Source organism: Kitasatospora sp. NPDC049285 (genome assembly GCF_040678815.1).
Classification (GTDB): domain Bacteria; phylum Actinomycetota; class Actinomycetes; order Streptomycetales; family Streptomycetaceae; genus Kitasatospora.
In genome coordinates this window covers 113,489-169,979 of sequence record NZ_JBFAQR010000001.1, presented here as the reverse complement: position 1 = coordinate 169,979, position 56,491 = coordinate 113,489, and the positions used below count along the sequence as shown (strand labels likewise).

At 75.1% G+C, this 56,491-nt stretch carries 50 protein-coding genes and 2 riboswitches (2 of these 52 cut by a window edge); of the genes, 28 read left to right on the top strand and 22 right to left on the bottom strand.

All coding sequences use genetic code 11. The annotated features are described in order from the left end of the window. From AB0K51_RS00755 to AB0K51_RS00705, 11 genes are all read left to right on the top strand, one after another. Positions 1-13, top strand: partial view of a phosphopantetheine-binding protein gene (locus AB0K51_RS00755; protein ID WP_363448948.1) — the end only. The gene continues 254 nt to the left of window position 1, outside the view; 13 of the gene's 267 nt are visible here — the last part of the coding sequence; its start codon lies off the left edge, out of view; it ends in the stop codon at positions 11-13. Then, positions 13-324, top strand: coding sequence for an acyl carrier protein (locus tag AB0K51_RS00750; protein WP_363448947.1), 312 nt, complete (start codon positions 13-15; stop codon positions 322-324). Before AB0K51_RS00755 ends, AB0K51_RS00750 begins: the two co-directional genes overlap by 1 nt. Beyond that, positions 321-1,436, top strand: a complete 1,116-nt coding sequence (locus AB0K51_RS00745; RefSeq protein WP_363448946.1) for a beta-ketoacyl synthase N-terminal-like domain-containing protein — start codon at positions 321-323, stop codon at positions 1,434-1,436. The genes AB0K51_RS00750 and AB0K51_RS00745 overlap by 4 nt, the downstream gene beginning before the upstream one ends. 103 nt (positions 1,437-1,539) lie before the next feature. After that, positions 1,540-2,010 carry a hypothetical protein gene (locus AB0K51_RS00740; RefSeq protein ID WP_363448944.1) on the top strand — a complete coding sequence of 157 codons (471 nt, stop codon included), beginning with the start codon at positions 1,540-1,542 and terminating at the stop codon, positions 2,008-2,010. Between the two features lie 80 nt (positions 2,011-2,090). After that, entirely contained in the window at positions 2,091-3,710 is a 1,620-nt protein-coding gene (locus tag AB0K51_RS00735; protein ID WP_363448942.1) for a class I adenylate-forming enzyme family protein, read from the top strand. After that, positions 3,707-4,975: a beta-ketoacyl-[acyl-carrier-protein] synthase family protein gene (locus tag AB0K51_RS00730; protein ID WP_363448940.1), complete on the top strand. Its 1,269-nt coding sequence runs from the start codon at positions 3,707-3,709 to the stop codon at positions 4,973-4,975. The genes AB0K51_RS00735 and AB0K51_RS00730 overlap by 4 nt, the downstream gene beginning before the upstream one ends. Further along, positions 4,972-5,973: a VOC family protein gene (locus tag AB0K51_RS00725; RefSeq protein ID WP_363448938.1), complete on the top strand. Its 1,002-nt coding sequence runs from the start codon at positions 4,972-4,974 to the stop codon at positions 5,971-5,973. The genes AB0K51_RS00730 and AB0K51_RS00725 overlap by 4 nt, the downstream gene beginning before the upstream one ends. 14 nt (positions 5,974-5,987) lie before the next feature. Then, positions 5,988-6,905 carry a phytanoyl-CoA dioxygenase family protein gene (locus tag AB0K51_RS00720; RefSeq protein WP_363448936.1) on the top strand — a complete coding sequence of 306 codons (918 nt, stop codon included), beginning with the start codon at positions 5,988-5,990 and terminating at the stop codon, positions 6,903-6,905. Continuing rightward, a complete protein-coding gene (locus AB0K51_RS00715; protein WP_363448934.1) occupies positions 6,902-7,885 on the top strand; it encodes a thiamine pyrophosphate-dependent dehydrogenase E1 component subunit alpha in 984 nt (327 codons plus the stop codon). Before AB0K51_RS00720 ends, AB0K51_RS00715 begins: the two co-directional genes overlap by 4 nt. Continuing rightward, complete coding sequence (locus tag AB0K51_RS00710) at positions 7,882-8,844, top strand: transketolase C-terminal domain-containing protein (RefSeq protein ID WP_363448932.1); 963 nt, start codon at positions 7,882-7,884, stop codon at positions 8,842-8,844. Before AB0K51_RS00715 ends, AB0K51_RS00710 begins: the two co-directional genes overlap by 4 nt. A 70-nt stretch (positions 8,845-8,914) precedes the next feature. Then, a complete protein-coding gene (locus AB0K51_RS00705) occupies positions 8,915-9,700 on the top strand; it encodes a DUF3050 domain-containing protein (protein WP_363448930.1) in 786 nt (261 codons plus the stop codon). Between the two features lie 55 nt (positions 9,701-9,755). Here the strand turns inward: AB0K51_RS00705 and AB0K51_RS00700 are convergent, their stop codons facing one another. Continuing rightward, entirely contained in the window at positions 9,756-10,940 is a 1,185-nt protein-coding gene (locus AB0K51_RS00700; RefSeq protein ID WP_363448928.1) for a globin domain-containing protein, read from the bottom strand. An 84-nt stretch (positions 10,941-11,024) separates the two neighbouring features. Continuing rightward, complete coding sequence (locus tag AB0K51_RS00695; protein WP_363448926.1) at positions 11,025-11,471, bottom strand: Rrf2 family transcriptional regulator; 447 nt, start codon at positions 11,469-11,471, stop codon at positions 11,025-11,027. A 189-nt stretch (positions 11,472-11,660) separates the two neighbouring features. On the opposite strand from AB0K51_RS00695, the gene AB0K51_RS00690 reads away from it, so the two are divergent. Together AB0K51_RS00690 and AB0K51_RS00685 are read left to right on the top strand one after the other, a co-directional pair. Continuing rightward, positions 11,661-13,205, top strand: a complete 1,545-nt coding sequence (locus AB0K51_RS00690) for a carboxyl transferase domain-containing protein (protein ID WP_363448924.1) — start codon at positions 11,661-11,663, stop codon at positions 13,203-13,205. A gap of 79 nt (positions 13,206-13,284) precedes the next feature. Beyond that, positions 13,285-13,905 carry a hypothetical protein gene (locus tag AB0K51_RS00685; RefSeq protein WP_363448922.1) on the top strand — a complete coding sequence of 207 codons (621 nt, stop codon included), beginning with the start codon at positions 13,285-13,287 and terminating at the stop codon, positions 13,903-13,905. Between the two features lie 61 nt (positions 13,906-13,966). On the opposite strand, the gene AB0K51_RS00680 is transcribed toward AB0K51_RS00685, so the two are convergent. Then, a complete protein-coding gene (locus tag AB0K51_RS00680; RefSeq protein WP_363448920.1) occupies positions 13,967-15,367 on the bottom strand; it encodes an aldehyde dehydrogenase family protein in 1,401 nt (466 codons plus the stop codon). Between the two features lie 61 nt (positions 15,368-15,428). Here AB0K51_RS00680 and AB0K51_RS00675 point away from each other — a divergent pair, with 61 nt between their 5' ends. Then, on the top strand, positions 15,429-16,133 hold the full coding sequence (locus AB0K51_RS00675) for a TetR/AcrR family transcriptional regulator (protein WP_363448918.1): 705 nt from the start codon (positions 15,429-15,431) through the stop codon (positions 16,131-16,133). Between the two features lie 39 nt (positions 16,134-16,172). On the opposite strand, the gene AB0K51_RS00670 is transcribed toward AB0K51_RS00675, so the two are convergent. The 6 genes from AB0K51_RS00670 to AB0K51_RS00645 form a co-directional block, all read right to left on the bottom strand. Continuing rightward, positions 16,173-16,691, bottom strand: a complete 519-nt coding sequence (locus AB0K51_RS00670) for an HAD domain-containing protein (protein ID WP_363448916.1) — start codon at positions 16,689-16,691, stop codon at positions 16,173-16,175. Between the two features lie 107 nt (positions 16,692-16,798). Then, entirely contained in the window at positions 16,799-17,527 is a 729-nt protein-coding gene (locus tag AB0K51_RS00665; RefSeq protein ID WP_363448914.1) for a VanZ family protein, read from the bottom strand. A gap of 104 nt (positions 17,528-17,631) precedes the next feature. Continuing rightward, positions 17,632-18,303 (bottom strand): ATP-binding cassette domain-containing protein, encoded by a 672-nt coding sequence (locus AB0K51_RS00660; protein ID WP_363448912.1) that lies wholly within the window; start codon positions 18,301-18,303, stop codon positions 17,632-17,634. 261 nt (positions 18,304-18,564) lie between these two features. After that, positions 18,565-19,377: an ABC transporter ATP-binding protein gene (locus AB0K51_RS00655; RefSeq protein WP_363448910.1), complete on the bottom strand. Its 813-nt coding sequence runs from the start codon at positions 19,375-19,377 to the stop codon at positions 18,565-18,567. Between the two features lie 165 nt (positions 19,378-19,542). After that, positions 19,543-21,480 (bottom strand): ABC transporter permease, encoded by a 1,938-nt coding sequence (locus AB0K51_RS00650; RefSeq protein ID WP_363448908.1) that lies wholly within the window; start codon positions 21,478-21,480, stop codon positions 19,543-19,545. Continuing rightward, complete coding sequence (locus tag AB0K51_RS00645; protein WP_363448906.1) at positions 21,477-22,076, bottom strand: hypothetical protein; 600 nt, start codon at positions 22,074-22,076, stop codon at positions 21,477-21,479. Before AB0K51_RS00645 ends, AB0K51_RS00650 begins: the two co-directional genes overlap by 4 nt. A 91-nt stretch (positions 22,077-22,167) precedes the next feature. Here AB0K51_RS00645 and AB0K51_RS00640 point away from each other — a divergent pair, with 91 nt between their 5' ends. The 4 genes from AB0K51_RS00640 to cobM all read left to right on the top strand — a co-directional run bounded on the left by AB0K51_RS00640 (position 22,168) and on the right by cobM (position 26,544). Continuing rightward, on the top strand, positions 22,168-22,935 hold the full coding sequence (locus AB0K51_RS00640) for a hypothetical protein (protein WP_363448904.1): 768 nt from the start codon (positions 22,168-22,170) through the stop codon (positions 22,933-22,935). Between the two features lie 106 nt (positions 22,936-23,041). Beyond that, on the top strand, positions 23,042-24,364 hold the full coding sequence (locus tag AB0K51_RS00635; RefSeq protein ID WP_363448902.1) for an ABC transporter substrate-binding protein: 1,323 nt from the start codon (positions 23,042-23,044) through the stop codon (positions 24,362-24,364). A gap of 204 nt (positions 24,365-24,568) precedes the next feature. Next, on the top strand, positions 24,569-25,795 hold the full coding sequence (gene cbiE, locus AB0K51_RS00630; RefSeq protein ID WP_363448900.1) for a precorrin-6y C5,15-methyltransferase (decarboxylating) subunit CbiE: 1,227 nt from the start codon (positions 24,569-24,571) through the stop codon (positions 25,793-25,795). Further along, complete coding sequence (cobM, locus tag AB0K51_RS00625; RefSeq protein ID WP_363448898.1) at positions 25,792-26,544, top strand: precorrin-4 C(11)-methyltransferase; 753 nt, start codon at positions 25,792-25,794, stop codon at positions 26,542-26,544. The genes cbiE and cobM overlap by 4 nt, the downstream gene beginning before the upstream one ends. 75 nt (positions 26,545-26,619) lie before the next feature. Here cobM and AB0K51_RS00620 read toward each other — a convergent pair whose 3' ends face one another. From AB0K51_RS00620 to AB0K51_RS00610, 3 genes are all read right to left on the bottom strand, one after another. After that, positions 26,620-27,243 (bottom strand): bifunctional 4-hydroxy-2-oxoglutarate aldolase/2-dehydro-3-deoxy-phosphogluconate aldolase, encoded by a 624-nt coding sequence (locus tag AB0K51_RS00620; protein WP_363448896.1) that lies wholly within the window; start codon positions 27,241-27,243, stop codon positions 26,620-26,622. 102 nt (positions 27,244-27,345) lie between these two features. Further along, positions 27,346-28,950 (bottom strand): D-aminoacylase, encoded by a 1,605-nt coding sequence (locus tag AB0K51_RS00615; RefSeq protein WP_363448894.1) that lies wholly within the window; start codon positions 28,948-28,950, stop codon positions 27,346-27,348. After that, positions 28,950-30,254: an amino acid deaminase gene (locus AB0K51_RS00610; RefSeq protein ID WP_363448892.1), complete on the bottom strand. Its 1,305-nt coding sequence runs from the start codon at positions 30,252-30,254 to the stop codon at positions 28,950-28,952. The genes AB0K51_RS00615 and AB0K51_RS00610 overlap by 1 nt, the downstream gene beginning before the upstream one ends. Positions 30,255-30,403: 149 nt before the next feature. On the opposite strand from AB0K51_RS00610, the gene AB0K51_RS00605 reads away from it, so the two are divergent. From AB0K51_RS00605 to AB0K51_RS00585, 5 genes are all read left to right on the top strand, one after another. Beyond that, positions 30,404-31,471: a sugar kinase gene (locus AB0K51_RS00605; protein WP_363448890.1), complete on the top strand. Its 1,068-nt coding sequence runs from the start codon at positions 30,404-30,406 to the stop codon at positions 31,469-31,471. Continuing rightward, a complete protein-coding gene (locus tag AB0K51_RS00600; protein WP_363448888.1) occupies positions 31,468-32,229 on the top strand; it encodes an IclR family transcriptional regulator in 762 nt (253 codons plus the stop codon). Before AB0K51_RS00605 ends, AB0K51_RS00600 begins: the two co-directional genes overlap by 4 nt. Positions 32,230-32,261: 32 nt before the next feature. Further along, positions 32,262-32,693, top strand: coding sequence for a RidA family protein (locus AB0K51_RS00595; protein ID WP_363448886.1), 432 nt, complete (start codon positions 32,262-32,264; stop codon positions 32,691-32,693). Positions 32,694-32,857: 164 nt separating this feature from the next. Further along, a complete protein-coding gene (locus tag AB0K51_RS00590; RefSeq protein WP_363448884.1) occupies positions 32,858-34,276 on the top strand; it encodes an endonuclease/exonuclease/phosphatase family protein in 1,419 nt (472 codons plus the stop codon). Positions 34,277-34,287: 11 nt separating this feature from the next. Further along, positions 34,288-36,246 carry a phosphocholine-specific phospholipase C gene (locus AB0K51_RS00585; RefSeq protein WP_363448882.1) on the top strand — a complete coding sequence of 653 codons (1,959 nt, stop codon included), beginning with the start codon at positions 34,288-34,290 and terminating at the stop codon, positions 36,244-36,246. Between the two features lie 39 nt (positions 36,247-36,285). Here AB0K51_RS00585 and AB0K51_RS00580 read toward each other — a convergent pair whose 3' ends face one another. Further along, positions 36,286-37,374 (bottom strand): cobalt-precorrin-5B (C(1))-methyltransferase, encoded by a 1,089-nt coding sequence (locus tag AB0K51_RS00580; RefSeq protein WP_363449330.1) that lies wholly within the window; start codon positions 37,372-37,374, stop codon positions 36,286-36,288. 272 nt (positions 37,375-37,646) lie between these two features. Here AB0K51_RS00580 and AB0K51_RS00575 point away from each other — a divergent pair, with 272 nt between their 5' ends. Next, complete coding sequence (locus AB0K51_RS00575) at positions 37,647-38,384, top strand: cobalt-precorrin-6A reductase (RefSeq protein ID WP_363448880.1); 738 nt, start codon at positions 37,647-37,649, stop codon at positions 38,382-38,384. Positions 38,385-38,404: 20 nt separating this feature from the next. Here AB0K51_RS00575 and AB0K51_RS00570 read toward each other — a convergent pair whose 3' ends face one another. From AB0K51_RS00570 to AB0K51_RS00560, 3 genes are read right to left on the bottom strand one after another with little or no spacing between them, the layout of a single operon-like run. Further along, the gene (locus tag AB0K51_RS00570; protein WP_363448878.1) at positions 38,405-40,024 is read right to left on the bottom strand and encodes a precorrin-2 C(20)-methyltransferase; all 1,620 of its coding nucleotides are present in this window, start codon (positions 40,022-40,024) and stop codon (positions 38,405-38,407) included. Beyond that, the gene (locus tag AB0K51_RS00565) at positions 40,021-40,647 is read right to left on the bottom strand and encodes a precorrin-8X methylmutase (RefSeq protein WP_363448876.1); all 627 of its coding nucleotides are present in this window, start codon (positions 40,645-40,647) and stop codon (positions 40,021-40,023) included. Before AB0K51_RS00565 ends, AB0K51_RS00570 begins: the two co-directional genes overlap by 4 nt. Continuing rightward, positions 40,644-41,912 carry a cobalamin biosynthesis protein CobG gene (locus tag AB0K51_RS00560; RefSeq protein WP_363448874.1) on the bottom strand — a complete coding sequence of 423 codons (1,269 nt, stop codon included), beginning with the start codon at positions 41,910-41,912 and terminating at the stop codon, positions 40,644-40,646. Before AB0K51_RS00560 ends, AB0K51_RS00565 begins: the two co-directional genes overlap by 4 nt. A gap of 240 nt (positions 41,913-42,152) precedes the next feature. Beyond that, positions 42,153-42,228: riboswitch (cobalamin riboswitch) on the top strand. 240 nt (positions 42,229-42,468) lie between these two features. Between AB0K51_RS00560 and cobN the strand changes: the two genes are divergently transcribed. Together cobN and lnt are read left to right on the top strand one after the other, a co-directional pair. Continuing rightward, the gene (gene cobN / locus AB0K51_RS00555) at positions 42,469-46,086 is read left to right on the top strand and encodes a cobaltochelatase subunit CobN (protein ID WP_363448872.1); all 3,618 of its coding nucleotides are present in this window, start codon (positions 42,469-42,471) and stop codon (positions 46,084-46,086) included. A gap of 84 nt (positions 46,087-46,170) precedes the next feature. Next, positions 46,171-47,724 carry an apolipoprotein N-acyltransferase gene (gene lnt, locus AB0K51_RS00550; RefSeq protein ID WP_363448869.1) on the top strand — a complete coding sequence of 518 codons (1,554 nt, stop codon included), beginning with the start codon at positions 46,171-46,173 and terminating at the stop codon, positions 47,722-47,724. Between the two features lie 23 nt (positions 47,725-47,747). Here the strand turns inward: lnt and AB0K51_RS00545 are convergent, their stop codons facing one another. Beyond that, a complete protein-coding gene (locus AB0K51_RS00545; protein WP_363448867.1) occupies positions 47,748-48,512 on the bottom strand; it encodes a VOC family protein in 765 nt (254 codons plus the stop codon). 2 nt (positions 48,513-48,514) lie between these two features. After that, positions 48,515-49,423 (bottom strand): NADP-dependent oxidoreductase, encoded by a 909-nt coding sequence (locus tag AB0K51_RS00540; RefSeq protein ID WP_363448865.1) that lies wholly within the window; start codon positions 49,421-49,423, stop codon positions 48,515-48,517. 331 nt (positions 49,424-49,754) lie between these two features. Between AB0K51_RS00540 and ribA the strand changes: the two genes are divergently transcribed. Then, entirely contained in the window at positions 49,755-50,390 is a 636-nt protein-coding gene (ribA, locus tag AB0K51_RS00535) for a GTP cyclohydrolase II (protein WP_363449328.1), read from the top strand. Positions 50,391-50,421: 31 nt separating this feature from the next. Here the strand turns inward: ribA and AB0K51_RS00530 are convergent, their stop codons facing one another. Then, entirely contained in the window at positions 50,422-51,549 is a 1,128-nt protein-coding gene (locus tag AB0K51_RS00530; RefSeq protein WP_363448863.1) for a glycoside hydrolase family 16 protein, read from the bottom strand. 3 nt (positions 51,550-51,552) lie between these two features. Then, positions 51,553-51,728: riboswitch (cyclic di-AMP (ydaO/yuaA leader) on the bottom strand. A 193-nt stretch (positions 51,729-51,921) separates the two neighbouring features. Here AB0K51_RS00530 and AB0K51_RS00525 point away from each other — a divergent pair. Beyond that, on the top strand, positions 51,922-53,133 hold the full coding sequence (locus AB0K51_RS00525) for an FAD-dependent oxidoreductase (RefSeq protein WP_363448861.1): 1,212 nt from the start codon (positions 51,922-51,924) through the stop codon (positions 53,131-53,133). A gap of 35 nt (positions 53,134-53,168) precedes the next feature. Here AB0K51_RS00525 and AB0K51_RS00520 read toward each other — a convergent pair whose 3' ends face one another. The 3 genes in view from AB0K51_RS00520 to AB0K51_RS00510 are tightly spaced (at most 40 nt apart) and all read right to left on the bottom strand, a layout consistent with a single transcriptional unit that may run on beyond the window. Then, entirely contained in the window at positions 53,169-54,407 is a 1,239-nt protein-coding gene (locus AB0K51_RS00520) for an ATP-grasp domain-containing protein (protein ID WP_363448859.1), read from the bottom strand. A 40-nt stretch (positions 54,408-54,447) separates the two neighbouring features. After that, a complete protein-coding gene (locus AB0K51_RS00515) occupies positions 54,448-55,683 on the bottom strand; it encodes a family 16 glycosylhydrolase (RefSeq protein ID WP_363448857.1) in 1,236 nt (411 codons plus the stop codon). Beyond that, positions 55,680-56,491 carry the 3' portion of a glycosyltransferase gene (locus tag AB0K51_RS00510; protein WP_363448855.1) on the bottom strand. The gene runs 985 nt beyond the window's last position, so only the last 812 of its 1,797 coding nucleotides appear in the window; the start codon falls outside the window, past its right edge; it ends in the stop codon at positions 55,680-55,682. Before AB0K51_RS00510 ends, AB0K51_RS00515 begins: the two co-directional genes overlap by 4 nt.

The following is a 56,491-nucleotide window of genomic DNA, read 5'->3' as shown; positions in this document are numbered from 1 at the left end:
GGGCTCGGCCTGATGGGCGTCGACCGACCGGCCCCGCAGGGCCCGCTCGACCGCACCGCGGTCCGCTCGATGCTCGCCCGGTACGGCGACCGCTCCCCCGAACAGGTCGAGGAGGAACTCGGCTCGCTGGAGCTGACCTGGCTGATCGCCGAGGTCGAGCAGGCGTACGGGGTGCAACTCGACCTGGACGACGACCGCCTGGACGCCATCCGCACGGTGGACGACGCGGCCCTGGCGCTCGGTGCGGTGCTCGCCGCGGCGGGCGCCGGGACCGGGACCGGGACCGGGGAGACCGTCGGGGTCGCCGGGGTCGCCGGGTCATGACTACCGCCGCTCTCCGGGACGGTCCGCCGCCAGGCGCCGTGCTGGTCGCGGGAGTCGGGGTCCGCTCGGCGTTCGGCGCGGGGCTCGCGGCGCTGACCGAGGGCGTGCTGGCCGGCCGGCCGGCGTTCTCCCCGGTCACCCGCTTCGCCACCGACCTGCGCCGCACCGACCTGGCCGCGACCGCGGCCGGATCGCCGCGGCTGGCCGACCAGTTGACGGCGGTGCTGGCCGAGGCGGACGCCCTGGCCGATCCCGGCCACGGCCGGACCCCGGACGGGGGCGCCGACGAGGTGCTGCTGGCGCTGCACGGCGACCGGCGCACCGGGCCGGTTGCCGCCGAGGTCGCCGCCCGCACCGGGCTGCGGCCCCGGGTCTACACCGGGGCGTGCGTCGCCGCGTCCACCGCGGTGGCGGACGCCGCCGCACTGATCGCCTCCGGCCGCCGGGAGCGGGTGGTGGTCGCCGCCGGCTACCTGGTCGAGCCGGACACCTTCGCGGTGTTCGACGCCGGCCGGGCGCTGTCCACCGACGGCGCGGTCCGGCCGTTCAGTCTCGGCCGGCAGGGCATGCTGCTCGGCGACGCCGTGGTCGCGGTGGTCCTCGAGTCGGCTACGGCGCTGCGCCGTCGCGGCGGCAACGCCCTGGCCCGGCTGGCCGGTTGGGGACGCACCGGGGACGCGCACCACGTCGTGCGGCCGCGTCCGGACGGTGCCGGGCTGGCCCGGGCAGTGCGCTCCGCACTGGCCCGCGCGGGCGCCGGCCCGGACCGGATCGGCTACGTCAACGCCAACGGCGCGGGCTCCAAGCTCGGCGACCGGGCCGAAGCGGCCGCGCTCACCCTGCTCTACCCGTCCGGCACCCCGCCGGTCAGCTCCACCAAGTCGCTGCACGGCCACGCCCTCGAGGCGTCCGCGCTGCTGGAGTTCGCCGTCACCGTCGGCGTGCTGCGCGCGGGCCGGCTGCCGGTCAACGCCGGCTGGCGGGCCCCGGACCCGGACTGCCCGCTGGAACTGGTCCTCGACCTGCCCCGGCCGGCCGCCCCGGAACTGGCCCTGACCGTCAACGCCGCGTTCGGCGGCGCCAACACCGCCCTGCTGCTGGCGCCCGCATGAGCGCCGCCCGTCCGCCCGCCAAGGCCACGCCGTGATACCGACCGTCAACTCCCCTTCCACCGAAGCACGTTCGGCTCGCCGGACGTCCGACCCGCCGCTCCGGGTGCTGGCCCGCGCGCACTGGCCGAGCAGTCCCGGCGACCAGCTGCCGCCGATCGCCGGGTTCGTGGTCTCCACCTTCAGCCCCCTGATCGCGGAGGCCGCCGAACGCTGCCTGCGCCTGGCCTACGGTCCGCCGCCCGCGGCCGACGCGCCGCGCACCGCCCTGCTGCTGGTCAGCCCGACCGGCGACCTGGGCACCGCCGACGCGCTCGCCGAGGCCGTCGCCGAAGGCCACCGGGTGCCGCCGCTGCTCTTCTACCAGTCCAACCCGAACGCGGTGCTCGGCCACCTGGCCGCGCGCTGGCAGCTCGACGGCCCGGTCGTCGCGCTCGGCCCCGGCTTTCACGATACACGTCAACTTCAGGAACAGGCAGCCCTGTTGATCGAGGACGGCGACGCCGAGCAGGTCCTGGCGATCACCGCCGTCCAGGGCCCGCCGGACCACGCCACCGCGGTCCTGCTCGCTCCCTGACCGCACCCGACCCCGCCTCGCGCACCGCGGCCGCGCGAGAACCCGACTCCCCCTCCCGCACCACGACCAGAACGGGAACCATGAGCATCCGCACCCTGCGTGCCGTCCTGTCCGCGGACCCGTCCGTCGGCGCCGGCAACGTGCTGACCACCCGCGTCGAGCAGGGCCTCGGCCTGGACTCGCCGACCCTGACCTTCGACACCGCCGTCGACGAGCACCCCGCCCTCACCACCCTGACGCTGCGTCAACTCGACCGCGCCGTCCGCGCCAGAGCCGCCGCGCTGCACGCCCTCGGGGTGCGCCGGCGCGACCCCGTCGCGGTGCAGGCCTCCGCCGCGGCCGACCAGGTGCTGGCCTTCCTGGCGCTGACCCGGCTCGGCGCGATCCCGGCACTGCTCAACCCGGCGCTGGACGCGGACACCTCGGCCCGCTACCTGCGCCGGTTGAACGCGGCCGGGCTGCTCGCCGACACCGCGCACGCCAAGGCGCTGGCCGACCAGGACTTCGGCACCACGCTGCTCGCCGACACCGCCGAACTCGGCGCGGGCGACCCGGAGTCGGCGCCCGCGCCGTACCGGCACTGGCCCACCGACCCGGTGGCGATCACCCACTCCTCCGGCACCACCGGCCTGCCCAAGGCGGTGCTGCACTCGCACGACAGCCTGTACGCGGCGATCCGCCACCGCCTGCTGCTGCCCCGCCCGCAGGGCATCGACCGGGTGCTCAGCGCGCTGCCCGCGCCGCACGCGGCGACCCTGATCGCGGTCAACCTGGCGCTCAGCTTCGACTCCCAACTGCACCTGATCTCCAGTCAGTCCGGCGGTGAGGTGCTGAACGCCATCGAGCGCTGGCAGCCGCAGAGCGTGTACGGCTTCGCCACCACCTGGGCCGACCTGGCCCGGCACGACCTCGCGCGGCGCGACCTCGCCTCGGTCGGCCTGTGGTGGAACACCGGCGACTGCGCGCACGAGGCACACATCCGCCGGCTGGTCGCCCAGGGCTCCCGGGAGACCGCCACCCGCGAGGGCCGGGTGCGCACCGCCGGCTCGGTCTTCATCGACGGCCTGGGCTCCTCCGAGATGGGCCACTCGCACTTCTTCATCACCCACACCGTCGACTCCGAGCGCTACGGCCGCTGCGTGGGACGCCCGCACGCCTTCGTCGACTGCGCGGTCCTCGACCCGGACGGCAACGAGCTCGGCCCCGGCGAGGTCGGCGAGCTCGGCACCCGCTCCCCCACCCTGTCGCTCGGCTACTGGAACGACTCGGTCACCACCCACCGCACCCGGGTGCGCGGCTACTTCCTCACCGGCGACCTGATGTACCGCGACGAGGACGGCTACTACTACCACGTGGACCGCGCCGTCGACACGGTCGAGCTGACCGGCGGCCGCCGGTTGCACACCGCCGCCAGCGAGGAGCGGGTACTGACCGCCTGCCCCGAGGTGCTGGACTGCACGGTGGTGGCGTTCCGCGACGGCGACACGGTGGTGGCGGACGTGCTGCTGCAGCTCGACCCGGCCGCCGACCAGGAGCGCGACCGCACCGCCGAGGTGCTGGCCGCGCTGGAGCCGCACGTCGCCGAGGTGGTCCGCTCGGTGCAGCCGGTCGCCGACGAGTCGATCCCGGTCGGCCCGACCGGCAAGGTCCGGAAGGTGCTGCTGCGCCGGCGCCACCTGGCCGAGGCCGGGGCGCGGTGAGCGCCGCCGCGGCGGTGGTGACCGGCATCGGGTTCCTCACCCCGCTCGGCCGCAGCGTCCCCGAGGTGTTCGAGTCGCTGGCGGCGGGCCGCTCCGGGCTGGTCGCCCCGCCCGAGGGCCACCCGGCCGCCGGCTGGCTGCGCGCCGCCGGGATCGCCCCCGAGGTGCCCGCCGTCGAGGTGCTGCCGCCCACCGAGACCCGCTGCGCGGACCGCTTCGTGCTGCTCGCCCTGGCGGCCGCGGCCGACGCGCTCGCCGACGCCGAGCTGACGGTCGGTCAGCACGCCGACCCGGAGCGGGTCGCGGTGGTGCTGGCCACCGGCGGCGGCGGGCTGGAGACGTACGAGCAGCAGGCCGACGGACGCCGGCAGCGCGGCCGGGCCGCGGTCAGCCCCTACCTGCTGCCGGGGATGCTCTCCAACATGGCGGCCGCCCGGATCGCCATCACCCACGGCATCCGCGGCTACAGCTCCGCCGTGATCACCGCCTGCGCGGCGGGCGCGCAGGCCGTCGCGGAGGGGCTGCGGCTGATCCGCGGCGGCGAGGCGGACGTCGTGGTGTGCGGCGGCAGCGAGGCCCCGCTGCACCCGACGATCGCCGCCGCCTTCGACAACTCCCGTGCACTGGCCTCGGGTTGGGACGATCCGACGCAGGCCTCCCGGCCGTTCGACGCCCGCCGCAACGGGTTCGTGCTCGGCGAGGGCAGCGCGGTGCTGGTGCTGGAGCGGGCCGAGCACGCCGCCGCCCGCGGCGCCGCCGGGTACGCGGAGGTGGCCGGCTGGGGCGCGACCACCGACGCCCACCACCCGACCATGCCCCGCCCCGACGGGTCCGGCGCGGCCGCGGCGATGCGCCTCGCGCTGCGCTCGGCCGGCCTGGACGCCGGCGCGGTCGACTACGTGAACGCGCACGGCACCGGCACCAAGCTCGGCGACCGCGCCGAAGCCTCCGCGCTGCGCGCCGTGTTCGGCCCCGACGGCCCGTCGGTCAGCTCCACCAAGGGCGCGACCGGCCATCTGCTGGGCGCCGCCGGGGCGGTGGAGGCGGCGGTCTGCGCGCTGGCCGTCGCCGAGGGCGTCCTGCCGCCCACCCTCAACCTCGAACAGCCGGACCCGGCGGACGGGTTGCGGCACGTGCGCGGCGCGGCCGAGCGCCGCCCGGTGCGGTACGCGCTGTCCAACTCCTTCGCCTTCGGCGGCCACAACCTGAGCCTGGTGTTCGGTCCGCCGAGCATCCCGGCCAAGCACCTCGGAGGGACCTCATGACCGGCCCGGGCCTCGCCTACGCCGAACTGTACGTGGAGGACGCCCACAAGTACGCCGCGCACCTGCGCGACGCCTGGGGGTTCACCCTGACCGCGCCGGCCGCCGTGGCGGCGGGCACCGAGCAGGTGCTGGCCCACCAGGGCGCGATCCGGCTGCTGCTGACCTCGGCGGTGGACGCCGAGCACCAGGTCGCCGAGTGGGTGCGGCGGCACGGCGACGGCGTCGCGGTGCTGGCGCTGCGCTTCACCGACCGGGTCGCGGCGGCCTCGGCCGCCGAGCGGGCGCTGAACGCCGGCGGCGGCTGCCTGGACGGTGCGGGCACGGTGGCCGGGTTCGGCGACGTGGCGATCCGGTTCACCGCCGACCCGGACCCGCTGCCGGCCGACGAACTGCCCGGCGAGGGGCCGCTGGTGCTGCTCGACCACGTGGCGGTCGTGGTGCCCGGCGGGCAGTTGGACGCCGGGGTGGAGTTCGCCGCGCAGGGCCTCGGGTACCGGGAGATCTTCCGCGAGTACGTGGAGATCGGCGACCAGGCGATGGACTCGCGGGTGGTGCAGAGCCCCGACGGCTCGGTGACCCTCACCCTGCTGGAGCCGGACACCGCGCGCAGCCCCGGCCAGATCGACGGCTTCCTCGACGCCCACGGCGGCGCCGGGGTCCAGCACCTGGCCTTCGCCACCCGCTCGATCACCGCGTCGGTACGGGAGTTGGGCGAGCGCGGGGTGGTGTTCCTGACCACCCCGGGCACCTACTACGACGCACTGGAGGGCCGCCTCGGCCCGACCGCCATCCCGGTCGCCGAGCTGCGCGAGTTCAACGTGCTGGTCGACCGCGACCACGGCGGCGAGCTGTTCCAGATCTTCACCCGCTCCATCCACCCGCGGCGGACCCTCTTCCTGGAGCTGGTCGAGCGGCGGGGCGCCGGCACCTTCGGCACCGCCAACATCAAGGCCCTGTACGAGGCGGTCGAGCGCGAGCGCGCCGCCGCGGACAGCTGAGAGGAGTGACCCACGTGACCACCACCATCGAGCCGTTCACGCTGACCGACGAGGAGTCGGCGCTGCTGCCCACCACCGAGGAGGTGCTGGAGTACGCCGAGCGCGGCTGGTACCTGTCGCGGCGGCTGTTCAGCGACGCGGAACTCGACCTGCTGCAGGCCGCCACCGAGCGCTACTACCGCGGCGAGCGGGACCGTGAACTGCCCGGCCGCCCGCCGCACCTGGCGTCCTGGACACCCGCCGACGGTGCGGTGCAGCGGCACAACGACTACGTGCACTACGAGCACGAGGAGATCGGCCGGATCCTGCGCAAGCCGCTGCTCGGCGCGGTCGCCGCCCGGCTGGCGCAGGCCGAGGAGATCCGGGTCTTCCAGGCGACGCTGATCTTCAAGCCGCCGGTCGCCGACGAGCCGAGCAACGTGGTGCCCTGGCACTTCGACAAGCACTACTGGCAGACCTCCACCTCGCAGCGGATGCTGACCGCGTTCCTGCCGTTCCACGACTGCACCACCGAGATGGGCACCATCACCATGGTGGACGGCAGCCACCGCTGGGAGGAGCGGCCCGGCGGCGACGACTCGACCCGCCACTTCGCCGAACGCGACCGCTCGGAGCTCGACCAACTCCTCGCGGAGAACGCCGAGTTCAACGGCGCCGCGGTCAACCGCATCCCGGTCGAGATCCCCCGCGGGCACGTCTCCTTCCACCACTGCCGCACCTACCACGGCAGCGGCCCCAACCGCTCCGCCCAGCCCCGCCGGGCGGTCTCGCTGCACCTGCAGGACGGCGGCAACCGCTACCGCTCGTTCCTGAAGCCGGACGGCAGCCCGGTGGTGTACAACCACGACGCGGTGGTGCGCCGCGACGCGGACGGCCGACCGGACTACGCGGACCCGGAGTTCTGCCCGGTGTTGTGGCGGTCCGGCCGGTGAGCCTGCCGCACCTCGCGGATCCGGCCGGCCGGTACCGGATGATCCGGCTGATCCGCTCGTTCGAGGAACTCGCCCTGGACTGGGTGAAGTCCGGACTGATCGTCGGCGGCACCCACCCGTACATCGGGCAGGAGGCGGTCGCCGTCGGCGTGTGCGCGGCGCTCGACCCCGACGACCAGCTGACCTCCACCCACCGCGGGCACGGCCACGTGCTCGCCAAGGGCGCCGACCCGGCCCGACTGCTCGCCGAACTGGCGGGCCGGGTCGGCGGGTTGAACCTCGGCCGGGGCGGCTCGATGCACGCCGCGGACTTCTCGCTGGGCATCCTCGGCGCCAACGGCATCGTCGGCGCGGGCGCGCCGATCGCGGTCGGCGCGGCCTGGGCGTCCCAACGGCTCGGCCGGCCCCGGGTGGTGGCCTCGTTCTTCGGCGACGGCGCGCTGAACCAGGGTGTGCTGCTGGAGTCGCTGAACCTGGCCTCGATCTGGCGCGCGCCCGTGCTGTTCGTCTGCGAGAACAACGGCTACGCCACCACCCTGCCGGCCGCCGCGGCGGTCGGCGGGTCGGCGCGCGGCCGCGCCGAGGCGTTCGGCATCCCCGCCGAGACGGTGGACGGCATGGACGTGGAGGCCGTCCGCGCCGCCGCCGAACGCGCGGTGCGGCGGGCGCGCGCGGGCGGCGGCCCGAGCTTCCTGGAGTGCCTGACCTACCGCTTCGAGGCGCACCACACCATGGAGCGCCGCTTCCGGCTGGCCTACCGCACCGCCGAGGAGGTCGCCGCCTGGCGCGAGCGCGACCCGTTGGCCCTCGCCCGCCGGGCGGTGGCCGCCGAGAAAATCGACGCGATCGACACCGAAATCACACAACTACTGGCGTCCGCCTCCACTTTCGCGCAAGAATCGGCCGTTCCTGACATCGCGTCAGCGGACGACTTCCTGTACGCGAGCGGGCTGCGGCCCAGGGCGGGGGCACCGGCATGAGCCTGCTGTCGTACGCCAAGGCGATGAACCGGGCGCTGTCGGACGCGTTGGAGCGCGACCCGGCGGTGTGCGTGCTCGGCGAGGACGTCGGCGCGGGCCTGGCCGGTCTGACCCTCGGGTTGCAGCAACGTTTCGGCGCCGACCGGGTGGTGGACACCCCGCTGTCCGAGCAGGCCTTCACCTCCGCCGGGATCGGGGCCGCGCTGGCCGGGATGCGGCCGGTGATCGAACTGCAGATCCCCTCGCTGCTCTTCCTGGTCTTCGAGCAACTCGCCAACCAGGCCCACAAGTTCTCCCTGATGACCGGCGGCCAGGCCAAGGTCCCGCTGACCGTGGTGGTCCCCGGCTCCGGCTCCCGCACCGGCTGGGCCGGCCAGCACTCCGACCAGCCGTACGGCCTGTTCGCGCACGTGGGCATCAAGACCCTGGTGCCGGCCACGCCCACCGACGCCTACGGGCTGCTGAGTTCGGCGATCGAGGACGACGACCCGGTGGTGCTGTTCGCCCCGGCCGGCGCGCTCGGCGTCCGCGAGGACGTCACCGCGCCGCTCGCCCCGGTCCCGCTCGGCGCGGCCCGCGTGCACCGGGCCGGCACCGACGTGACGGTGCTCGCCGTCGGGCAACTGGTCCACCACGCCCTCGCGGTGGCCGAGGAGTTGGCGGACGAGATCTCGGTGGAGGTGCTCGACCCGCGCACCCTGTACCCGCTGGACCGCGCCGCGCTCGCCGACTCGCTGGCCCGCACCGGCCGCCTGGTGGTCGCCGACGACTCCAACCGGTTCGCCGGCTTCGCCGCCGAGGTGCTCGCCGTCGCCGCCGAGGACTTCCGCCTGCTGTCCCCGCCCCGCCGAGTGACCCGCCCCGACGGCGCGGTCCTCCCCTTCGCCCTCGGCCTGGACCAAGCCCTCCAGCCGAGCCGCGAGCAGCTTCGCGACGCGATCCGCGCCGTCGTGAAGTGAGCCGCAGCTGCCGCCACCACCGGCAGCCCCCCGTTTCCCGACCCTCCACACCACATGGGAGAGCTTCGCCATGAGCACCGACCGCTACCACTGGGACAAGACCCACCCCGGCCTCACCTCGCTGCGCGAGTCGATCGAGGAGGTCCGCCGCGAGGTCGTCACCCACCCGATGTACCTCTCCCTGAACACCCTGGAGAAGGTGCGGACCTTCCAGGAGACCCACGTCTTCGCCGTGTGGGACTTCATGTCGCTGCTCAAGGCCCTGCAGCGGCAGCTCACCTGCGTCTCGCTGCCGTGGCTGCCGGAGGGCCCGACCGCGAGCCGGAGACTGATCAACGAGATCGTCCTGGTCGAGGAGAGCGACGAGCTCGGCGACGGGTACATCAGCCACTTCGAGCTCTACCTGGACGGCATGGCCACCGCCGGCGCGGACACCACCGCCGTGACGGCCTTCCTCACCGCGCTCCGGGCCGGCCGCCCGGTCGACCAGGCGGCGAAGGACGCCGGGATCCCGCAGGCCGCCGCCGAGTTCACCGGCGTCACCTTCGGCATCATCGAGGACGCCCCGGTGCACTGCCAGGCCGCCGCCTTCGCCTTCGGCCGCGAGGACCTGATCCCCGAGATGTTCGAGCAGGTGATCAGCATCGACGACGCCGAGGGCCGGCTGACCGTCTTCAAGGACTACCTGGCCCGGCACATCGAGGTCGACGGCGAGCAGCACACCCCGATGGCCATGCAGATGCTGATCGACCTGTGCGGCGACGACCAGGCCCGCTGGGACGAGTGCGGCGAGACGGTCCGCGCCGCGCTGCGCGCCCGGGTCGCGCTGTGGGACGCCATCACCGCCGCGCTCTGACCCCGCTCCCATCCGCCGGGCGGTCGGTGCACCCGCCGCCCGGCCTGATGGGGCGTCAGGCGTCCTGGCCCAGCCACAGGTCCGGCCCGAACACCTCGTAGTGGATGTCGGCGGCGGGCACCCCGGCGGCCAGCAGCCGGGCCCGGACGGCTCGCATGAACGGCAGCGGCCCGCACAGGTAGGCGACGGTGCCGGCCGGGACGCTCACGCCGCCCAGGTCGACCAGGCCGGTGCGCTCGGCGGGCCACTCGCCCTCCGGGTGCTCGTACCAGACGTGCGCCTGAGCGTCCGGCAGCTTGGCCACCAGCTGGTCGAGTTCGGCGCGGAAGGCGTGCGAGGACTGGTCGCGGTCGCCGTGCACGGCGATCACCCGGCGGGTGGCGCCGGTCTCGGCGAGATGGCCGAGCATGCCGATGATCGGGGTGCAGCCGATCCCGGCCGAGGCCAGCAGCACCGGCCGCTCGGCGTCCTCAAGCGACACGTCGCCGAACGGTGCGCTGACGTCCAGCGTGTCGCCCACGTCCAGGTGCCGGTGCAGGTGGGTGGAGACCTCCCCGTCCGGCGCGCCGGCGACCCGCTTGACCGTGATCTGCAGCCCGCCGTCCGGCCGCCCTGAGAGGCTGTACTGGCGGATCTGCCGTGCGCCGTCCGGGAGTTCGACCTGCACCGACACGTACTGCCCGGGCCGGTGCGGCGGCACCGGCCCGCCGTCCGCCGGGTGCAGCAGGAAGGTCGCCACGTCCGCGGTCTCGGCGGTCCGCGCCGCCACCCGGTAGGGGCGGCGCTCGCCCCTGGTGCCGCTCTCCTCGTACAGCCGCCGCTCGATGGCGATCAGCGCGTTGGCCATCAGCCAGTACACCTCGTCCCACGCGGTCGCGACCTCGGGGGTGACCGCGTCGCCGAGCACCTCGACGATCGCCGCGAACAGGTGCGTGTGCACGACCGGGTACTGCTCGGCCGTCACGCCCAGCGACGCGTGCTTGTGCGCGATCCGCGCCAGCATCGCGTCCGGCCGCTGGTCCGAGTGCTCGACCAGCGCGGTGGCGAACGCCGCTATCGACCCGGCGAGCGCCTGCCGCTGGGTACCGGCCGCCTGGTTCCCGCGGTTGAACAGGTCCCGCAGCAGCTCCGGGTGGGCCTCGAACAGCCGCGCGTAGAACCGGCCGGTGATCTCCCCGATCGCCCCGCCCACCACGGGCAGTGTGGCGCGAACCGTCTGCGCGGACTTCTCGGACAGCATCCTGACTCCAAACTCGCATCTGAGATGCGGATTAAAGGGAATGGGAAAGCCTTTTCCAACCCGGGCCCGGAAACGCCTACCCGACTACCCGGGCGGGGCGTGACGCGGCAGGCCGAGCAGCACCGGCCCGGTCGGCGGGCCGACCAGGTCGTCCACCGTGAGCGGGTCGAGGGTCTGGTAGAAGGCCTCCTGCGCCCGGCGCAGCGCGCCGCGCAGGCGGCACGCGTGCCGCAGCGGGCAGGGCGGCTCGTCCTCGCAGCCGACCACGTCGCCCTCGCCCTCCAGCTCCCGGACCAGTCGGCCGAGCGACCCGGTCCGGCCGTACGAGGTGAGCGCGAGCCCGCCCCCGCGTCCGCGCCGGGCCTCGACCACGCCGAGGTGCTGGAGCCGGCTGACCACCTTGGCCGCGTGGTGGTAGGGGACGTCCACCGCCTCGGCCACCTCGCGGGTGGTCGGGGTCTCGTCCGCACCGAGGACCGCCAGGCGCATGGCGATGCGCAGGGCGATGTCGGTGTGCTTGGTCAGCCTCACGTCGACGACTCTAGCTAATCCGTATCTCAGATACCAATTAGTCGGGCGGCTACCGGTTACTCGGGGCGGCGCGGTCGCTCCTGCTGCCCGTGATCCTGCTCACCACCGTGCGCCGTCCCGCCGGGAGCGGCCCGCACACCCATAGGCTCGGCTGGACCGCAGCAGCCCTGAACCATGACGGAGGCCCAGGTGACGGCACGCCAGCTCCTCGATCTGCTGGTCGACCCCGGCAGTCTGCACAGCTGGGACGAGCCGATCACCACCGACCATCCGGACCCGGAGTACCGGGCCGCGCTCGCCCGCGCCCGGGCGCGCACCGGGCTGGACGAGGCGGTGCTCACCGGCCGGGCCCTGGTCGACGGGCGGCCGGTCGCCCTGATCGCCTGCGAGTTCGGGTTCCTCGGCGGCTCGATCGGCGTCGCCACCGCGGAGCGGATCACCCGCGCCGTCCTGCGCGCCACCGCCGAACGACTCCCGCTGCTCGCCCTGCCGGTCTCCGGCGGCACCCGGATGCAGGAGGGCTCCGCCGCGTTCCTGTGCATGGTCCGGGTCACCGCCGCGGTCCACGCCCACCGCGCCGCCGGCCTCCCGTACCTGACCTACCTGCGCAACCCCACCATGGGCGGTGTCTTCGCCTCCTGGGGCACCCTCGGCCACCTGGTACTCGCCGAACCCGAGGCCCGCCTGGGCTTCCTCGGTCCGCGCGTCTACGAGGAACTGCGCGGCGAACCGCTCCCGCCGAGCGTCCAGCGCACCGAGACGCTGGCCGCCAACGGCCGGGTGGACGCCGTCGTCCCGCCCGAGCGGCTGCGCGACTTCCTCACCCGCGCCCTCACCGTCCTGACCGCGCAGCCGGGTTCACCGGCCGCCGCCCCGGAGGCCTCGGACGCGGCGATCCCGGAGGTCCCGGACGCGGCGAACACCGAGGCCCCGGTCGCGGCGATTCCCGAAGTGTCGGCCGCAGCGATCCCGATCCTCCCGTCGCCGCCGTCCGACGCCTGGGAGTCGGTGCTGCGCACCCGCCGCCCCGACCGCCTCACGGCACTCGAACTGCTGCACCACACCGCCGAGTTGTTCCTCCCGCTGGACGGCGACAGCGCCCTGGTCCGGGCCCTGGCGCTGATCGGCGGCCACCCGGTGATGGTCGTGGCCCAGCAGCGGCCCGCCCCCGGCGCGCCGGAACTCCCCTTCACGGCGGCCGACTTGCGGGCCGTCCGGCAGCAGGCCCAGATCGCCGAGGAGCTCGGCCTCCCGCTTCTCACGGTCATCGACACCACCGGCGCCGAACTCTCCGTACAAGCCGAACTCGACGGCATCGCCCTGGAGATCGCGCACTGCCTGACCACCCTGGTGGGGCTGCGCTCCCCCGTCCTCGCCGTCCTGCTCGGCCAGGGCACCGGCGGCGGCGCGCTCGCCCTGCTCCCGGCCGACCGGGTGATCGCCGCCCAACACGCCTGGCTGGCACCGCTCCCGCCGGAGGGCGCCTCGGCGATCGTCCACCGCGACGGTGAGCACGCGCCCCAACTCGCGCGCTCCCAGGGCATCACCGCCACCGCCCTCACCGCCACCGGCCTGGTCGACCAGGTCGTCCCGGAGACCGACGACCCCGCCACCCTGCGCGACGCGCTCGCCGCCGCCGTCACCGCCGCCCTCGCCGACCTCACCCGGCTCCCCGCCGCCGAACTCCGGTCCGCCCGCACCACCCGCAACCGCCACCTCGGCGGCCCGAGCTGAGCCTCCCGTCACCACGGCCCGGGCACCAGGCTCCGATTGTCCGGTAGTGCGAGTGGGGTCAGGTTCTACAGTGGCCGCCGTGTCCGAGAATCCGTGGTTCCGCCCTCCCCGCTACTACCACTGGTACAGGTTCGGCCCCGGCGAACTCGCCTTCCTGTCCGCGCTCCGGAAGCGCACCGCCGACTGGACCCTCCCGGTGACCCACAGCGAGGTGATGCGCAACGAGGACGAAGCCGCCCTGCTGGCCGTCGCCCACGTCAGCGACCCGGAGCGCAGGACCCACCTGGCCACCTTCGGGGTGCACATGGCCGGCCCCACGGTCCGCGGCGACCTGATCCATGGTCACCATGAGATGTACTACCTCCCCGAGGAGCCGACGGACCTGGCCATGGAGGCGACCGGCACCTCCCGGGTGCTCGCCGAAGCCGCAGCCGCGTGGTTCGAGACCGTCCTGCAGACGCCCGTCGTGCGACACGAGTGGGAACACGACGGCCAGGTCTACGCCGAGCGGTACGTGTTCGCCGACACCGGGGAGGGGCTGGTCGCGATGTACGACAAGAGCCTCGCGCCGCGCGAGGTGACGGACTCCCTGCTCCCCTACAACTACGGAGCCGGCCGCTCCTGGGTCGACGTGGGCCAGTTGGGCCGATTCGCCGACCCCGCCCGCACGGAGCAGGTCTGGGGCCGCCCCCTCACGTGACGGCCGGACCCGCGCGGCCCCTCGACACACCGAGCCGCCGGGTTCAGGAGTCGTCCGACCGTCAGAGCAGGCGGCGCAGCAGGCCGGACTTGCGGGGGGTGAAGGGCGGGTAGGCGAGGCGGAGGGGGTCGGCGAGCAGGGGCTTGTCGAGGACGGCCTTGGTGTGGCTGAAGGTGTCGATGGAGCGGATGCCGTGGTAGGCGCCCTGGCCGCTCTCGCCGACGCCGCCGAACGGCAGTCCGGGGACGGTGAGGTGGGCGTTGGGCACGCCGAAGGCGAGGGCGCCGGAGGAGGTCTCGGCGGCGAGCCGGCGCTTGGTGTGCGCGGAGGCGGTGAAGGCGTACAGCGCGAGCGGCTTGTCGCGGGCGGTGATGAAGGCGATGGCGGCGTCCAGGTCCGGGACGCGGACGATCGGCAGGATCGGGCCGAAGATCTCCTCGCGCATCACGGGGGCGTCCGGGTCGACGTCGGCGAGCACGGTGGGGGCGAGGTAGCGGGTGGCGCGGTCCTGGTCGCCGCCGGTGACGATCCGTCCGTCGGCGAGCAGCGGGGTGAGCCGGTCGAAGTGGCGCTCGTTGACGATCCGGCCGTAGTCGGCGCTGCGGGCCGGGTCGGCACCGTACATCTGGCGTATCGCGGCGGTCAGGTGCGGCTCGATCGCCGCGCCGGCCTCGCCGACGGCGAGGACGTAGTCGGGGGCGACGCAGGTCTGGCCGGCGTTCATGAACTTGCCCCAGGCGATCCGGCGGGCGGCGGTGGCCAGGTCGGCGCCGGGTTCCACGACGGCGGGGCTCTTGCCGCCGAGTTCCAGGGTGACGGGGGTGAGGTGGCGGGCGGCGGCGGTCATCACGATGCGTCCGACGGCGCCGTTGCCGGTGTAGAAGACGTGGTCGAAGCGCTGTTCCAGCAGGGCGGTGGTCTCCGGCACGCCGCCTTCGACCACGGCGACGGCCTGCGGGTCGAGGGCGCGGGGCAGCCAGTGGGCGAGCGCCGCCGAGGTGGCGGGGGCGAGTTCGCTGGGCTTGACCACCGCGCAGTTGCCCGCGGCGAGCGCGCCGATCAGTGGCGCGAGCGCGAGCTGCAGCGGGTAGTTCCACGGGCTGATCACCAGCACGGTGCCGAGCGGTTCGCGCACCGTGCGGGCCCGGGCCGGGCGCAGCGACAGCGGCACGGGGACCCGGCGGGGCCGCAGCCAGCGGTCGAGGTGGCGCAGGGTGTGGTCGATCTCGTTGATCGTGAACCCGATCTCGGTGGTGTACGCCTCGGTGGCGCTCTTGCCGAGGTCGGCGTGCAGAGCCTGCGCGAAGGCGGCCTCCTGCTCGACCAACAGGGTGCGCAGCGCTCGGAGTTGGGCCTTGCGCCAGGCGAGCGGCCGGGTCCGGCCGGAGGCGAAGGCGGTGTGCAGACGGGCGACGGTGGCCGCGGGGTCGAACGACCGGCGGTCTTCGGTGAGGGCGCTCATGCGGCGAGCATAAACGAAACGAAACGATTTCGTTTCTACTTTGGGCATCTAGACTGGCGACATGGCCCGCTCCACGCCCCCGACCGCCCCGCAGACCACCCCCGGCTCCCTGCCGTCCACCCCCGGCTCCCCTCCGTCCGCTCCCGTCGCCGCGCCGCGTCGGGGCCGGCCCCGGGACGCGGGGCGCGACCGGGCGCTGCTGGAGGCCACCCTGGCGGTGCTGGCGGAGAGCGGTTACGGCGGGCTGACCACCGCCGCGGTGGCGGCGCGCGCGGGGGTCTCCACCGCGACGCTGTACCGCCGTTGGTCCTCGAAGGAGGAGCTGGTGATCGCGGCCGCCGCCGTGCACACCCCCACCGACACCGACACCCCACCAGGCACCGGCACCCTGGCGGGCGACCTGCGGGTCGTCCTGCACGACAAGGCCACCACCGTGACGGGCGAGAGCGGCCGGCTGATGCGGGCGCTGATCGGCGAGGCCGCGCACAACACCGCGCTGGCCGAGGCGCTGGCCACCGCCTTCCTCGCCCCGGTCTACCGCCGGGTCACGGCCGTCGTCCACCTCGCCGTCGAGCGCGGCGAGATCCCGCCCGTCGAGGACGCCGACCTGCTCGGCGAGGTGCTCCTCGGACCGATCATGACCCGGTTCTTCCTCACCCCGCAGTCCCCCGCCGAGGTCGACGCAGCCACCGCCCGCCACACCGCCGACCGCCTGCTCCCCTTCCTCCTCCGCGCCTTGGGCGGCACCGTCCCCCCGGACGCCTGACGCCCCGTCGACCCTGCTGTCCGCCGACCGGGCGCCCCGTCAAACCTGGGCGCGTAGCCAGGAGTCCAGCGCGGCGAAGTCGTCGTCGGTCAGTCCGGTCCGCGGATCGACCCGGCGGAGGAGTGCGGGCGCGGGGTGGTGGGCGGCGACCCACGAGCGGTCGGCGGGGGTGATCTCGTCGTCCACCCAGGCGAACGGCTGACCGGCCGCCCAGGTCACCAGTGGGCGGGTCTTCCAGTGCAACCCGGCCTCGACGTCGCGGATTTCGTCCTCGGTCGGGTCCGGCCAGTCGATCACCGGCAGCGGCGGCAGGCCGAGGAGCGGGGCGACGCAGGCGTTGGCGTCCGCCATCCACGTGGTGGCCCACACCAGTCGGCCGGGCAGGGCGGCCAGCCGGGGCCCGTTCGCCGGGTCGAGCCGGGACAGTAGCGGGCTCGCCACACCGACCGCCGCGATGATCTGACGCTCGGTCAGGCGGGCCGGGTACTCGTCGGCTTGCCCGCCGAACGGGATCAGCGGACCGTCTACGTCGAGGAAGATGAGCGGCTGCGCGTCCATCCCGCCGATTCTGCCGCACCACCGCTCCACGCCGCCCGACCGCCGGGTCGGTCACTGCGCGGCGTCCTCGGCGACCAGCACGCGCCTGCCCGCACGCGGAGACGGCGTCAGGCCGACCCGGACCGGACGCGGCTCGGCTCCCCGGCGTCGGCGCCGGTCGACTTCGCGTCGGCGTCGCGCCACCAGCGGCGCGACGCCAGCGCGGCCAGCCCGGCCCCCGCGGCGTTGACCAGGACGTCGTCCACCGAGGACACCCGGTCCAGCTCGAAGACGTACTGCGCGGTCTCGACCAGCACCGAGCAGGCCGCCCCCAGCGCCAGCGCCCGCCACGCCGATGCCAGCCGGGCGAACCGCATCGGGCCGAAGAACCCCAGCGCCGCGAAGACCAGCAGGTTTCCGCCGATCTGCAGCGTCGCTCCCAGCGGCCCGGCGGCGACGATCTCGAACAGGTCCCGCAGCGGGACCAGGCTCACCCGCTGGCGCGAGGCGTCGCCGGCCCGCTCGCCCGGCAACAGGATCATCCAGACCCACGGCAGCGTCCCGTAGACCATGCCGACCTCGGCCAGCGACCGGCGCCACGCCCACCCAGGCGCCGTACCGGCGGCCCGCCGCCGACGCGCCAGCGCCCACACGCCGAGCGCGGCCGGAACAAGCCCGGCCAGGGCGAGGAACACCACGCCGTTGAAGGTGAAGACCCAGGGCTGCCACCCGCCGCGACGGTGCAGCGGCCGCTGCACGTAGAACGCGACGAACAGCACGGCGAGGATCGCCGGGCCGGCCAGCACGATCCGCCGGATGCGGCGGGCGGGTGCTGACAGTGATGCGGTCTGGTCCATGGCTCCACCGGAGTCGGAAGGCTGGTGCGAGAGCGTACGCGACTCGCGGTACGCCCGGGATGCACGGGATACACCGGACCAGACGCCCGCGCCCGGCATTCGGTTCAGCGGTCGGCGCGGGCCCAGCCGTCCGGTGGGCGCAGTTCCGCCGCCTCGCCCTGGAACGTGACGCGGCCGCGGGTGAGGACGTAAGCCAGGCTATCGGCGGTGAGCGCGGGTGGCAGGGACTGCTCGGCGACCACCACCGTGCCACCGTCGGTGGCGAGTTGACGCAGGGCGGTGTGGAGGCGGGCGACCGCGGGCGGGGCGAGGCCCCGGGCGGGTTCGTCGAGCAGCAGGACCCGGGGGCGGGCGAGCAACGCGCGGGCCAGGGCGACCAGTTGCTGCTGCCCGCCGGAGAGGGTGCCGGCGGGGCGGGTCAGCAGGGGCGGCAGCTCGGGGAAGAGCGCACCGGCCTCGGTACCGGTGGGCGCGCCGAGGCCGAGGTTCTCCGCGACCGTCAGCGAACCGAAGACGCCCCGCTCGGGCGGGACCAGCCGCATCCCCGCCCGCACCCGACGGGGCACCCCCCACGCGGTCACCTCCCGGCCGTCCCAGCGCACCTGCCCGACCGCCGGGCGCAGCGCGCCGGACAGGGCGCCGAGCAGACTGCTGCGCCCGGACCCGTTGCGCCCCAGCAGGACGGTCACCCGCCCAGGCGGGAACACCAGGTCGATGCCGTGCAACGCCTCCAGCAGGCCGTACCGGACCGTCAACCCTGCGCACTCAAGCGTCACCTGGCACCTCCACGCACACAGTCAGGTCGTGGACGGCTGTGGCGAGTCGGCCGGCCGGCTCCGGGGCACGGTCGGCCTCCGGCCGGGCGGCGGCGAGGGCGCTGCGATGCATCGTCACTCCCCACTCCACAGCCGCGCCAGCGCCGCATCGGCGAGAACCCCGGCCGCGGGCCAGCACGTGAACGGTGTCAGCGAGCCGGCCGATCAGATCCGGGGCCCAGTCGGCCTCCGGCCCGGCGGCGGGGGCGCTCCGACGCATCGTCACTCCCTGCCCCACAGCCGCGCCACCGCAGGATCGGCGAGGACCCCGGCCGCCGGACCGGCGGCTACCACCCGGCCGCGGGTCAGGACGTGGACGGTGTCGGCGAGGCGGCCGATCAGGTCGGGGTCGTGTTCGACCACCAGCAGGGCCAGGCCGTCGGTGGCGAGGGCGCGCAGGGCGGTGGTGAGGCGGGCGGTCTGGGCGGTGTCGAGTCCGGCGGCGGGTTCGTCGAGCAGCAGGACGGTGGGTGCGGCGGCCACGGCCCGGGCGAGTTCGACCAGCCGCAGCGCACCGGGCGGCAGCCGGTCCGCGGGCCAACTCGCCTGCTCCGCCAGGCCGAACAGGTCCAGGGCGCGCCGGGTGGCGTCCCGCGCGGCGGCGTGCGGTGGGCCGCCGCCGAGCCGGTGGCCGACGGCGCGGGAGGCGGCGGCCGCGCGGAGGCGGGCGAGTCGCAGCCGGGTGCCGTGCAGGCCGGGGTGGGCGGTGCGGCCGTGTTCGGCGCCGAGCAGGACGTTGTCGGCGACGGTCAGGTCCGGGAAGACGGCGAGCTGTTGGAAGGTGCGGGCGAGGCCGAGGCGGGCGCGGGCGTGGTCGGGCAGGCCGGTGACGTCCCGTCCGGCGAGCACCACCCGGCCCGCGTCGGGTCGCACCGCGCCGGCCAGGCAGTCGAACAGAGTGCTCTTCCCTGCCCCGTTGGGCCCGACCAGGGCAGTGATCCGCCCGGCCGGCACGGTCAGATCGACGCCGTCGACGGCGGTGAGGCCGCCGAATCGGCGGACGATGCCGTGGGCGCTCAGCGGGTCGTCCGTCACGGCTCCGCCCGGCGGGTGTCGCGCCCCGGCTCCCTGCCACGGCCGGACGGTCGGCGACGCCCGCTACCGACCGCGCCCCACGGCCCGCTGGTCGTGTGATGCGCCTCCATCCACGCCGCGACGGTGTCCGCACTGAAGGTCTCCGTGGTGACGGCGTCCGCAAGGTCAGCCAACGCGGTCCCTCCGCTCCGCTGTCGGCATGCGCTCGCGCTCGCGCTCGCGCAACGACCGTCCCAGTGGCGTGAGTTGGTAGGCGGGACCGGCGGGGACGCCGGTGAGGCGGTGGAGCAGGCCGGTGACTCCGCCGGGGAGGTGGCCGAGGGCGGCGGCGAGGGTGCCGACGACGAGGGCGGAGACGCCCGTGACGGCGCCGGCGTCCAGTCCGATCAGGAGGGCGGCGGCGAGGATCGCGCCGGCGGCGCTGTCGGCGCCGACCACCACCACGGCGGTGAACCAGAGCAGGCCCCGGACGGGGTCGAAGGTGGCGGGTTCGAAGCCCTGACCGCCGATCGTGAACAGCGCTCCGCCCAGCGCGGCGATCCCGGCACCGGCCATGAAGACCAGCAGCTTCAGCCCCGGGACGTTCACCCCGGCCGCCGCCGCACCGGCCTGGTGGTCGCGCATCGCGGTCAGCGCCCGTCCGAGCCTCCCTCGTCGGAGGAGTTGAGTGACCGTCAATCCAACCACGAGAAAAGCGAGTTCGACCGCGTAGAACGCCCGGTCCTCCGACGGGAGGCCCGAACGGCTCACCGAGAGACCGGTGGTGGCGTACGGCTGGTCGAAGACCAGGCGGCTCAGCGCGGCGCCGATGGCGAAGGTGGCGAACGCCAGGGCGAGACCGCGGCGGCGGATCGCGGGCAGGCCGGTGAGCAGTCCGAACAGGGCGGTGGCAACGGTGGCGAGCAGCAGGGCGGGGAGCGCGGGCAGAGTGCCGAAGCCGGGGATCCGGCCCGAGGTCAGCAGGGCGGTACCGAGGGCGCCGAGGCCCGCGTACCCGGCCTGGCCGAGCGAGATCTGGCCGCCGTACCCGGTGACGACGACCACCGAGAGCAGGACGAGGGCCAGGGCGGGGACGTCGAGGGCGTGCCGAAGGTCCTCGGCGCGGAACTTCAGCGGAATCAACAGCAGTACTGCACAGCCGAGTTGGAGCAGCACGGTACCGGCGACGGTGGGGCGCGGGCCGGGCAGGACGGCGGCGGCGCCCGGGTCGGCGGGGGTCCGCCAGGGCAGGAGCGCGGCGACCAGGAGTGCCACGGCGAACAGGTTGGCCTGCAACGCCTCGGCGAACGGCAGGAGTTGACCGATCGGACGGTACTGGGTGAGTTCGGCCTGGGCGATGCCGAGGGCCAGTCCGGTGGCGACCGCGACGGGCAGGCTGCGGAGCCGGGCGGCGACGGCGACCACCATGGTCTCCATCACCAGCAGCGGCAGGCCGTACGGGTCGAGGAGCAGCAGCGGCGCGAGCAGCACGCCGACCAGGCCCGCGGTGAACGAGCCGAACGCCCATCCGGCGGCGGAGACCGCGTCGGCGTCGACGCCGGACAGTTCGGCGAGCCGGCGGTCGTCGACGACCGCCCGCAGCCGGATCCCGAACCGGGTACGGGCGCTGACCCAGCCGACGGCGGCGGCCAGCGCGAGGACGGTGGCGAGTTGCAGCACCGTGTCCAACCGCAGGGTGTGTCCGGCCAGGTGCGCGAGCGCGGTACCGGGGAGCAGGGCGGGCGCGTCGCCGAACGGGGTGGTCCCCCACAGCAGCACGGCGACACCGATCAGCAGGACGAAGACACCGAGGCTCGCGACCAGCGTCTCGGCCGCTCCGGCCCCGCGCCGCTGCAACGGCCGGAACACCGCCCGGTCGAGCAGCACCCCCGTCGCGGGCGCCACCACCAGCAGGCAGAGCAGCGCGGCGGGCGCCACCGGCCAGTGCCACACCACGACGAGCTCGCGCAGCAGGTACGCGGTGACCATCGCCTGCGCCCCCTGCGCCAGGTTGAACACGCCGGTCGCCCGGTACGTGACCACCAACCCGACACCGCTCAGCGCAGCCGCACTGCCGACGGCAACCCCGGCCAACGCCAGATCGACGGGCAGACCGCCACTCATCCCGACCCCCCACCCGGCGGCCGCTCCCCGGAGAGGCCCTCACTGGAAGGGGCTTCGCCCGCCGAGGGCCGGCGCGGCGCGGCCTCGGCGGACCCGGCGTCAGCGCTCGCCGCCTCCGGCGGCTCGCAGACCGGGCACGGGGCCAGTGCGCGGGCACGGATCTCGGCGGTGGTCACCGTGCGGGCGCCGGCCTTGCCTGCGACCAGTGGGCAGGCGCGCCGGTGGTGGAGCGTGCCGTCCGGCAGCGCCACTGACGGCCCGTCATCCGGACCGGCGGGGGCGGGAGACAGGCCGCCACCGCTCGGCTCCGGTTCGACCAGCAGCGTCAGCAGCCGGTCGAGACGCCACCGGAGGTCGTCGGCCGCGTGGCGGCGGGCCGTGGCCACCACCGCGCCGGCCACGATCAGGGCGGCGCCGGGGATGGTCGCGGACGCGAGGTAGGGCACCTGGCGGGCCGTCACGCTCTCGCCGGAGACCGCGTACCAGCCGAGTACGCACAGCAGCGCACCGGCCGCCGACAGCAACCATCCGGACCTCTCGCGCAGCGCCCGACGTCCCGCGTGTCGCTCGTCCCCGCCGCTCCTGCCCGTGTCCATCCCTGCTCTCCAGCCCGCCCACCGGGGTCGAATTTGGCCAAGATGTCCTACAAAGCGCCAGATATTGCGAGTCCTCCGCATATCGTCCTTCATGGTCTCACCCGCGCCGCGCCGCGCCGCGGACCGCAACGCCGCCACCGCGGCGGTCCGCACCCGCGGCGTCACCACCCCCGGACCCCAGACCCCGGACCAGGAGACCAAGCCCCAGCCCCCAGCCCCCACACAGCAGGAACGCGGTGAGATGCGGATGCGTCACCAGCACAACGCGGCCCCCGCCGGCTCGCGCCCACCCCACACCCCCGTCCCGCGCCGTCGCGGCGCACTGCTCCGCCTGACCGGTCTGCTGTTCGCGCTGCTCCTCGCGGTCGCGGCGTGCAGCAGCGGCAGCGGGAGCAGCAGCAAGAGCAGCTCACCGGCCACCCCACCGGCGACCACCACCGCTCCGGCTTCGCCGAGCGCCTCCCCGAACGCCTCGGCCACCGGCACCGCGCCCGCGGACCCGGCGGCGGCGAAGGCCTCGATCACCGCCAACTGGGAGAAGTTCTTCGACCCGGCGACCTCGCTGCCGGACAAGGCCGCGCTGCTGCAGAACGGCGAGCAGCTGGCACCGGTGCTGCAGGGCTTCGCGAGTGACCCGCGGGTCGGGCAGGTGAAGGCGACCGTCACCAACGTGCAGTTCACCTCGGCGACCACGGCGGCGGTGACCTACTCGCTGTCGTTGCAGGGCGCCGTGGTGCAGCCCGACGCCTCCGGCCAGGCGGTGCTGGAGAACGGCACCTGGAAGGTGTCCACCAGCACGCTCTGCGGCCTGGTCCAGCTCAGCGGTGGTGCCACCACCGCAGTGCCCGGCTGCAGTTGATCGGGCCCGGTTGATCGGCTTCCGGGTTCCACGGCACCCGACACGAGAGCCAGCACGGCAGCCGGCAAGGCACCCGGCACGGCGGTCGGCCACAGCGCTGGCCGCCGTGCTGCTGGCCCTCACCGCCGGGTGCGGCACCCGGCTGCCTGCAACCGCTTTCCCCGCACCGTCCGGAAACGCCGGAGCCTCCTCGAACGGCGGCGCGACGAACGGCGGTGCCACCGACGTCGGGGTGACGGCGGCCGAGGTGAAGGTCGGTGTGATCACCTCGCTCACCAGCCCGGTCGGCAGCGAGACCTTCGCCGGTCCGCGGTTCGGCGCACTGGCCTTCTTCCAGTCGCTGGCGGAGCACGGCGGACTCCACGGCCGCACGGTCAGGGTGGTCACCTGCGACGACGGCGGCAGCGGGGTCGGCAACCAGGACTGCGTGCACCGCCTGATCGACCGGGAGCGGGTGTTCGCGCTGGTCTCGGGCAGCGTGCTGGACTACGCGGGCGCCGGGTACGTGAGCAGCCGCGGCGTCCCGGACGTCGGCGGCCAGCCGATCGGCACCGCGTACGACCGCTGGCCGCACCTGTACTCGATCTACGGCAGCAGTTCGCCGCGCGACGGCCGCGCGGTGGGCTGGGGCGGGACGCTGTACCAGAGCACCGAGGTCTACCGATTCTTCAAGCAGCGGCTGAACGTGCGCAGTGCGGCGGTGGTGGCCTACAGCCAGGCCGATTCGGCGCGCTACGCGGCGCAGTTGGAGCAGGGGCTGCGGGCGGAGGGGTTCCGGGTGCTGAGCCAGCGGGTGGATCTGGCGCTGCCGAACTTCCAGGCGGTGGCGGCGGCGATGCGGGCCGACGGCTCGGAGCTGCTGTTCGACGCGATGGACACCCGGGGCAACGCGGCGCTGTGCCAGGCGCTGGACGCGGCGGGGGTGCGCCCGGTGGCGAAGGTGACCAACGTGCAGAACTGGTCGGAGACGGCGCGCGCCGCGTACGCGGACGCTCCGGGCTGCCGGGACGTGCTGTGGGCGACCTCGTCCTCGCGCAACTACGCCGACACGGCGGTGCCTGCGGTGGGCGAGTTCCGGGCGGCGATGGCCCGGTACTACCCGGAGCGGGAGGCGTTGGTGTCCGCCTGGGAGCTGGAGGGCTGGGCGGGCGCGCAGTGGCTGGCGGACGCGATGGACTCCTGCGGCGCGGACCTGACCCGGGCCTGCGTGGAGCGGTTCATGGACCGGGCCGAACCGTACGACGCGCACGGCCTGTTGATCCCGGCCTCGTTCGCGCCCGCGCCGCGCCCGACCGGGGCGACCAGGGCGTGCCTGAACGCGGCCCGCTGGCAGGACTCGGCGGCGGGCGGCCGGGGCGGCTGGGTGACCCAGGTGCCGGACATGGACGACAACTGCTTCGAGGTGCCACAGCTGCCGTACCAGCCCTGAGATGCCACCAGCCCTGAGGCTCCGCAGCTGCCGTACCGACCCTGAGGCTCCGCATGCCGCATCTGCCCTACCAGCCCTGACGAACCGGCCGCCGCCCCCCGTGTGGCCAATGTCGCACCTCGGGTTTGCCCAGCTCGGGGGCGGTGCGGCGGGGGCTTGCCGGTAGGCTGCGGCAGTCCAGTGCCGAGCCGTGAGGAGCGTTCCGTGTCACCGATCACCGTTGTCGGGGTGGGCGCGGACGGCTGGCCGGGGCTGGCCGGGAGCGCGCGCGAGGCGCTGCTCGCGGCGGGTGCGGTGCTGGGGAGTGCGCGTCAGTTGGCGTTGCTGCCCGACGAGGTGACGGCGCGGCGGGTGGCCTGGCCGTCGCCGCTGCGGCCTGCGGTGCCGGGTCTGCTGGCGGAGTTCGCGGGGCAGCGGCTGGCGGTGCTGGCCAGTGGCGACCCGATGTTCTACGGGATCGGGCGGACGTTGCTGGAGTGCGGTGTGGAGCCGGACCGGCTGCGGGTGCTGCCGCATCCGTCCTCGGTGTCGCTGGCCTGTGCCCGGCTGGGCTGGCCGGTGGAGGAGACCGAGGTGGTGACGCTGGTGGGCCGCCCCGCCGAGTCGCTGCACGCGGCGCTGTTCCCGGGCCGGCGGCTGCTGGTGCTGAGTGCGGACGCCGCCACCCCGGGCCGGGTGGCCGAGTTGCTGACGGCGCGGGGCTTCGGGCCGAGCCGGGTGCGGGTGCTGGAGCAGCTGGGCGGGCCGGACGAGGCGGTGCGCGAGGGCGTCGCCGAGCGGTGGTCGCTCACGCCGGGCGATCCGTTGAACGTGCTGGCGGTGGAGTGCGCGGCCGGACCGGACGCGCCGCACAACCAGCTGGTACCCGGCCTGCGCGACGAACTCTTCGAGTCGGACGGGCAGTTGACGAAGCGTCATGTCCGGGCGGCGACGCTGGCGGCGCTCGCCCCGGCCCCGGGGGAGCTGCTGTGGGACATCGGCGGCGGCTCCGGGTCGATCGGCATCGAGTGGCTGCGGGCGCACCGGTCCTGTCGGGCCGTCAGCGTGGAGCGCGACGCCGTGCGGGCCGAGCGGATCGTCCGCAACGCGGCGGCGCTGGGCGTGCCGCGGTTGCGGGTGGTGCGGGGCGCGGCCCCGGCGGCGCTGGCGGGGCTGGAGCGTCCGGACGCGGTGTTCGTCGGCGGCGGGCTGACCGCGCCGGGGCTGCTGGAGGCGTGCTGGGCGGCGCTGCCGCCGGGCGGCCGGCTGGTCGCCAACACGGTGACCCTGGAGTCGGAGGCGCTGCTGGCCGAGTGGTACCGGCAGCGCGGCGGCGAGTTGTACAGGCTGAGCGTCGCGCAGGCGGTGCCGGTGGGCGGCTTCACGGGCTGGCGGCAGGCGATGCCGGTGACCCAGTGGAGCGTCACCAAGGATGTTGGAGGAGCGAAGTGACCGTCTACTTCATCGGCGCCGGACCGGGTGCCGCCGACCTGATCACGGTGCGCGGTCAGCGCACCCTCGCCGCCTGCGGCGTCTGCCTGTACGCGGGCAGCCTGGTCCCGGCCGAGCTGCTGGCGGACTGCCCGCCCGGGGCCCGGCTGGTGGACACCGCCAACCTGGACCTGGACCAGATCGTCGCCGAGATCGCCCGGGCGCACGCCGAGGGCCTGGACGTGGCCCGCCTGCACTCCGGCGACCCGTCCGTGTTCAGCGCGGTCGCCGAGCAGATGCGCCGCCTGGACGCGTTGGACATCCCGTACGAGGTGGTGCCGGGCGTGCCCGCGTTCGCCGCGGCGGCGGCCGCGCTGAAGCGGGAGTTGACGGTGCCGACGGTCGGCCAGACGGTGATCCTGACCCGGGTGGCCCGCCAGGCGACGCCGATGCCGCCGGGCGAGGAGCTGGCGGTGCTCGGGCGCAGCGGGGCGCTGCTGGTGCTGCACCTGGCGGCGCGTTACGTCGACAGCGTGGTCGAGGAGTTGCTGCCGCACTACGGCGCGGACTGCCCGGTCGCGGTGGTGGCGATGGCCAGCCGCCCGGACGAGCTGATCCTGCGCGGCACCCTCGAGGACATCGCCGGGCAGGTGAAGGAGGCGGGCGTGCTGCGCACGGCGGTGATCATCGTCGGCCGCACGCTGGCCGCCACCGAGTTCCGCGACAGCCACCTGTACTCCACCACCCGCACCCGCACCCCGCTGACCTGACGGCGCGCCGCCCGGCCGGGGGCGGATTCAGCTCTGGGCGAGCTCAGCCGGGGGCGGATTCAGCCCTGGGCGAGCTCAGCCGAGGGCGGCGACGAACTCCTTGGCGCGGCGCGTGATCTCGGCCCGGTCGCCGTCCGCGACGGCCTGCGGCGGGACGACGTCGGTGCCTGCGCAGACGGCGAGTGCGCCGTGGTCCATGAAGGCCTTGGCGTTGCCCGCGTTGACGCCGCCGGAGGCGACCAGCGGGACGGTCGGGTAGGGGCCGCGCAGGTCCTTGAAGTAGCCGGGGCCGAAGGCCTTGGCGGGGAAGATCTTCACCGCGGCGGCGCCGAGGTCGAGCGCGTCGGCGACCTCGCTGGGCGTCAACGCGCCCATCACCACCGGGACTCCGGCCTCCCGGGCGACCTCGGCGACGGCCGGGCGCAGGCCGGGGGTGACCAGGAAGGCCGCCCCCGCCTCGATGCCCTCGCGGGCCTGCGCGGCGGTGAGCACGGTGCCGACGCCGACCCGGCAGCCGGCGGCCGCGGCGCGGGCCAGGTGGCGGGTCACCTCGGGGGTGGTGAAGGTGAGTTCGGTCCATCCGATGCCGCCTTCGGCGAGCGCCTCGCACAGCGCCACCGCGTCGGGGATCACCGGTGCCCGCACCACCGCGATCACCGGCTGCTCGGTCAGCTCCGCGCGCAACTGCTGCGTGTCCATTCCTGCCAACTCCTCTGTCCGTACTGGGGATTGTGTGGTCCGGGCGACTGCGCCCGGCGGTGCGGCGACCTACCGGCGGCCTACCGGCGATCTACCGGCGGCCTACCGGCTGCGCACCAGCCGGTCCGCGTCGCGGCGCAGCGCCCGTCCGGCGAGCGCGCCGGTGGGCCGGCCGTCGGCGAGGGCGGCGACGCCGTTGACGAAGACGTGGGTGATTCCGGCGGCGGGCAGCCGGGGTTGGTCGAAGGTCGCGGTGTCGCGGACCGTCTCGGGGTCGAACAGCACCAGGTCGGCGTGGTGGCCGGGGCGGATCAGGCCGCGCCGGTCGAGGCCGAGCCGGCGGGCGGGGCGGCCGGTCATCCGGGCGATCGCCTGCTCCAGCGTGAGGACGCCCAACTCGCGGCTGTAGCGGGCGAGGTAGCGGGGGAAGGTGCCCCAGGCGCGGGGGTGCGGGCGGGCGCCGACCAGCAGTCCGTCGCTGCCGACGGTGTGCGCGGGGTGCCGCATGATGGCGCGGACGTTCTCCTCGTGCCCGACGTGCTGGAGGATGGTGGTCCCCAACTGGTCGGCGCGCAGCAGTCCGAAGAACACCTCGGTGCCGGAGATGCCCTGTTCGGCGGCGAGTTCGGAGATCCTCCGCCCGACCAGGGCGGCCAGGGCGGTGGTGCGCACGCCGGAGATCTGGATGGTGGCCCAGTCGGTGACCACGCCGTGGCAGCCGTCGCTGCCGCGTTCCTCGACGTCGACGCGGATGCGCTCGCGGGCGGCGGGGTCGGCGAGCCGGGCCAGCGTGGCCTCGGGGCCGCCCTCGGTGGACCAACTGGGCAGCAGCGCCGCGAGGGTGGTGGAGCCGGGCAGGTACGGGTAGCTGTCGAGTGTCACGTCCACGCCCTCGGCGAGCGCGGCGTCGACGAGCGCCAGCAGGTCGGCGCCGCGCCCCTGGTTGACGCCGAAGTTCATGGTGGCGTGGGTGAGGTGCAGCGGGCAGCCGGACCGCCGGGAGATCTCGACCATCTCCGCGTATCCCTCCAACGCGCCCGCGCCGTACGAGCGTTGGTGCGGGGCGTGGAAACCGCCGCGGGCCGCCACCACCCGGCAGAGCTCGACCAGTTCGGCGGTGGCGGCGTACATGCCGGGGGTGTAGGTCAGGCCGGTGGACAGGCCGACGGCGCCCTCCCGCAGGGCCTGGTCGAGCAGTGCGCGCATCCGGGCCAGCTCGTCGGCGCGCGGCGGGCGGTTGTCCCAGCCCATGGCGAGCATCCGGACGCTGCCGTGCGGGACCAGGTAGCAGGCGTTCACGCCGGTTCCGCGGTCGAGCCGGTCCAGGTACTCCCCGACGCCGCGCCAGTTCCAGTCGAAGCCGTCGGGGTCGCCGTTCCAGCCGGCGAGTTGGCGGCGCAGCGCCGGGAGGGTGGTGTCGTCGACGGGCGCGTAGGAAAGTCCGTCCTGGCCGAGGACCTCGCAGGTGACGCCCTGGGTGATCCGGGAGGGGTGGGCGGGTTCGACGAGCAGCCGCAGGTCGGAGTGGGCGTGCATGTCGATGAAGCCGGGGGCGAGCACCAGCCCGTCGGCGTCGATGACCTGACGGCCCGTCAGGCCGGTGCCGATCTCCTCGATCAGGCCGTCGGTGACGGTGACGTCGGCGCGGTGGCGGTCGGCGCCGGTGCCGTCGACGACGGTGGCGCCGCGCAGCAGCAGGTCGGGCATCAGAAGTAGGTCCTCACCAGGTCGACGACGCGCGGGTGTTCGGCGTCGGCGTGGTCGAGGACGGGGATCAGGCTCCACTTGTCGAAGGCGGTGCAGGGGTGCGAGAGGCCGAGGCGGAGCACCGCGCCGACGGGCGCCCGGGAGCCGGCGTCGCGCAGGAAGGCGTGCTGGTCGTTGAGGGCGGTGACGGCGGCGCCGGTCAGCGCCCCGGCGCCGCGGACGAGTTGCGGCTCGGGCAGGCCCTCGTCGAACGGGAGGTCGCGCTTGCCGGCGTCCAGCAGGGCGAGTTGGGGCTCGGGGTGGGAGACGACGCGGGCCCAGCCGTGCAGGGCGGAGCGCAGCGGGGTGGCGGCGGTGCGGGCGAGCGGGGAGATGCCGCGGTAGAAGCCGTCGTCGTGGGCGAGGTAGGCGCCGGCCCGGACCACCACGAGGGTGCCGGGGACCTGCGCGGCGAGCGGGACGAGTTCCTCGGCGACGGTGTCGAAGTAGGCGCTGCCGCCGGCGGTGACCACGGGGGTGGCGGTGGGGTAGTCGGCGGCGAGGCGGTGGTGCAGTTCGGCGAGGTCGGCGAGGTAGCCGCGGACGGTGGCGAGCGCGGTGTCGGTGGCGTCGTGGGCGAGGGCGCCTTCGTAGCCGCCGACGCCGGCCAGCCGCAGCGTGGGCGCGGCGAGGACGGCGGCGGCCACCTCGAGGGCGGCGGGCACGCCGCGGGCGCCGGTGCGGCCGCCGGGGCCGCCGAGTTCGACCAGCACCTCGACGGGGCGGGTGGCGCCGGTGGCGCGCAGCGCGGCGTCCATCTGCCGGACGCTGTCGACGGAGTCGACCCAGGAGGTGAAGGCGAAGCCGGGGTCGCGGTCGAGCTCGGCGGCGAGCCAGCCGAGGCCGGCGGGGTCGAGCAGGGTGTTGGCGAGCAGCACCCGCTGGACGCCGAAGGCGCGGGCGACGTGCAGCTGGGGCAGGTTGGCGAGGGTGATCGCGTGGGCGCCGGCGGCGAGCTGGGCCTGCCAGAGGGCGGGGGCCATGGTGGTCTTGCCGTGCGGGGCGAGCCGGACGCCGGCCCGGTCGCACCAGGCGGCCATGGTGCGCAGGTTGTGGTCGAGGGCGGCGGCGTCGAGGGTGAGCAGCGGGGTGCCGAAGGCGTCCAGGGTGGGGCCGGTGGCGAGGTACTCGCGGACGGTGCGGCCCCAGGCGTCGGCGGGGAGGGCCTTGAAGCGCCAGTCGAGGCGTTCCTCGGCGAGGGCGGCGACGGCGGCCGGGTCGATGCCGGGTCCTTCGGCGCGGTCCGCGAAGTACTGCTGGTCCACCGTGGTGCCTCCGATCTGGTCCCCGCGACTCCCTGCCGATCTGCGGGGTTGCACTATGCGCAACGTGTATTGCGCATGGTGGTGGAACGGTTCTAGCATTCACGCCGGACGGCGGTCAACGGACCGCGGCCGACGCGAGGAGCGGTGTGATGGCTGATCAGGACGGTGGCGCGGCTACCGCCCCGGCAGTGTGCCTGGGTGAGTCGATGGCGGTGCTGCTGCCCGACCGGCCGGGCCCGTTCGAGGCGGTCGACGCGTTCCGGCCGTCGGTGGGGGGCGCGGAGTCCAACGTGGCGGCGGCCCTGGCCGCCCTCGGGGTGCCCGCCGCGTGGATCAGCCGGGTCGGCGCGGACGGCTTCGGCCGCCGGCTGACCGCCGAGCTCGCCGCCGCGGGCGTGGACGTCTCGGCGGTCGCCGTGGACCCGCACCGCCCGACCGGGGTGTACCTGAAGGAGACCGGCGGGTCGGCGCTGCCGTACGACCTCGGCGCGGGCAGCAGCCGCATGCACTACTACCGGGCCGGGTCGGCGGCCTCCGCCCTCTCCCCCGCACTGCTGGACGACCCGGCGGCGGCCGCGCTGCTGGACCGGGCGCCGCTGCTGCACCTGACCGGCATCACGCCCGCGCTGTCGGAGGACTGCCTGGCGCTGGTGCGGGCGCTGCTGGCCCGCCGCCGACCGGGCCGGCTGGTCTCCTTCGACCTGAACTGGCGCCCCGCGCTGTGGCGACGGCGCGACCCTGCGGTCCTGCCGGAACTGCTGGACGCCGCGGACGTGCTGCTGCTCGGCGCGGACGAGGCGCACGACGCGTTCGGCACCGGCTCCCCGGCGGAGCTGCGCCGGCGCTTCCCGTCGCCCGCCGTGCTGGTGGTCAAGGACTCCGGACACGCCGTCACCGCGCTGGACCGCAGCGGCGGTTCGGTCGCCGAGCCGGCCCTGCGGGTCGACGTGGTGGAGCCGACCGGCGCGGGCGACGCCTTCGCGGCCGGCTACCTCGCGGGCACCCTGCGCGGCCTGGACCAGCGCCGCCGGCTGCGGCTGGGCCACCTGTCGGCGGCCTGCGCGCTGACCTCGCCCACCGACCAGGGCATCCTGCCGGACGCCGCGACCGTCGCCGCGCTGCTCGCCGCCGACGAGGCCGACTGGGCCGCCACCCACGTCTCCGCCGCCGGCATCGTCTCTCCGCTCCTCACCCTCAGAGCCCAGGGAACCCCATGAGCCAGACCGTCACCCGCGCCCTGCGCCTGCTCGCCGAACTCGGCGAGGGCGAACGCTCCCTCGACCAGCTCGCGGACCTGATCGGCGTGCACAAGACCACCGTGCTGCGGCTGCTGCAGAGCCTGGAGGAGCAGCGCTTCGTCTACCGCGACGGCCAGTACCGCTACCACCTCGGCGCGGGCCTGTTCGCCCTGTCCAGCCTCGCCCTGGAGCAGCGCGGCATCCGCCGCACCGCCGCCCCGCACCTCGCCGAGCTGAACGCGGCGACCGGCCAGACCGTGCACCTGGCCGCGTACGAGGGCGGCGAGGTGGTCTACGTCGACAAGTACGACTCCCGGCACCCGGTGCGGATGTACTCGCGGATCGGGCTGCGCGCGGCGCTGCACAACACGGCGGTCGCCAAGGTGCTGCTGGCCGACCTGCCGCTCACCGAGCGGCGCCGGGTGGTGGACGGCATCGAGTTCACCGTGCACACCCCGAACACGATCACCAGCCCGCACGCGCTGCTCGCCGAGCTGGAGCAGGTCGCCGCGCAGGGCTGGGCGCAGGACCACGCCGAGCACGAGTCGTTCATCAACTGCATCGCCGCGCCGGTCCGGGACGCCTCCGGCCGGGTGGTGGCCGCCGTGTCGATATCCGTGCCGGACGTGGTGCTGCCGTACGAGCAGGTGCTGGAGCTGCTGCCCGCACTGCTGGCCTGCGCCCGGGCGGTCTCCGCCGACGCGGGCCTGCCGGTCCGCACCATCCGAGACCTCTGACGACCCATCGATTCCCTTTTGGAGCACCGCAGATGAGCGAGAACACCGAGATCCGCAGCGAGAAGACCGAGATCCGCACCGACGGCGCGCCCGCCCCGGCCTGGATGTTCTCCCAGGGCGTCCGCAAGGGCCCGATCCTCCAGGTCTCCGGCCAAGGCCCGCAGGACCCGGCCACCGGCGAGTACCTCCACCACGGCGACGTCAAGGCGCAGACCCGGCGGACCCTGGAGAACGTCAAGGCCATCGTGGAGGCCGGCGGCGCCACGATCGAGGACGTGGTGATGTTCCGCGTCTACCTGACCAAGCGGGCCGACTTCCCGCTGATGAACGAGGTGTACGCCGCGTTCATCGAGGAGAACGTCAAGCCCGGCGGCGTGAAGCCCTGCCGCACCACGATCTTCTGCGAGCTCCCGCAGGAACCCATGCTGGTCGAGATCGACGCCCAGGCGGTGGTCACCGCCTGACCCGCTCGCCCGGTGGGGGGGTGGGCGGCCGTGAGTTCGAGGGACGCCCGACGGATCGTCACGTCGCGTTCATCCGCGGTCCGCCACGCCCCGGCTGAATGAGTCCGGTTGTACAGCCAACTCGACTCAGCCGCGGGCCCGCGCCGCGGCGGACAGGACCACCCGTGGCGACAGGATCCTCCCTCGTCCTCTCCTCACCCGCCGACCCCACCGAGGGCGACCGGCTCACCTTCCACTGGGCCACGGACGCCCCGGACGCCAAGAACTGGGTCGGCGTCTACGACGGTTCGCGGCAGCCCGGCAACGGCGCGTCGCTGCTGTGGAAGTACACCGCCGCCGCCTCGGGCGACGTCCAGCTCGACACCTCGGCGCTGACCGGCGGGCCGTACACCGCCTACCTGCTGGCCAAGGACGGCTACGGAATCCTGGCGCAGAGCGCGCCGTTCGGCTTCAAGCCGCGGCCGGTCCCGCCGCGCCCGCACCTCGCGGTCGACGCGCTCACCGCGACCGTCGTGGCCCCGGCGACCGCCTTCCGGATCAGGCTCGGCGGCCTGTGGATGCACGGCACGGACGCGCCGGTCTTCCGCAAGCTCGCCGGCGACTCCTGGCTGTCCGTCGGCGCGGACGGCACCGTGACCGGCACCGCCCCGAACGCCCCGCTGCCCCGCCCGGCCGTGCTGACCGTCGGCGTGAAGGACGCGGCGGGCAACACCGACACGCTGACCGTGCAGGTGCCGGTCAACTCCCGCAAGCCGCAGCTGAAGACCGCGACGCTGAACCTGTGGAAGGCCGGCGCGGGCGTCGAGGACGCGCTGGAGAAGCAGCTGCGGGTGGTCCTGACCCAGGGCCTGGACGTGGTCGCGCTGCAGGAGACCGCAGGCACCGGCGCGCAGGCGCTGGCCGACGCGCTCGGCTGGTACGCCTACCAGAGCGCGGGCAGCGTGGGCGTCCTCTCCCGCTACCCGCTGGCCGAAGTGACCGCCGCCACCGCCGAGTTGCCCGCCGCCGGGGTCACCGTGCAGCTGCCCGGCGAGCACGGCGTCCGGTTCTGGGCCGCGCACCTGGACGAGTCGGACTACGGCCCGTACGCCGTCCAGGACGGGCGCGCCGCGGACGCCGTGCTGGCGAGCGAGCGCGCCTCGGCGCGCGGCCGGCAGGCGCTCGCGCTGGCCGCCCTGGTGAAGGCCGAACTCGCCGCCCGCAAGCCCGTGGTGGTCGCCGCCGGCCTCGCCTCGCCCTCGCACCTGGACTGGGTCCCGGCCACCGCCGCCGCGCACGGCGGCATCCCGGCCCTCGACTGGCCGGTCACCGTGGCCTTGCAGGACGCCGGCCTGGTCGACGCCTACCGTCTGGCCCACCCCGACCCGGCCGCATCCCCCGGCAACACCTGGTCCGTCACCCGCACGCTGCGCGGCTCCGCGCCCGAGCCGCAGGACCGCATCGACCAGGTGCACTTCGCCGGGAAGCTCACCCTCGTCGAGGCCCACACCCTGGTCACCGGCTGGCCTCGGCCGGAGCCCGGCGCGGCCGCCAACGGCTGGCCCTCCGACACCGCCGCCGCCGTCGCCACCTTCACCCTCTGAGAGGCCGACCGATGACTCCGCAGCTCAACCGCCGCACCTTCCTCTCGGCCACCGCCGCCGCGGGCGCCGTCACGGTGACCGGCCTGTCCGGCGCCACCGAGGCGGCGGCCGAGGACAAGAAGTCCGGGACCGTGGCCGACGTCCGGCACGTGGTGATCCTGATGCAGGAGAACCGCTCGTTCGACCACTACTTCGGCACCCTGAACGGCGTCCGCGGCTTCGGCGACAAGCAGGCGCTGCAGTTCCCCGACGGCGGCAACGTGTTCCGCCAGCCCGACGCGGGCCGCAGCGACGGCGCCGTGATGCTGCCGTACCGGATGGACACCACCAAGTACAACGCGCAGAACGCCGGCGGCCTGGCCCACGACTGGGCCACCGGCCACCAGGCGATCAACAACGGCGCGATGAACAAGTGGGTCGCCGCCAAGGGCGAGCGCACCATGGGCTACTTCACCCGCGAGGACATCCCGTACCAGTTCGCGCTGGCCGACGCGTTCACCCTCTGCGACGCCTACTTCTGCTCGCTGGCCGGCCCGACCGACCCCAACCGCCTGTACCTGTGGACCGGCACCAGCGGCCCCGGCCGCGACGGCACCACCGGCCCGTGGATCGACAACACCCCGGTCACCGACAACCCGGTCGCCGACTGGACCACCTACGCCGAGCGCCTGCAGTCCGCGGGCGTCAGCTGGCGGGTCTACCACAACCCCAGCAAGGACGACCGGACCGGCGACTACGACGACAACGCGCTCTCGTACTTCAAGCAGTTCCACGCCTTCCCGGCCACCGACCCGCGGTACGTCAACGCGATGACCAAGTTCGACCCGGCCGCGTTCGACGCCGACTGCAAGGCGGGCACCCTGCCGACCGTCTCCTGGCTGGTCGCCCCGTACCTGTTCTCCGAGCACCCCAACGCGGGCCCGGCGTACGGCGCCCACTGGGTGAACCAGGCGTTGCAGTCGCTGATGTCCAACCCGGACGTCTGGCAGCACACCGTCTTCCTGGTGATGTACGACGAGAACGACGGCTATTTCGACCACATGGTCCCGCCGACCCCCGAGGCCGGCACCCCCGAGGAGTTCACCCAGGACCGCGCCATCGGCCTCGGCAACCGCGTCCCGCTCTGGGTGGTCTCCCCCTGGTCGCGCGGCGGCTGGGTCAACTCGCAGGTCTTCGACCACACTTCGGTGCTGCGCTTCCTGGAGGTGGTGACCGGCGTCCGCGAGCCGAACATCTCCGACTGGCGGCGCGCCGTCTGCGGCGACCTGACCAGCTGCTTCGACTTCGCCAAGCCGGACTACTCCCTCCCCGCACTGCCCGACACCAACGCGCTGATGGCCGCCGCCGACGCCAACTCCGGCCTGCCGCCGGTCAAGCTGCCCGCCACCGGCAGCCAGTCGCTGCCGCCGCAGGAGCCGGGCGAGCGCCCCCACCGCAGGCTGCCGTACGGGCCGGGCGCCGAGGTCAGCGTCGACCGGGCCACCGGCCACGTCACCTGCACCATGACCAACACCGGTACGGCGGCCTTCCCCTACACCGTCTACCCGAACATCGCCCTGCCGTTCGCCGGCACCCCGTTCACCGTCGCCCCGGCCGCGAGCCGGACCCACACCTGGGACGCCTCCGCCACCGACGGCCGCTACGACTTCACCGTGCACGGCCCCGACGGCTTCGTCCGCCGCTTCGCGGGCACCGTCACCCGAGCCGGCCAGGACGACGTCGCCGTCCCCTCGGTCGAGGCCGCCGTGGGCCGCAACAAGGTCGCACTGCACCTGCACAACGACGGCGGCACGGACGTGTCGTTCACCGTGACGCCGAACGACTTCGCCGGCCAGGCGCAGACCGTGTGGGTCGCCGCCGACAAGCAGGCCACCGTCAACTGGCCGCTCGACAACGGCCGTTACGACGTCACGGTGACCGCCGCCAGCGGCACCCGGTTCACCCGCCGCTACGCCGGCACCGTGCACTGACCCTCGACCACCGCACCCACCGGGGCCCCTGACGATCCGTCAGGGGCCCTTCGGCTCGGCCCGGCCGACGATCGTGCCGGCCCGGTCGATGCAGATCACGTCGACCGTCACGGGCGCGCCGAGCAGCACGCCGAGCGCGGCCTCGCGGGCCCGCCGGGCCACCAGGTCGCCGAGCGGGACGCCCGCCGCCGCACACAACTGCACCGCTTCCAGGGCGGTGTTGGCAGCGGCGACCCGCTGCGCCAGCTCCTCGGAGGCGCCGCCCTCGCGAGCCAGCGCGGCGAGCTGCGCCTTGTCGACCTGGGAGCGGCCGGAGTGCAGGTCCAGGTGGCCGGCGGCCAGCTTGGACAGCTTGGCGAAGCCGCCGGCGATGGTCAGCCGCTCGACCGGGTGCCGGCGCAGGTACTTGAGGACGGCGCCCGCGAAGTCGCCCATGTCCAGCAGCGCGTCCTCCGGCAGGCCGTACTCGGCGACCGCGACCTTCTCGGACGTCGAACCGGTCGCCCCCGCCACGTGGGTGCGGCCCGCCGCGCGGGCCACGTCGATGCCGCGGCGGATCGAGTCGATCCACGCCGAGCAGGAGTAGGGCACCACGATCCCGGTGGTCCCGAGGATGGACAGGCCGCCGAGGATGCCCAGCCGCGGGTTCCAGGTGCGGCGGGCGATCTCCTCGCCGCCGTCCACCGAGATCTCCACCAGCACGTCGCCGGAGGCTCCCGCCTCCCGGGCCACCTCGGCGATCACCTCGCGCATCAGCTGCCGCGGCACCGGGTTGATGGCCGGCTCCCCCACCGCCAGCGGCAGCCCCGGCTTGGTCACCGTGCCCACTCCCGGCCCGGCCCGGAACACCACGCCCGCACCCGGCTCGCCGTGCCGGACGGTCGCGCGGATCAGCGCGCCGTGCGTGACGTCCGGATCGTCCCCGGCGTCCTTCACCACCCCCGCCGTCGCGTAGCCGTCACCCAACTCCTCGACCGCCAGCGCGAATCCGGGCCGCTCCCCCTTCGGCAGCGTGATCACCACCGGCTCGGGGAACCCGCCGCCGAGCAGCGCCGTGTACGCCGCCTTGGTCGCCGCCGTCGCGCACGCCCCCGTCGTCCACCCCGGCCGCAGCCCGCTGCTGCGCAACTGCCCCTTCCGCCCGCCCGCAGCACCTCCGCCGGCCGCGGCAACGCCGCCCTCAGGACCGCTCGCGGTGCCGCCCGCGGCGAAGCCGTCCGCGGTCCCGCCGTCCGAGCCCCGTTCCGCGTCGCCGCTCACCACAGGTCCCTCCTCGCGTTCCGATCCGCCGGCCCCGACCCCGACCCCGGCACCGGCACCGTCCGCCCACTCAGCCACGGCGACCGCCCCGGTTAGGCTGGTGCGTCCGACCCATCTCCACGCCGGTTCCGGGAGTCCGCATGCACGTCCTGATCCTCGGCGGCACCACCGAGGCGCGCCGCCTGGCCGACGCGCTGGCCGCCGACCCGGCGCTGCGGGTCACCAGTTCGCTGGCCGGGCGGGTCGCCCAACCGCGGCTGCCCGCGGGGGAGGTCAGGATCGGCGGCTTCGGCGGCCCGGCGGGGCTCGCCGCCTGGCTGCGCGCACAGCGCGTGGACGCGCTCATCGACGCCACCCATCCCTTCGCGGACACCATCAGCCACAACGCGGCCCTCGCGGCCGCCGACACCCATACTCCCCTGCTCGCCCTGCGCCGGCCCAGCTGGACACCCGGGGACGGCGACCGCTGGCACCCCGTGCCGGACCTGGCGGCCGCCGCCGACGCGCTGCCCGCCCTCGGCGGCCGGGTGTTCCTGACCACCGGTCGGCAGGGCATCGCCGCCTTCGCCCACCTCACCGGCCACTGGTTCCTGGCCCGTTCGGTCGAGCCGCCGACCGCGCCGATGCCGCCCGCCACCGAAGTGCTGCTGGAGCGCGGCCCGTTCACCCTGGACGGGGAACTCGCCCTGCTCCGCGCGCACCGCATCGACGTGCTGGTCACCAAGGACAGCGGCAGCGCCGCCACCGCGCCCAAGCTGACCGCCGCCCGCGAACTCGCTCTCCCGGTGGTGATCGTCCAGCGCCCGCACCCCCCGGCGGGGGTGCCCACCGCACCGGACGTGGCGGGGGCGGTCAGCTGGCTGCGGGCGCTCGGCTGACCTGCCCCGCCCCCGGCGGGCTACGCCTCCGGGTAGCGCCGCGGCGTCCAGACCACGTGCTCGCCGCCGCCGCGCTCCACCCACTGCGTCTGGGTCGAGCCGATCAGCAGCAGGGTCCGCATGTCGACCTCGGCGGGGTCGAGTTCGCCGAGCCGGACGGTGCGCACCCGCTCGGTGGGGCCGCCGACGTCGCGGGCCATCACCACGGGGGTGGCGGCGTCCCGGTACTCGAGCAGCAGGTCGCGGGCCAGGCCGACCTGGGTGGTGCGGCTCCTGGAGCCGGGGTTGTACAGCGCGAGCACCAGGTCGGCCTCGGCGGCGGCGCGCAGCCGGCGGGCGATCACCTCCCAGGGCTTGAGCCGGTCGGAGAGCGAGATCACCGCGTAGTCGTGGCCGAGCGGCGCACCGGCGCGGGAGGCGGCGGCGTGCGCGGCGGTCATGCCGGGCAGGACGCGCACCGGGACCTCGCGGTACGGCTCCTCGCAGGCGGCTTCCAGGACGGCCGTCGCCATCGCGAAGACGCCGGGGTCGCCGGAGGAGACCACCGCGACCCGCCGTCCGCGCCGTGCCAGCTCCAGGGCGAACTCGGCGCGCACGCCCTCCACCTTGTTGTCGGAGCCGTGCCGGGTCTGCCCGGCCCGTATCGGCACCCGGTCCAGGTAGGTGGTGTAGCCGACCAGGTCGGTGGCGGCGGCGAGGGCGCCGCGCGCCTCGGGGGTCAGCCAGAGCGGTCCGGCCGGGCCGGTGCCGACCACCACGACCTCACCGACCTCCGTGGTGCCGTCGCCGTCCGACGGTTCGTCAGCGGCGGTCTGCTCCGGTGCCTGCGCGCCCGCGAGGGCGTCGAACGGGCGTCCGGAGGAGTCGAGGGCGGCGACCTTGCTGGGCAGCACCGCGACCGAGAAGTACGGGACGCTCGCCGGGTCGATCTCGGCGAGCGGGCCGGTGCGTTCGCCGTCCATGGTGGCGCGTTCCACGTACCGGGCCTCGGCCAGCCGGCCGGTGCGCTCCAGGGCGCGGCGGACGGCGGGGAAGGTCCGGCCCAGCTTCATGATCACCGCGGAGTCGGTGGAGGCGAGCCGGGCGGCCAGCTCCTCCTCGGGGAGGGTGCCGGGGATGACCGTGAGCACCTCCTCGGCCTCGACCAGCGGGGTGCCGAGGCGGGCGGCGGCGGCGCTGATCGAGGTCACGCCGGGCACCACCTCGGTGGGGTACCGGTGGGCGAGGCGCTTGTGCATGTGCTGGTAGGAGCCGTAGAACAGCGGGTCGCCCTCGGCGAGCACGACCACGTCGCGTCCGGCGTCGAGGTGGGCGGCGAGCCGCTCGGAGGCCTCACGGTAGAAGTCGTCGAGCGCGCCGCGGTAGCCGCCGGGGTGGTCGGTGGTCTCCACGGTGACGGGGTACATCAGCCGCTCCTCCAGCTGACCGCCCGTCAGGTAGCGCTCGGCGATGGCGCGGGCGTGCGAACGGCCGTGCCGGGCGCAGTGGTAGGCGATCACGTCGGCCTTGCCGATGAGTTCGGCGGCGCGCACGGTGACCAGCGACGGGTCGCCCGGGCCGACGCCGACGCCGTACAGCCGTCCGGTCCGGCCGCCCTGCGCCGACTCGGCGCCGTTCAGCGGTTCCTGGTGCTCCGTCATTCCACTTCGCTCGCAATCGCGTTGATCGCGGCAGCGGCCATCGCGCTGCCGCCCCGGCGGCCCCGGATCACCAGGTGTTCCAGTCCGGACGGGTGTTCGGCCAGGGCCTGCTTCGACTCGGCCGCGCCGATGAAGCCGACCGGGACGCCGATCACCGCGGCGGGTCGCGGCGCACCGGCCTCGATCATTTCCAGCAGCCGGAACAGCGAGGTCGGCGCGTTGCCGACGGCGACCACGGCGCCCTCCAGGCGGGGGATCCAGAGTTCCATCGCGGCGGCGCTGCGGGTGTTGCCCATGGCGCGGGCGAGTTCGGGCACGGCGGGGTCGGTGAGGGTGCAGATCACCTCGTTGTCGGCGGGCAGCCGCTTGCGGGTCACGCCGCTGGCGACCATGTTGACGTCGCACAGGATCGGTGCGCCGGCGTGCAGGGCCTTGCGGGCGTCGGCGACCACGTTCGGCGAGTAGACCAGGTCCTCGACCAGGTCGACCATGCCGCAGGCGTGGATCATCCGCACCGCGACCTGCGACACGTCCGCGGGCAGCGCGGCCAGGTCCGCCTCCGCCCGAATCGTGGCAAAGGACTGGCGGTAGATGGACGCGCCGTCCTTCTCGTACTCGATCACTTGGCCCTCCGCGCCTCGGCGTTCCGCGCCTCGGCGAGCGCCGCGGCGAGTTCTGTGTCGTCTTCTGCGTCGTCGGCTCCCGGCCCCGGCACGTCCCGTGCGGTGCCGTCCACCGTCACCCGGTATCCGCCGCCGCCGGTCGCCAGGACGTCGACCCACCGCCCGGCGGGGTGTCCGCAGCGGCGTTCGCAGCCGGACCAGTGCACGGGCAGCCCGCCGGCCGTCGCGGTGCGGGCGGCGTCCGCCCGGACGTCGGCCAGGGACTTTCCGCACCCGGGCAGCCCGGTGCAGGCGCTCAGCCCTTCCCAGGGCCCGCCGGGCTCGGTCCGGAACCCGGCCGCGGCGAAGCGCTCCAGCCATCCGGCGCCCGCCCCGGGCACCACGACGCCGCGCCACGGGGTCACCCGCACCGCTGCGCCGCCGGGGCCGCCGGACGCCGGCGCCTCGGCCAACAGGCGCCACTGCGCGCTGTCCGCCCGGCCGAACCGCAGCCCGACCGACACGGCGTCACCGACGACGCCCAGCGCGGGCGGCCGCCCGGCGAACTCGGGCAGTTCGACCGCGCCGTCGGGAAGTTCGTCCTGCACCTCGCGGACGTGCCAGGCCCGGCCGCGGGCCAGCGCGAGGAACTTCCGCGCGGCGTCCAGCGCGGCGGCGACCGGCGCGTCGACGGGGGTGCCGCGGCGGGCCCGGCCGAGGCGCAGCAGGGCGCGGCCGCCGCCCGTTGCGATCAAGGTCACATCGGCGTTCAGGGCGGCGACGTCCCCGCGCCCGTCGTCGACGGCGAACAGGAACTTGCCGGACAGCCCCGCCGCCCATCGCGCGGCGCACAGCGCGGCGTCCAACTCCCTTACCCAGGTGTGGACTTCGTCGCCGTGTCCGAGTCCGTCGAGACCGGCCAGCGGGGAGGCGACGACGTTGCGCACCCGCTCGTGGGTGTCGGACGGCAGCAGCCCGGCGGTGCGCAGCCGGGCGGCCAGTTCCGCCCCGCAGTCGTCGCGCAGCCCCCGCAGCTGGACGTTGCCGCGCGAGGTGACCTCGACCTCGCCGTCGCCGAGCGCGTCCGCCGCGTCGGCGATCGCGTGGACCTGACGGGCCGTCAACAGCCCGCCGGGCAGCCGGAGTCGGGCCAGGTGGCCGTCCTCGGCCCGGTGCAGGCGCAGCGCGCCGGGGCAGGCGTCGGCGCGGTCCCGGTCGGTCCCGACGACGGGCGCGGCACCGCTCCCGCCGGAGGGTGCCGGTACGGCGTCGGGTGTGGGTGGCATGGCCGCGAGCATACCCATCGGCGGGCGGCCCGCTACCGTCCCGTACGTCACACTCCCCCGCGGTGACGGTCCGACAATGCGCAGCTCAGCGCCGTGACACGAGGGGCCCACGGGCCGCCCGGGACGCGTGGGGCGGAGATCCACGGGGCGTTCGAGGTCACACTCCCCCCGGCGGGCGATCACCCCGTACGATGCTGGCGGGCGGTCCGCGGACCGTCCGCTGCCAGCGACGGCACAGCGGAGGAAGTCCGGTGCGAATCCGGTGCGGTCCCGCCACTGTGACCGCGGCTCACCGAGCCGCGGGAGCCAGGAACTCCGGCCGTCCTCCACTGCCCGGGGCGAGGACCCCGAGGAAGGTCCGATCGATGCGCCGCCGCATGCCCGCAGCCGGGCCGGGTCCCGTGCCGCCTCCGGCACCCGTGCCCCGGTGCCCGGACGCGCCCGTTCCCGCGCCCACCAGTTCGTCGGCGTCCCGCCGTTCACGCGGGGGCGGGACCGTCTCCGCGCCCGGGTGCGTCCACCCGTCCCTGCCCGACACGCCCGGGAGGGCTTCCGCATGATCCTGCTCCTGTCCACGTCCGACACCGACCTGCTGAGCGCCCGTGCGGCGAACGCGATGAGCGGTCCGGTGCCGTTCCGCCTGGGCAACCCGGCGCGCCTGTCGCCCGCCGAGCTGCCGGAGCTGCTGGAGGGCGCCGACCTGGTGGTGGTGCGCCTGCTGGGTGGCCGCCGCGCCTGGCAGGAGGGGCTGGACGCGCTGCTCGCGGGGCCCCGCCCGGTGGTGGTGCTGACGGGTGAACAGGCCCCGGACGCCCAGCTGATGGAGCTGTCGACGGTGCCCGCGGGCATCGCCGCGGAGGCGCACGCCTACCTGGCGCACGGCGGCCCGGCGAACCTGGCGGAGCTCGGCGCGTTCCTGTCCGACACGGTGCTGCTGACCGGCCACGGCTTCGCGCCGCCGGCCTCGGCCCCGGCCTGGGGTCCGCTGGAGCGCACCCCGGCCACCGACGCGGGCCCGACCGTCGCGGTGCTGTACTACCGCGCCCACCACATGAGCGGGAACACCGCGTTCGTGGAGACGCTCTGCCAGGCGATCGAGGAGCAGGGCGCGCAGGCCCGCGCCTACTTCTGCGCCTCGCTGCGCGGCGCGGAGCCGGAGCTGCTGGCCGCCCTCGGCGAGGCCGACGCGATCGTCACCACGGTGCTCGCGGCGGGCGGCACCCGGCCGGCCGACGCGCAGGCCGGCGGCGACGAGGAGGCCTGGGACGCCGGCGCGCTCGCGGCGCTGGACCGGCCGATCCTGCAGGCGCTGTGCCTGACCTGGTCGCGGGCGCAGTGGGAGGGCAGCGACGACGGCCTGTCCCCGCTGGACACCGCGACCCAGATCGCGGTGCCGGAGTTCGACGGCCGGCTGATCACCGTCCCGTTCTCCTTCAAGGAGGTCGACCAGGACGGCCTGACGGTCTACGCGGCGGACGCCGAGCGGGCGTCGCGGGTCGCGGGCATCGCGGTGCGCCACGCCCGGCTGCGGCACGTCCCGGCGGCCGAGCGCCGCCTGGCGCTGGTGCTGTCGGCCTACCCGACCAAGCACGCGCGGGTCGGCAACGCGGTCGGCCTGGACACCCCGGCCTCCGCGATCCGGCTGCTGGAGCGGCTGCAGGCGGAGGGCATGGACCTCGGCGACAGCCTCCCGGGCCTGCACACCGAGACCGACGGCGGCCACGAGGGCGACGCGCTGATCCACGCGCTGATCGAGGCGGGCGGCTACGACCAGGCCTGGCTGACGGAGGATCAGCTGTCCCGCAACCCGGTGCGCATCCCGGCCGCCGACTACCGCCGCTGGTACGCGACGCTGCCTGCGGCGCTGCGCGAGCAGGTCGAGGAGCACTGGGGCCCGGCGCCGGGCGACCTGTACGTCGATCGCTCGCACAACCCCGAGGGCGACATCGTGCTGGCCGCGCTGCGCTCCGGCAACCTGCTGGTGCTGATCCAGCCGCCGCGCGGCTTCGGCGAGAACCCGGTGGCGATCTACCACGACCCGGACCTGCCGCCGAGCCACCACTACCTGGCGGCGTACCGCTGGATCGCGGCGGCGCAGGAGGACGGCGGGTTCGGCGCGCACGCGGTGGTGCACCTGGGCAAGCACGGCAACCTCGAGTGGCTGCCGGGCAAGACCGCGGCGCTGTCCGCGGAGTGCGGCCCGGACGCCGTCCTCGGCGACCTCCCGCTGGTCTACCCGTTCCTGGTGAACGACCCGGGCGAGGGCACCCAGGCCAAGCGCCGCGCGCACGCCACGCTGGTCGACCACCTGGTGCCGCCGATGGCCCGCGCCGACTCCTACGGCGACATCGCGCGCCTGGAGCAACTCCTCGACGAGCACTCGAACATCGCGGCGATGGACCCGGCGAAGCTGCCGGCCGTCCGCGCGCAGATCTGGACGCTGATCCAGGCCGCCCGGCTCGACCACGACCTGGGCCTGGACGAGCGGCCGGAGGACGACGGCTTCGACGACTTCCTGCTGCACGTCGACGGTTGGCTGTGCGAGGTGAAGGACGCGCAGATCCGCGACGGCCTGCACGTGCTCGGCCAGGCCCCGGCGGGCACCGACCGGGTCAACATCGTGCTGGCGATCCTGCGGGCCCGCCAGATCTGGGGCGGCGTCAGCGCGCTGCCGGGCCTGCGCGAGGCGCTCGGCCTGGACGAGGCGGCACTGACCCTGGGCGCGACCGACGCGGCGGAGGCGCAGGCCCGGGCCCTGGTCGAGGCGATGGAGGCCGAGGACTGGAACCCGGCCGCGGTGGAGAAGGTCGCCGCGGGCCTGCCGCCCGCGGTGGCCGAGGTACTGGCCTTCGCCGCCGCCCAGGTGGTGCCCCGACTGTCGTCCACCACCGACGAGTTGGACGCGGTGCTGCACGCCCTGCAGGGCGGCTTCGTGCCGGCCGGCCCGTCCGGCTCGCCGCTGCGCGGCCTGGTGAACGTGCTGCCGACCGGCCGCAACTTCTACTCGGTGGACCCGAAGGCGGTGCCCAGCCGGCTCGCCTGGGAGACCGGGCAGGCGCTGGCCGCCTCCCTGGTCGAGCGCTACCAGGCCGACAACGACGGGCAGTTCCCGCCGTCGGTGGGCCTGTCGCTGTGGGGCACCTCGGCGATGCGCACCGCGGGCGACGACATCGCGGAGGCGTTCGCGCTGCTCGGCGTGCGCCCGGTCTGGGACGACGCCTCCCGCCGCGTCACCGGCCTGGAGGCCGTCCCGCTGGAGGAGTTGGGCCGCCCGCGGATCGACGTGACGCTGCGCATCTCCGGCTTCTTCCGGGACGCCTTCCCGCACGTGGTGGCGCTGCTGGACGACGCGGTGCGGCTGGCGGCCCGTCAGGAGGAGCCCGCGGAGCGGAACTTCGTCCGCGCCCACGTGCAGGCCGACCTCGCCGAGCACGGCGACGAACGCCGCGCCACCGTCCGGGTGTTCGGCTCCCGCCCGGGCACCTACGGCGCGGGCCTGCTGCAGCTGATCGACAGCCGGGACTGGCGCACCGACGCCGACCTCGCCGAGGTGTACACGGTGTGGGGCGGCTACGCGTACGGCCGCGACCTGAACGGGCGTCCGGCCCGGGAGGAGATGGAGACCGCCTACCGCCGGATCACGGTGGCGGCGAAGAACACCGACACCCGCGAGCACGACATCGCCGACTCGGACGACTACTTCCAGTACCACGGCGGCATGGTGGCCACCGTCCGCGCGCTGACGGGCAGGAACCCGGCCGCGTACATCGGCGACTCCACCCGCCCGGAGACGGTCCGCACCCGCACCCTCACCGAGGAGGCCGCCCGGGTGTTCCGCGCCCGGGTGGTCAACCCGCGCTGGCTGGAGGCGATGCGCCGGCACGGCTACAAGGGCGCCTTCGAGATGGCCGCGACGGTGGACTACCTGTTCGGCTACGACGCCACCACCGGCGTGGTCGCCGACTGGATGTACGAGAAGCTCAGCCAGGAGTACGTCCTCGACCCGGTCAACCGGGAGTTCTTCGCCGAGGCCAACCCGTGGGCGCTGCACGGCATCGCGGAGCGCCTGCTGGAGGCCGCCGAGCGCGGCATGTGGGCGGAGCCGGACGCGGCGCTGCTGGACGAGCTGCGCCAGGTGTTCCTGGAGACGGAGGGCGATCTGGAGGGCGAGTGACCGCCCGGCGAACATTGCGCCCACCGGACATGCCGGTGATCGCAGAGGGGTGCCTTCCGGCCCGGCCGGGCGGACAATCTCGGCATGACCTTCTCGGCTGCCCTGTCCCGCCCGGCCCGCTACGGCGCGCTGGTGGCCGGCGCGCTACCCGTCCTGACCTTCCCCGGCGCGGGCCTGGCCGACCTGGCCTGGGTGGCGCTGGTGCCGGGCCTGCTGGTGATGCGGGCGGCGGGCGGGCCGCGCGAGGGCGCGGTGCGCGGCTGGTGGTTCGGCGCGGGGTTCATCCTGGCGGGCATGTACTGGCTGGTGCCGTCGATCGGTCCGGCGCTGCCGCTGCTGGCGGTGGTCTTCGGGGTGCTGCTGGCGCCGGTGGGCCTGGCCGCGCAGTGGCTGCTGCACGACCCGCTGACGGTCCGTCGGGGCGCGGCCGCGCTGCTGGTGGTGCCGGCGGTGTGGGTGAGCGCGGAGTTCGCCCGCTCCTGGCACGCGCTGGGCGGGCCGTGGGCGCTGCTGGGGGCGACCCAGTGGCGGCATCCGGCGGTGCTGGGGCTGGCCTCGGTGGGCGGGGTGTGGCTGGTGAGCGCCGCGGTGGTGGCGGTGAACACGGCGGTGGTGCTGCTGGTCGCCGCCCGCCACTGGCACCTGCGGCTGCTGGCGGCGGCGACCGCGGCCGCCGCGGTGCTGACCGGTCCGCTGCTGTTCGCGGTGCAGGCCGCCCCGCCGGCCGGCGGCCCCGCGACGGTGGCGCTGGTGCAGGCCGGCCAGACCGCCGACGAGCACGCCCGGCTGGAGGCGAACGTGCGGATCACCCGCGCGCTGGCGGGCAGCCCGGTGGACCTGGTGGTGTGGGGCGAGAGCTCGACCACCGCCGACCTGGACCGCGACGGCGCCACCGTGGACCGGCTGCGCGCCCTGTCGGCGGCGGTCGGCGCGCAGGTGCTGGCCGGGGAGGACGCCCGTAAGGCGGACGGCCGGATCTCCAAGGACGCGGTGCTGGTCGACCCGTCGGGCGTGGCGGCCCGCTACCGCAAGATCCGGCTGGTGCCGTTCGGCGAGTACATCCCGCTGCGCCCGCTGCTCGGCTGGATCGCCGGGGTCAGCGCCGCCGCCGGGGAGAACCGCGCCCCGGGCACCTCGGTGCACCTGCTGCCGGTGGTCGACCGGCAGGGCCGGCCGCTGCCGGTCGGCGCCCTGATCTGCTTCGAGTCGGCGTTCCCGGACATGTCCCGCAGCCTGGCCCGGCAGGGCGCCGAGCTGATCGTCTACCAGTCCGCGACCTCGACCTTCCAGTCCACCTGGGCCCCCGCGCAGCACGCCTCGCTGGGGGCGCTGCGCGCGGCGGAGACCGGCCGCCCGGTGGTGCAGGCCGCGCTGACCGGCGAGTCGGTGGCTTACGACGCGCAGGGCCGCCGGCTGGCCCGGATGGACACCGGCGGCAGCGGCGCGCTCACCGTCCACCTCACGCTGGGCGACCCCGGCTTCCGCACCTGGTACGTGCGGCTCGGCGACTGGGTACCGTGGACGGCGCTGGCGGTCACCGCGGCGGCCGGGGCGCTCGCGGCGCGCGAGCACGGCGCCCGGCGACGGCGGCCGGACGCCGCCGCCGCGCCCGCCGTCGTCGAGTCCACCCGGGTCTGAACCGCCGTTCCTCCCGGGCGGGTTCAGCCCTCGCGGTAGGCCACGTGGATGCCGAACACGGCGCCCTGCGGGTCGCGCAGCACGGCCAGCCGCGGCCCGTCGGGCACGTCGGTGGGCGGCAGGTTGACGGTCGCGCCGAGCAGCGCGGCCCGCTCGGCGCTCAGGTCGACGTCGGCGACCGCGAAGTAGGGCATCCAGTACGGCGGGACGTCCGCCGGGAACTGGTCGGTCATGTCCATCACGCCGCCGAAGTCCCGCCCGTCCAGGCCGAACTGGGTGTACATCTCGCCGGGGCTGACGCTCCAGCCGAACACCCGGGTGTAGAAGGCCAGGGCGGCCTTGGTGTCGCGGGTGGCGAGTTCGATCCAGCCGAGCGCGCCGGGCTCGTTCAGCAGGTCGATGCCGCGCAGCGCGCGGGGCTGCCAGAGGGAGAACACCGCGCCGCCGGGGTCGGCGGCGACCGCGAACCGGCCCCAGTCCAGCGCCTCCATCGCGGGGACGATCAGCTGCCCGCCGGCCGCGGCGATCTCGTCCGCGGCGGCGTCGGCGTCCGGGGTGTCGAAGCCGATCGTCCAGGCGGTCGGCTGGTCGGGCTGCATCAGGGCGCTGAGCCCGGCGACGAGCTGCTCGCCGGCGTACAGCTTGGTGTAGCCCATCGCCTTCTCCTCCGGCACCACTTCCGCGCGCCAGCCGAAGAGTTCGTGGTAGAAGGCCTTGGCGGCGACCGGGTCCTTGGTGGCCAGTTCGACCCAGCAGGGGGCGCCCGGGCGCGGTTCGGTGATCTTCACGGTCAGCTCATCTCCAGGATCAGTTTTCCTCGGGCGTGCCCGGACTCCACCTCGGCCATCGCCTCGGCGGCCCGCTCCAGCGGGAAGACGGCGGTGATGTGCGGGTCGAGCTTCCCGGCGGCGACCAGTTCGGCGAGGGCGACCAGCACCGCCGAGGTGCCGTCGCGCCGCACGTAGGCGCCGCCGAGTTCGGCGGCGGTGGTCGGGTCGGAGGTGGAGACCAGCCGCCCGCCCTCGCGCAGCGTCCCGGCCACCGCGCGGACGGCGTCCCCGCCGATCAGGTCGAGGATCCCGTCCACCCCCTCCGGGGCGAGCGCCCGCACCCGTTGCTCCACGCCGTCGCCGTAGCGCACCGGCAGCGCGCCCAGCGACTGCACGTACCCGACGCTTCCGTCGCCGGCCGTGCCGAGCACCCGCACGCCCTGCTCGCGGGCGATCTGCGCGGCGGCGCTGCCGACCCCGCCCGCGACGCCGACCACCAGCAGGGTCTGCCCGGCGCGCAGGCCGAGCTGGTGGACCGCGTCGTAGGCGGTGGCCGCGGCGACCGGGAGCGCGGCGGCCTGGGCGAAACTGACGGCGGCGGGCTTGCGGGCGGTGGTCTGCGCGGCCAGCAGGGCCTCCTCGGCGAACGCTCCGGCCGGGGCGATGCCGAACACCTCGTCGCCGACCGCGAAGCCCGGCACGCCCTCGCCGACCGCCGTGACCACGCCCGCCGCCTCGGAGCCCATCACCAGCGGCGGCGCGGCGTCGGTGCCGAACCAGCCCCGCCGCGTCTTCCAGTCCGCCGGGTTGACCCCGGCCGCCCTGACCCGCACCAGCAGGGTGCCGGGACCGGGCACGGGCGTCGGCCGGTCCAGGAACTCCTGCTGCTCCGGCCCGCCGTACTCCACGAACCCGAACGCCTTCGACATCTCGTCCCCTTCGTCTGCGCATGGCTCTCCACGCCAGCTTGCCGGGGTACCGGCGGGTAGACCGGGGCTGGTGGGCCGAACGGGACGGCTGTGCGAACCCGCCACCGATGGGTCGCACCGGGCCGGGAATGCCGGACGGGAACCCAGTTGTTCAAATTGGAACCGCGGTGTAGCGTCAGCCGGGCGCGATCCGGTTCGAATTTGAACTACTCGGCTTCGGACCGCGCGCGCCCACCACGCCCGGACCACCGGAGGCCCCGCCATGACGGACACCGCGACGCAGCCGCAGACGCCGACCGACCCGCAGCTCGACACCCCGGTCGCGGCCGGCCTGCCGCTGCCCGCCGCCACCGTGCGCTCCCGGGTGCACATCCCGCTCGGCTTCGGCGACGGCTACCAGGTCGAGGCGGAGGTGTTCACCTTCCGCGGCCTCGCCGACGGCGCCGAGCACCTCGCACTGGCCCTGGGCGAGCCGTCCACCGAGCCCGGCGCCCCCGCCCCGCTGGTGCGCCTGCACTCCGAGTGCCTCACCGGCGACGTCTTCGGCTCGGCCCGCTGCGACTGCGGCCCGCAGCTGCGCGAGTCCGTCGAGAAGATCGCCGAGGCCGGCGGGTACCTGCTCTACCTGCGCCAGGAGGGCCGCGGCATCGGCCTCTACAACAAGCTCGACGCCTACGCCCTGCAGGACACCGGTCTCGACACCTACCAGGCCAACGCCGCGCTCGGCCTGCCCGAGGACGGCCGCGACTACACCGCCGCCGCCCAGATGCTGACCACCCTCGGCGTCCCCGCCGTCCGCCTGCTCAGCAACAACCCCGACAAGGCCGCCCAGCTCACCGCCCTCGGCATCACCGTCGCCGACCGCGTCCCCACCGGCGTCCACGCCTCCCCCAGCAACCTGCGCTACCTGCGCGCCAAGGTCGAGCACACCGGCCACTCGATCCCGCTCGCCCGTCTGGTCGGCTGACACAGGCCGCCGACCAGACGGGGCGCGGGGACTAGCCCGCCTTCCAGAAGCGCACCGAGTCGATGGCGATGTCGGCCGAGGAGCCGACCGCCGCGGTGGTGCCGCCGAGCGAGGTCTCGGACTGCAGCACCCAGTGCATCGGGGTGTTCGGCACCCGCGAGGTGGAGTGGCCGATCAGCTTGCCGTCCAGGTAGAACTTCAGGTCGTTCGCCTGCCACTCGATCCGGCTGGTGTGCCAGGCGCCCGCCACCGGGACGTTGGCGTTGAAGGCGTCCTGGTCGCTGCCGGCCGTCGCGCCCTGGCGGTGCATGAACGCGCCGACGTTGCCGCACAGGTCGCCCTCGGGGAAGTCGACCTCCCCGTCACGCGGCCAGGTGTAGGAGTCCGGCCAGAGCAGCCACGCCACCTTGTAGCCGGTCGCGCAGGTGGCCTTCCAGGTGACCTCGTAGGTGCCGTAGGTGGTGTTCTGCGGCAGCTTCGGCGTGGGCGCGGCGACCCAGGTGCCGCCGCTGTCCCGGTTCAGGTGGATGTTCATCTGCCCGTTCGCGATGGACAGCGTCTTGGCCGGGTTGTAGGTGCCGTTCTTCGAGGTGTCCTGCCAGCCGGACGGGTAGGCCCACCACTTGGCGTCCACCGCGGACGGCAGCCCGGTGCAGTGGCTGGTCTGCAGCGGCCCGTTGGCGCTGCAGCCGGTCCAGCTGCCCAGCGGCACCGATGCGGAGCTGAAGTCGTCCTCCCAGGTCGGCGTGCCCGCGCCGGCGCCGCCGGTCGGCGCGGGAGGCGTCGTCGCGGTCGGGCTCGGCGTCGCGGTCGCGGCCGGGGTGGTGGCCGCGGGCGCCGGCGCCGAGGCGCTGGCGGTCGGGCTGGCGAACGGCGACTGGGCCGGCAGCGGACTGGTCGCGGCCGCCGTCGGGGTCGGCGTCGGTGTCTGAGCCGGGGTCGGTGTCTGAGCCGGAGCCGATGTCGTGGCGGACGCCGTGGCGGCCGGGGTGGTCGCGGTCGGGGTGGTCGTGGGCGCCGCGGTGGGGGCCCAGGTGCGGTACTTGCCGGCGCGGTAGTGGCCGGCGGCGTCTGCCGTGCCCGGGCTGGCCAGCGCGAGCGCGGCGACGGCCAGGCCGGTCGCGGCGGCGACCCTGGCAGGTGTGGCGGAGAGGCGCATGGTTGTCATCCTCGGCGACGCCTACGAGGTGAGCTGTCGGGTTCGGGCCGCACGAGTGGCCCGGCCGTCTGTGGAACGGCTTCACCCCGAGCCGCGACCGTCCGCGGGAATGCGGGGGCCGGGCGTACTGACCTGGTTCCCCCGCTCCCGTCCGTTCCGTAGCTCGGTGTGCCGCAGCCGGGTGGACGGGATTCGGCGTCCCGGCCGCGGTGCCCGCTCGGTGGCGGGCGCCCGTGCAGGCTAGCCGCAGGACGCGTACAAGACAATTGCCGGTCCGGTCGACGTGCCCGACGCGGGGCCGGACCGCATCCTGGATGCACCCCGACGGAGGAGGTGCCCGATGACGGCGCGGCAGCGGAGAGGGCGGCGGCCGTGAGTGCCGCGGTGGCGGTGACGGTGGTCGGCGCCGGACCGTACGGGCTTGCGGTGGCGGCGCATCTGCGGGGGCGGGGAGTGCCGACGCGGGTGTTCGGCGAGCCGATGGGCAGCTGGCGGGCGCGGATGCCGATCGGGATGTTCCTGAAGTCGACCCCGGCGGCGTCGAGCATCTCGTCGCCGCGCCCCGGGTTCGGCTTCAACGACTTCCGGCGGGCGCACGGCGAGCGGCCGGTCGGCGCCCGGTACCCCATTCCGGTGGCGGAGTTCATCCGCTACGGCGAGTGGTTCCAGCGCCAGTGCGTGCCGGACGCCCAGAACAGCGAGGTGGTCTCGGTCACCCCGGAGGCCGGCCGGTTCCTGGTGCGGCTGGCGGACGGTGAGTCCTTCGAGTCCCGCGCGGTGGTGCTGGCCACCGGGTTCCCGCCGTACGCCTGGATCCCGCCGGTGCTGCGCCCGCTGCTGGAGGCGGGCGCAGCCTCGCACTCCAGCGCGCTGACCGACCCGGCGGCGTTCGCCGGGCGGCGGGTCGCGGTGGTGGGGGCGGGGCAGTCCGCGCTGGAGGGGGCGGCGCTGCTGAGCGAGGCGGGGGCCAGCCCGGTGGTGGTGGCGCGCCGGGAGCGGCTGCTGTTCGGCGCGCCGCCGCCGGTCGACGGCGGCGCGGACCGTCCGCTGGCGACGCGGCTGCGCAGCCCGGTCTCGCCACTGGGCCCTGGCTGGCCGCTGATGGCGTTCAGCCGGGCACCGGCCGCCTTCCGCCACCTGCCCGACGGGACCCGGGAGCACTACGTCCGGACGGTCCTCGGCCCGGCGGGCGCCTGGTGGCTGCGCGAGCGGGTCGACGGGGTGCTGCCGGTGGTGACCGGCCGCGAACTGGCGGGCGCCGACCTGAACGGCGCGGTGCGGCTGTCGCTGACCGGGCCGGGCGGGCCGGTCGAGGCCGACCACGTCCTGGTGGCGACCGGTTTCCGGGTGGACGTCTCGCGGCTGGCGATCCTGGACCCGTCCCTGCGCGCGGCGGTGCGCACCCACGCGGGCGCGCCGCGGCTCTCGGCCGGCTTCGAATCCTCGGTGCCGGGGCTGTACTTCACGGGCCTGGCCGCCGCGGACGCCTTCGGCCCGGTGATGCGCTTCGTCTGCGGCACCGGCTTCGCGGCCGGCCGCCTGTCCCGCGCGCTTGCCGCACGGCGGTCCCGACCCGCCGCCTGACGCGCTCGCCCCGGCTACGCGCTCGCTCCGTCGGCTCAGCCGTGCGACCTGCCGGCGACGGCCCGGACCCGGTGGGCCACGCCGTGGATCAAGGAGGCGGCGCTGCGGGTGATCTCCACGGCGACCGGGACGGGGTCGTCGCGGCAGGCCCAGGCGCGGACGGTGCCGCGGCGCGGGAGGACGTCGCGCGGCGGGCGGCGGTCCTGCCAGGCGTTGGCGGCGGCGGAGAGCAGGTCGAGGCGGCCGACCTTGAAGCTGCGCACCAGTTGCGCGCCGGGCGGGACGTCGCGTCCGGTGAGCCACAGGTGCAGGGCGCGGACCACGTCGACGCCGCCGGTGGTCTCGAACAGCCGGAACTGGGCGCCCTGGCGGGGGTTGAAGTCGACCAGCTTGTAGCGGCCGTCGCGGCGGTCGTAGCGCCAGTCCAGGTCGGCGATCCCGCTGTAGCCGATGGAGCGGCACAACCGGGCGGCGAGTTCGGCGAGTTCGGGGTTGGGCAGCGAGCGGGCCAGGGTGGTGAAGCCGCCGCCGGGAGGCCAGTCGCGCTGCTTGAGGCCGGTGAAGACCGCCAGCGGTTCGCCGTCGCGCCCGCAGGTCAGGTGGGTGAACCAGTCCTCGGAGTGCTCGCGCGGCACGTACTCCTGGGCGAGGACGGAGAGTTGCCCGTCGGCGCGGGCCAGGGCGCGCAGTTCGGCCTCGTCGCGGACCAGGGTGGTGTGCGTGACCACGGGGTGGGCGAGCCGGCTGAACGGGGCGAGGTTCTTCAGCACCAGCGGATAGCCCACCTGCCTTGCCGCGTCGAGGAGTTCCGCGCCGGTTCCGGGTGTCGCGGTGCGCGGCGCGGGGACGTCGTGGGCCTGGCAGATCCGGTACAGGCCGCCCTTGTCGGCGAGTTGGCGTGGCAGCGTGGCGGGGACGGGCGGCAGCAGCAGGTAGGGGGCGAGCTCGGCGGCGTGCTCGGCGAGGATGCAGGCGGACTCGTCGTCGGTGGCGACGGCGACCGCGGGCCGGCCGATCGAGCGGGCCACCGAGCGGATGGTGTCGACGAGTTGGTCGGACGGCTCGCCGCCGGTGGTGGGCCGCACGTGCACCCCGGTGAGGTAGTGCGAGACGGCGGTCGCGGTGAGGCGGCTCTCGACCATGGCGTGCACGGGCACGCCGAGCCGGCCGAAGGAGCGCACCGCACCGATGGGGCTGTGCGAGTGCGGGTAGTGGCCGACCCGCACCATCAGGACGGGGACCTCCCGGTCCAGTTCGGGCCTGAGCTGCGGCACGGTGGATCACCTTCTCCGATCGGCGACGTGCGCGGGGCGTTCAGTGCTGCCACACCGCGACCCAGTCCACGTCGAACCGGGCGTTCTGCACGGCGGGGGGTGGGGCGGAGGGGTATCCGGCGGCCAGGTTGAGGACGATCTCCATCGGCACGTGCGGCACCCGCGCCGGGTCGGTGACCTGGAAGCGCTGGACGCCGTCGACGTACCACGTGACGGAGTCCGGCTCCCAGTCCACGGCGACCAGGTGGTATCCGTCGGCGAGGTCGACGGGGCCCCAGGTGGTACCGGTGTGGGTGTCCCGGCCGTCGGGTGTCTGCCAGTGCACGTTCATGTCGACCGCCTGGTTGTTGCCGGGGAACTCGGCGATGTCGAGTTCCGGCGGGGTGCTGCGGGTGTCCGCGGGGATCAGCCAGAACGCGGGGAAGAAGCCCTCGGCGGGGCCGGGGAAGCGGACCGCGGCCGCGAAGTAGCCGTAGGTGAAGGTGTGCCGCGGCTGGCCGGTCCAGGTGTCGCGGCCGGTGGTGACCATGCCGGAGGTCCACGGGTAGCTCTTCCCGTCGCTGCCCGTGGTCGGGTGGCGCGCCGCGGTGAGTTGCAGTCGGCCGTCGTGGACGGCGACCTGCCCGGGCCGGTACCACTCCAGCTCGTGGTTGCCGGCGTTGGTGCAGCCGTCGACGTTCCAGTCGTAGCACGTGGCCCAGTCGCCGCGGTCGAGCGAGGAACCGGTGAAGTCGTCCCGGAAGACGCCGTGCCAGGGGCCGGGCGCGGCGGGCTGGCCCGCCGCGCCCGTGGTGCCGGCGGCCTGGGCGGCGTTCCCGCCGGTGGGCTCGGGGTCGCCCTTGCCGAGGCCGGAGCAGCCGGTGACCAGCAGCAGGGCGAGGACGACGGCGAGCGGCAGCACGTGGCGGGCGGTGGGCCGCCAGGGGCGGCCGGGGGTGAGGGCGCCGAGGGTGGTGAGCAGCGCCAGCACCGTGAGCGCGCGGACGGTGGTGAAGGAGTCGGTGAGCAGCAGCGCTTCGGCGGTGAGCGCGGCGAGGGCGAGGCTGGTGCCGACGGTGAGCGAGGCCAGGCCGATGCGCTCGTGCAGGGCGGCGGGGAGTGCGGTGGCGGTGCGGGTGAGCCGCAGCACGGCGATGCCGGGGCCGAACAGCACGAAGGCGGCGGCGACGGCGGTGCGCAGCGGGTTCCCCGGCTCGAGGCCGGTGGCGAGCAGGGCCAGCCAGCCGGAGGCGGCGAGGACGGCGTGCCCGGGCGAGGGCAGCTGGTGGGCGTTCACGGCGTACTCCCTTCCGCGGGAGTGGGCGCGGCGACCGGCGGGACGTAGCGGTAGACCACGGCGCCGTCGCCGGTGAAGACCGGCTGGAAGTCCGGCGAGGCCGCCACCGCGTGCTGGACCCGTTCGACGGTGCCGACCGGGAACCGTCCGGTGAGCAGGCATTCCGCGGCCTGGGCGCGGGTGAGGACCAGGTAGGACGGGCCGGTGACCCGGGCGTCGCTCATCAGGTTCTCGACCACCGGCAGCGGGTCGGTGAGCAGGCGGCGCTGGTCCTCGACGGACAGCTGGCTGAGGACCAGCCGTTCGTGCTGGTCGTAGCGGAGCTCGCCGCCGGGCAGGTCGGAGGTGACCGAGACGATCCGCGAACCGGTGGGGGCGTTGTCGGCGACGTAGCGGACGGCGGCGGCCTCGGAGGCGTTGAAGTAGTTCATCGCCTCCTTGCTGTAGTTGCCGAACAGCAGCCCGGCGAGCAGGGCGAGCAGGGCCGCCCAGGTCACCGCGGCGTGCCACGGCGGGGCGGGGCGGCGGCGGCCGAAGATCGCGGTGGCGCACAGGAACGCGGCCGCGGGCAGCGCGAACAGGTACGCCCGGAAGATCATCTCGCCGCCGTAGGGGTTGCCGAGCAGCAGCGGCAGCGGCGCGGCCAGCAGCATCGGCAGGCCGGTGGCGCGCAGCCTGCGGTGGCGCAGCAGGACGGTGACGGCGAGCAGCAGGACGGCGGCGGTGGTGGCCCGGTCGATCCAGGCGACCAGGACCTGGCCGGAGGCGGTGGCGCCGAGGCCGGAGACGCCGGCCAGCACGTTGCTGT

Excerpts from the sequence above, each read along its gene's own strand:
- AB0K51_RS00600 (WP_363448888.1), top strand. The coding sequence starts at position 31,468 with ATGAGCCAGACCGTCACCCGCGCCCTGCGCCTGCTCGCCGAACTCGGC.
- AB0K51_RS00530 (WP_363448863.1), bottom strand. The coding sequence starts at position 51,549 with ATGCGCCTCTCCGCCACACCTGCCAGGGTCGCCGCCGCGACCGGCCTG.
- AB0K51_RS00560 (WP_363448874.1), bottom strand. The coding sequence starts at position 41,912 with ATGCCACCCACACCCGACGCCGTACCGGCACCCTCCGGCGGGAGCGGT.
- AB0K51_RS00605 (WP_363448890.1), top strand. The coding sequence starts at position 30,404 with ATGGCTGATCAGGACGGTGGCGCGGCTACCGCCCCGGCAGTGTGCCTG.
- AB0K51_RS00570 (WP_363448878.1), bottom strand. The coding sequence starts at position 40,024 with ATGACGGAGCACCAGGAACCGCTGAACGGCGCCGAGTCGGCGCAGGGC.
- lnt (WP_363448869.1), top strand. The coding sequence starts at position 46,171 with ATGACCTTCTCGGCTGCCCTGTCCCGCCCGGCCCGCTACGGCGCGCTG.
- AB0K51_RS00665 (WP_363448914.1), bottom strand. The coding sequence starts at position 17,527 with ATGGACCAGACCGCATCACTGTCAGCACCCGCCCGCCGCATCCGGCGG.
- AB0K51_RS00615 (WP_363448894.1), bottom strand. The coding sequence starts at position 28,950 with ATGCCCGACCTGCTGCTGCGCGGCGCCACCGTCGTCGACGGCACCGGC.
- cobN (WP_363448872.1), top strand. The coding sequence starts at position 42,469 with ATGATCCTGCTCCTGTCCACGTCCGACACCGACCTGCTGAGCGCCCGT.
- AB0K51_RS00595 (WP_363448886.1), top strand. The coding sequence starts at position 32,262 with ATGAGCGAGAACACCGAGATCCGCAGCGAGAAGACCGAGATCCGCACC.
- AB0K51_RS00680 (WP_363448920.1), bottom strand. The coding sequence starts at position 15,367 with ATGAGCGCCCTCACCGAAGACCGCCGGTCGTTCGACCCCGCGGCCACC.
- AB0K51_RS00745 (WP_363448946.1), top strand. The coding sequence starts at position 321 with ATGACTACCGCCGCTCTCCGGGACGGTCCGCCGCCAGGCGCCGTGCTG.
- AB0K51_RS00540 (WP_363448865.1), bottom strand. The coding sequence starts at position 49,423 with ATGTCGAAGGCGTTCGGGTTCGTGGAGTACGGCGGGCCGGAGCAGCAG.
- AB0K51_RS00750 (WP_363448947.1), top strand. The coding sequence starts at position 13 with ATGGGCGTCGACCGACCGGCCCCGCAGGGCCCGCTCGACCGCACCGCG.
- AB0K51_RS00620 (WP_363448896.1), bottom strand. The coding sequence starts at position 27,243 with ATGGACACGCAGCAGTTGCGCGCGGAGCTGACCGAGCAGCCGGTGATC.
- AB0K51_RS00710 (WP_363448932.1), top strand. The coding sequence starts at position 7,882 with ATGAGCCTGCTGTCGTACGCCAAGGCGATGAACCGGGCGCTGTCGGAC.
- AB0K51_RS00575 (WP_363448880.1), top strand. The coding sequence starts at position 37,647 with ATGCACGTCCTGATCCTCGGCGGCACCACCGAGGCGCGCCGCCTGGCC.
- AB0K51_RS00645 (WP_363448906.1), bottom strand. The coding sequence starts at position 22,076 with ATGGACACGGGCAGGAGCGGCGGGGACGAGCGACACGCGGGACGTCGG.
- AB0K51_RS00585 (WP_363448882.1), top strand. The coding sequence starts at position 34,288 with ATGACTCCGCAGCTCAACCGCCGCACCTTCCTCTCGGCCACCGCCGCC.
- AB0K51_RS00675 (WP_363448918.1), top strand. The coding sequence starts at position 15,429 with ATGGCCCGCTCCACGCCCCCGACCGCCCCGCAGACCACCCCCGGCTCC.
- AB0K51_RS00640 (WP_363448904.1), top strand. The coding sequence starts at position 22,168 with ATGGTCTCACCCGCGCCGCGCCGCGCCGCGGACCGCAACGCCGCCACC.
- AB0K51_RS00650 (WP_363448908.1), bottom strand. The coding sequence starts at position 21,480 with ATGAGTGGCGGTCTGCCCGTCGATCTGGCGTTGGCCGGGGTTGCCGTC.
- AB0K51_RS00735 (WP_363448942.1), top strand. The coding sequence starts at position 2,091 with ATGAGCATCCGCACCCTGCGTGCCGTCCTGTCCGCGGACCCGTCCGTC.
- AB0K51_RS00700 (WP_363448928.1), bottom strand. The coding sequence starts at position 10,940 with ATGCTGTCCGAGAAGTCCGCGCAGACGGTTCGCGCCACACTGCCCGTG.
- AB0K51_RS00670 (WP_363448916.1), bottom strand. The coding sequence starts at position 16,691 with ATGGACGCGCAGCCGCTCATCTTCCTCGACGTAGACGGTCCGCTGATC.
- AB0K51_RS00705 (WP_363448930.1), top strand. The coding sequence starts at position 8,915 with ATGAGCACCGACCGCTACCACTGGGACAAGACCCACCCCGGCCTCACC.
- AB0K51_RS00725 (WP_363448938.1), top strand. The coding sequence starts at position 4,972 with ATGACCGGCCCGGGCCTCGCCTACGCCGAACTGTACGTGGAGGACGCC.